The following is a 40,584-nucleotide window of genomic DNA, read 5'->3' on the forward strand; positions in this document are numbered from 1 at the left end:
GCTCAAAGCTATGATCAAAGACTGCCCAGTTAATGGCATTGGCCAGCTGTATTAAAGGGTCTTTAGTGTCTAATTGGGAGAAAAGCTCTGAATGAAAAAGATTTTGTTGACCTGTGTTTGGGGTTGATTTTGTTAGCATTTTTTATCAGCAAAACGACCAAGAAAGATAGGGTATTTTATCAAAATCTGGTTGATTTGTCTGTGATATATTGTGGTTTTATTGTTATAAATCAGTTTGTTGTGTGGTTTTTAAGGGTTGACTAAGTAATAAGCCTTTTTTTTATAAAAACCAACCAAAGGCTTCTGTTTTTCTCTTTCTCTTGAAAAATTCAAGTATTTTTTAAGCAAGTTTGTCATCTGCTACATGGTAGGTAGGGTCTTCTAGAACATTAACTTCCACCAAATTTTTAGCGGCTTTTAACAGCAATCGGCATTCGGCACTGAGATGTTGTAAGTGTAGCGTTTTGCCAACTCGTTTGTAACGCATTGCCAGTTTGTCAATGGCTTGAATGGCTGAGTGGTCTAGCACTCTGGCATTACCAAAATCAACATAAACATCATTACTGTCTGCTTTAGGATTAAATAATTCTTGAAAATGCTCTTTTGAAGCAAAGAATAAAGTGCCGTTTATTTTATATACATTATCACCTTTGTCGTTTTTACTGCTTTTGATAAAAATTTTACTGGCAGATTCCCAAGCAAACGATAGGGCAGACAAAATCACGCCAACAATTACTGCTAATGCTAAATTGTCAGTTAAGACAGTGATCGCTGCCACCGAAATACCAGTAACAATGTCCAATGCGGGTATTTTGCCAAATAGACGAAGTGTGCACCATTCAAAAGTGCCAATAACCACCATAAACATCACCCCGATGAGAACGGCAATTGGAATCATTTCGATATATTCAGACAAGTAAAGAATGAACAACAACAGTGCAACAGAAGCAACCACGCCTGACAAGCGCCCACGACCACCAGATTTGACATTAATAATACTTTGACCCACCATGGCACAGCCACCCATGCCGCCAAACAATCCTGTTATCGTATTAGCAACACCTTGCCCAATACTTTCTCGGTTGGGCTGCCCTGTGGTTTCTGTTAAATCATCCACTAGATTTAGCGTCAATAGGCTTTCAATCAAGCCAACTAACGCCATGGTTAACGCATAAGGAAAAATAATTTGTAATGTTTGCCAATTGAAGGCGACATCAGGAATATGAAAAGCAGGAAACCCCCCTTTAATTGAAGCAATATCACCTACCGTGCGCGTGTCAAGCCCCAGCCAAATGACTGCCAAACTACCCACAATAACAGCCACTAAAATTTCAGGAACCGCCTTAGTGAATCTTGGTAAAAATTGAATAATTGCCATTGTGGCAGCAATAATACCCAGCATAATGAGTAATGGTTCGCCCGTAATCCACGCACCATCAATTTTAAATTGTTTGATTTGCCCGATAAAAATAACCATAGCAATGCCATTAACAAAGCCCAAAAACACAGGATGTGGCACAAGGCGAATAAACTTACCAAGTTTAAATAAACCAAAAGCTATTTGCAAAATACCCGTGAGTATCACCGCAGCAAATAAATACGCCACACCATGCATTGCTACCAGCGTGCCAATCACCACAGCAATCGCACCTGTTGCACCAGAAATCATACCGGGGCGACCCCCTATAATTGAAGTTACCAGCCCAATGGTAAAGGCAGCATATAAACCGACTAAAGGGCTTACGCCAGCCAGTAGGGCAAAGGCAACCGCCTCAGGCACCAAGGCTAAGGCAACGGTTAAGCCTGATAAAATATCATTTTTTGGATTAACAGAAAGATACTTATGGATAAGTGAAAAGAGCATTTTATTCCTTGTTTTTGTTGATTATTTGCTTGCGGGTACAATAGGGGTGGATGATTTGACTCCTGTATTTTGTGCACGATGACGCATCACATGATCCATTAGCGTAATCGCCAACATTGCCTCAGCAATTGGCGTAGCACGAATACCCACACAAGGGTCGTGCCGTCCTTTGGTGATAACTTCCGTCGGCTTTCCATCTTTGTCAATACTGTCAATTGGTAACCGTAAACTTGAAGTTGGCTTGAGTGCAATAGACACCAGTAAATCCTGCCCAGAACTAATACCACCCAGCGTTCCACCCGCGTTATTAGATTTAAAACCTTTTGCAGTAATGGTGTCCCGATGTTCTGTGCCTTTTTGCGTGACAACATTAAATCCAGCACCAATTTCCACCCCTTTAACCGCATTAATACTCATCATTGAATGCGCTACATCCGCCTCTAATCTATCAAAAATCGGCTCACCCAGTCCAACAGGCATATTCGTAGCAACGATATTAATGCGTGCCCCAATAGAATCGCCTGATTTCCTCAAGGCATCTATATAATTTTCAAGTTCTAATACTTTATTAACATCAGGGCAAAAGAAAGGATTGTTATGTACTTCATTCCAATCCAACGCCTCTATTTTAATTGAACCCAATTGTGCAAGATAACCTTTAATTTCAATGTCAAATGCTTGTTTTAAATATTTTTTAGCAATACCACCACACGCAACTCGCATCGCCGTTTCTCTCGCACTAGAGCGACCACCACCACGATAATCACGAATGCCATATTTTTGTTGATAAGTATAATCCGCATGCCCTGGACGAAACGAATTGGCGATATTGCCGTAGTCTTTAGATCGATGATCGGTGTTTTGGATAATGAGTGCAATCGGCATACCTGTAGTTTTGCCCTCAAAGGTGCCTGATAAAATCTTAATCAAATCCGCTTCACGGCGTTGTGTTGTGTGGCGAGAAGTGCCGGGTTTTCTCAGGTCTAAATCGCCTTGCAAATCCGCCTCATTCAACGCCATACCGGGAGGGCAGCCATCCACGATACCAACCAATGCCTCACCATGCGATTCACCAGCGGTGGTTATTGTAAATAATTTACCGATACTATTGCCACTCATTTACCACTCCTTGTGCTGGGGGATGTCATCACAAATCACCTCCCAATTTGCTTTTGAATCAACAAAAATATGTTTTTCAATCGCCTCTTCAATTTTATTGGTAATCAAGCCCAATCTAATTCTTGTGTAATCTGGATTGTTTTTAAGTTTTGCCATAATCGGTGCCCCGCAAGATTGACAAAAAAAGCGACTTTTATTGTCGTTTTCTTTAAATTCGGTCAAATTGCTTTCCCCCTTTAAAAATTTAAAATTCTTACTCTCCACATTTCCATTCGTGGCAAATGCCGTGCCCTGAACACGGCGACATTCGCTACAATGACACATAATGATATCTGTAATTTTCTGTGTAATTTGAAATTTAACCTTCCCACATAAACATTCACCTTGGTGCATTCTAACTCCTTTAATTGGCGTCCTTGAGTGGATTCGAACCACTGACCTGCCGCTTAGGAGGCGGCTGCTCTATCCAGCTGAGCCACAAGGACAAAATTATCAGTATTTTACAATATTTATACAAAATTCTCACAGTATAATTCAAGCATTTTATTAGATAAAAAATACTATGAAAAATATTAAGACTGAAGATAGGTTAATTTTTGCCCTAGATGTGCCAGAAGTAAAACAAGCTAAAGATTTGGTTAATCAACTTGATGACAGCGTTACCTTTTATAAAATTGGCATGGAAATGTTGATGACAGGGCAATATTTTCAGTTAATGGACTGGTTGATTGCCAAAGATAAAAAAGTCTTTGTTGATTTAAAATTCTTCGATGTGCCAGAAACCGTCGGCAGAACCATTAAACGATTAAGCCAATATGGCGCCACCTTTGCCACTATCCACGGCAATCAAGCCTTAATGGAAAGAGCCGCCGAAAACAAAGGCGACCTCAAAATCCTAGCAGTAACCGCACTCACCAGTCTTGACAGAGGTGATTTGGATGATTTAGGTTTTAAATGTGATGTGCAAGATTTGGTTATTTCTCGTGCCAAACGCGCCTTTGAAGCAGGATGTGATGGCGTAGTATCCTCAGGTTTAGAAGTCCCATTTTTGCGTGAATATGTTGACAACAAGTTAATTGCCGTAACCCCCGGCATTCGCCCCGTAGCCAATGATGATGACCAAAAACGCGTAGTCGATGTGGCAACCGCATTTAAATCTGGCACAGATTACATTGTTGTCGGCCGCCCCATTAAAAACGCCAACAACCCTTACCAAGCCGCCAGTGAAATTCAAAATATTATTAAAACTTGTTTCTAACAAGCTTTTCGGTATAATTCCCCCCTTCTTCAATAGTCGCGTAGCTCAGTTGGTTAGAGCACTACCTTGACATGGTAGGGGTCGGTGATTCGAGTTCACTCGCGACTACCAAATTATAAAAAAAGCCATCTTAATATAGATGGCTTTTTTACAAACCATTGATTTAACAATATGGACTGTTGTTTAAAATTACCAGAATTTTATGCCAACTTTAATGGGTTAAATTACCCTTGTTTTTCCATTCCACATAGAAATGAGAATACACCCGAGAAACTTGATAATAAGGAGTAGGGAAGGATTTATAACCCTTCTTTTTCCCGTCCATTCCCACAAGCAGAAAAAAGGTTTGCAATTTCTCTTAGTGTGTGAAGTCTGGCTTTGGGAAGGGTTACAAACCCTTCCCTACTTCGTGTTGTTATTTCCACGCATAGTATTGCTTTGTGTAAAAAACTCAAAAAAACTATAAACCTTAGTATAAAATTCATCTCAGTGGTGAAAAATAGAAAAAAAATATGTATTGAGACCTTTGCATAAATATGAATAATCATCAAAAATCCACTTTTCACCCGCTTGGCGATTTTTTAAACCCAGCCTTAGCCCTGCTAGGACAAGGTTTAATAAAATCACCAATCTGGCAAAAATTGAATTTTGCTAATCATCCCTATTTATGCAAAGGTCTCGTATTTACTATAATGGAGTTATGAAATGAAAAACATAATATACGGCTTAATAATTTTGCTATCTTCTTTTACTACAAACAGTCAAGCACAGTCAATAGAACAGAATGCCCATAAAAAAGTTAAGCACATTTATTTAACTTTTGATGATGGCCCTTTGAATGGAAGTCGAAGAATAAATGATGCGGTATTAGCAGAGAAATTGCCAATTTTCGTTATGTTAGTAGGCGAGCATGCTTTGGCAAGACCTAAAGATGTAAAACTTTATAAAGAGAATAAATTTATTGGGGTCGGAAATCATAGTTACAGTCATGCAAACAACCGTTATAAGTTATATTACTCAACCCCTAAAGGCGTGCTCAATGATTTTATTAGAAATAAAGATACTTTAGCATTAGACAATAAAATAGGAAGATTGCCCGGTAGGAATATGTGGCGTATCAAGGGAAGAAGTAGAAACGATGTGAGCAGTGGCATAGCGGCAGCAGATTTATTAGCTAAAAATGGATTTTCACTATTTGGTTGGGATTTAGAATGGGCACACGACCCTCACACAGGGAAGCCAATAGGAGCGGCCGAGGATATTTTTAAAGAAATTGAAAAAAAACTTAATAACGATAAAACTTTTACAAAATCCCATATTGTGCTACTAAGCCATGATGAAATGTTTCGGTATCAATATGAAGAATCCGAACTTAAAAAATTAATAGATCTTTTGAAAAGTAAAGACGGCTATAAAATCAGTCAATTAAAAGACTATCCATAACACCCCGTAAGCTAGATTGTGTAAATCCTCGTATTTCATAATTTTCAGAAAAGAGAAAAATCAGTTTAACGCTTGAATTCAGCTGATGTGTTAACAGTCGACTACTGTGTTAGTCGTTTCTTCATCATTCAAATCCACTAAACTATATTCTGGTTTTAAAATAAAAAGATTATCTTTAATGCTATTTATTTTCTCAGTTGTTACTTTTATTGCTAAATTTGACTCATCTATTCCTATCCATTGCCTATTTAATAAATGAGCGGATTTTAAAGTTGTTCCGGAACCACAAAAACAATCTAAAACGATACTATTTTGATTAGATGAAGTTTTGATAATTAAATCCAAGATATCAGCGTTTTTTTCTGTTGGGTAATCAGGATATTGAGGGTCTTTATGCGTCCAAATGTCTTGCACTCTCTTCCCTTCTCTTTCATCAACAAAAATAATTTTTCTTGGATTTCCAGTGCTTGACCATTCAATCAACCCTTCTTTATCCCATTTTTCTAATGTTTGCACATCTGTGCGCCAATGTCTGCCTATTGGGGGCATAATGCCTTTAAATGGTTGGTTGGATTTTCCATTTTCTGTTTCCCCTGGGGCATGAATTGGCACGGTCGTATATTTTCTACCTTGTTTGGTTTTTTTAAACAGCCTTTCAATATCTTGTTGAGTGTATTTCTCTCTGGGCTCGTTCCAAATAGGCTTGGTAGATTTTGAATAAAATAAAATCATATCTTTTATATTGCCATAACCCGTTCTTTTAAAATTTTTAGGGTTGCATTTTATTCTGGTTATGTCATTTCTAAAATTTTCAATACCAAAAACTTCATCCATCATGACTTTTACATAATGACCAATTTTATAATCAATATGCAAATAAATAGAACCTTGTTCTGATAATAAATCTTTTAACAAAATCAATCTGTCTTTTAAAAAATCTATAAATTCCTTGCCTTTCAGTTTATCGGAATAAGCAATTTCACCATTTTTTGAATTACTGATGGTTGATGCCCTTCCATTGGTTATTGTAAAATTTCCATTCGTAGCAAAAGGAGGATCTATATAGATTAAATCAATTTTCCCACTCATATTTCCATCATTAAGTAAAAATTTAAGCCCTTTTAGATTATCTCCCTGAATTAGTAAATTTTTCATAATGAGTATAAAAAATCTCTTAGTATTAAGGCACTCATAATATTATGTTTGCTTTGCTTTCTGACTGCTTTGCACATTTTGTTTGTACTGTCAATATATGGCACGCCATCTAAAATTGCAACTGTTACAGCATTAACATTAGATTTAACAGTGGTCATTGCATCATTAAATTGTGCATTTTGATGACCACCAAAATCTGTTAGAAACTTCGCCTCACCAATGACATATACACCATTAAATCTTGCAACAAAATCTAACCCTTTATTGTGTTTATATCCTAAATGTTGTTTAGCAAATTCCATCATTTGAGCATCACTTGCATCTAATATTGCGTTATTTTTTGAATTAGAAAATTCTTCTATTGTTACTGGTATTATCCCCAACACCCCATTATTTAGCCAGCGTTTAAATAATGGTCCAATTTGTCTATTTGTTTCTTTTGGCTCTGAACATCTTTCAAAAATTTTATCCAAACCCATTTCATACAATCTTCCGCATAATCTATCTACAGTATTTGGGTTTCTTGATATTGAGCCGTTATCTCTTTTAAGGTAGGCTACATAAGAATCTTTGATTGGAAACAAATCCATTTTTAATAAAATATTTAATAAATCAATATTATTTTTGGCTTGAAAAGATTGCTCTACTTGTTGCCATAAGTTTTTATCAATATCTCTAATACCTTCTGGAATTGTGGGGTAAACACTAAATAACTCATCCAAATAATTTCTTTGGCTTGCAAACTCAATACTTAATTTTGTCCAGTGGTTCATTTGTTTCCTTATATTACGATATTAAAAATAAATCCTGTAAAGCAGCCAAATTCTATCTGTTTTTAAACTAAAGTGTATATTTTTATCTAATGTGTGATTGAGGTTAAAAATTAAAAACTAAGTTGTCATTTAAATTTAATAGAGACCTTTGCATAAATAGGGATGATTAGCAAAATTCAATTTTTGCCAGATTGGTGATTTTATTAAACCTTGTCCTAGCAGGGCTAAGGCTGGGTTTAAAAAATCGCCAAGCGGGTGAAAAGTGGATTTTTGATGATTATTCATATTTATGCAAAGGTCTCTAATATTAGCAAAAAATTATAACAGAAGGTAAGTCAATTGTTTGATAAATGTGTGACATAATCTTTGTTTTTATGCTGTGAGAATAAGGGTGCATAAACTTATGGGTGTATTTTTAGGTGGGGGTGTTTTAGTAGTAAGGGATGAATGTTTGAACTTACTGTATGTGTTACTAGCTTTGTTTTGTATAGGCTTTATAAGGGGTGGCTTATAAAAAAGGGATAAAACGACCTGTTTTCTTTTTGTAAGTTGGGTAATCAGAAAAGCGTTGAGTAAGGAGTTTTTCTTCTAAATTAGATTTTAGGATTAAAATGATTGTTAATGCTAATAGAGCGAGTTGTGAAAATAGGTGGTTGTTGCTTAGGGCGAGTGCTAGGCATAGGGTTAATACGCTGGTGTACATGGGGTGGCGTATCCAGTGGTAGATGCCGTTTGTAATTAATTTATGTTGGCTTTTTAAGGCTGGCTGTATATTGAAATTGTCTAATTTCATTGCTATTATAGCACTGAGTCCAATGATAAACCCGATGCCGATGAGGGCATAATTGAGTGCATTGAGGTGTGTGTTAAAAATAAGATAAAAAATACAACCGAATTGAACAATGACATAAAACATAATTTGGTATTGGTGCATTGGTAGTTATAATACGCAATATTATACTATTATTTTATAAACTAAAAATGCAAACTAATTATGACATTGTTATTATTGGCGGTGGGCCAGCAGGATTAAGCTTTGCTTGTTCGATGATGGGGGCTGATGTGCGGGTTTTGGTGGTGGAAAAATCCAGTTTGGAGGCGATTTCCAAGCCAACTTATGACGGTAGGGAGATTGCATTAACGCATTTGTCTCTTCGTATTTTAAAAAAGTTGGGTGTTTGGAATTTGATAGATCAGAATGAGGTATCTTTACTTAAAGAGGCTAAGGTTTTTGATGGTGATTCGGCATCGTTGTTGAATTTTAAATCTGAGGGTTCTGGTGTGGAGGCATTGGGCTATTTGGTGCCAAATTATCAGTTGCGACAAGCGTTATATCAGCGTGTGGCACAAGCGGATAATATTACAGTGGTTTGTGATACTTCAGTGGAGAGTGTGGATGATGGTGAGTTGCATTCAACTGTTGTTTTTGCTGATGCGACAACGGTTAAGGCTAAATTGGTGATTGCTGCAGACAGTCGTTTTTCTAATATTCGCCGTAAGGTCGGCATCCCCTCTGTGATGAAGGATTTTTCTAAGGTAATGATTGTGACTAAGATGAAACATGAGAAAAGTCATCAAAATATTGCTTTAGAGTGTTTTGATTATGGGCAAACTTTGGCGTTATTGCCTATGATAGGAAATGAGTCTTCTGTGGTGTTGACTGTGGCGACAAACAAGTCTCAAGCAGTGATAGAGATGAGTGAGGAGGCATTTAACGCTAAAATGACAAAAGATTTTAGGGGGGAATTGGGGCAGTTGACGCAGGTCGGTGAGCGTCATTTTTATCCATTGGTGGGTGTGCATGCACAAACTTTTATTGCCAATCGTTTTGCGTTGATTGGTGATGCGGCTGTGGGTATGCATCCGGTAACGGCACATGGTTTTAATTTGGGACTGAGAGGGCAGGATATTTTAGCAACATTGGTGCAAGAGGCGTTGACACGGGGGCAGGATATTGGCTCACAGTCTTTGCTGAGTTTGTTTGAGAGGAAGCACATTCATCTTACTAAAATTATGTTTTTTGGCACCAATGGGATTGTGGCGTTATTTACTAATGATGCGCCGATGATTAAGCAAATCAGGCGATTTGTGCTAAATCTTGCTGAGCGTTTTCCGCCGATTAAGTATTTAATTACCCGCCACTTGACCGAGTCTAGTAAGGGCTTTCCCACCTTAAAAAAAGTGTTAGGTAAGTAACTTTATGCAGTTAGAAGCCTTTAAAAGCAGATACCAGGCATTACAAACCTCGCTTGAGCAAGACTTCTTAAAAAATCCTGACTCAGTCGGTGTTTTGGTGCAAAAACGCAGCGATGAGATAGATGTTTTATTGGTCGATATTTGGCAAGGACTTAAGATTGACAGTCATTTGTGTTTGGCAGCGGTAGGTGGTTATGGTCGGGGTGAATTGCACCTGCATTCTGACATTGATTTGTTGATTTTAATCCCTGATAGTGGTCACGATGTGTATCAACAAAGTCTATCTAAGTTTTTAACTTTTTTGTGGGATGTGGGTTTGGAAGTAGGGCATGCCACGCGTGATATGGCGGATTGTGTTGCCAATATTGATGATTTGAGTGTGGTTACAAATTTATTAGAATCTCGTATTCTTGTAGGCAAGGAATCCTTATTTTTAAAAATGAAAGCCATGATTGAGGCGAGCGATTGGTCTTCGCAGTCGTTCTTTGTTGGCAAGCAAAAAGAGCAACATAACCGCCATCTTAATTATTCCAATACTGCCTATAATTTAGAGCCAAACCTCAAGGAAAGCCCTGGCGGGTTGCGTGATATTCAAACAGTGGCATGGGTGGCAAAATGGTATTTTGATGTTAATCTTTTTTCTGACTTAGTGGACAAGGATTTCTTAACGCAGGGTGAATATGATTTGTTGATGCAATCGCAGTTGTTTTTATGGAAGGTGCGTTTTGCCTTACACATTGTTGCCAAACGGCGAGAAGACAGAGTGGCTTTTCAATATCAGCGAGAAATAGCAAGTGTGCTGGGGTATCAAGATGGCGAGAGTATTGCAGTTGAGCAGTTGATGCGTGATTATTATCAAGCGGCGACTAAGGTGGCGCGTTTGAATGATATTTTATTGCAATTATTTGAACAAAGCGTGTTGCATACGCAGAATTTAAATGCGCATTTTGTTATTAATCACGGCTATATTTATATGATGAATAATGCTGTTTTTGTCAAGCATCCATCAGCTTTTATTGAAATTTTCTTGTTGGTTGCTAAGCACAATTATGTGCGTGGTATTAGCGCAGATACACTCAGGCAGATGCAAAAAGACATTGAGTTAATTGATAAAAATTATTATAAAAAACGACAAAATAATCGTTTGTTTATTGAGCTATTACAACAAAAACACGGCATCAATAAGGCTTTAAAACTAATGAATCGTTATGGTGTGTTAGAGCGCTATATTCCTGCCTTTGGCAGGATAACAGGGCTGATGCAATATGATTTATTTCATGCTTATACGGTGGATCAGCATACTTTATTTGTGATTCGTAATCTGAGGCGTTTCTTTGTTGATGATTTTGCCAAAGAGTTCGAGCTTTGCAGTGAGCTGGCACAAAATATTGCTAAACCTGAGTTGTTGTTATTGGCAGGGCTGTTTCATGATATTGCCAAAGGGCGGGGCGGTGATCATGCAGTTTTAGGGGCGCAAGATGTGCGTGATTTTTTAACACATCATCGCTTTAAAACCAGCGATATTGCTTTGGTGTCAGGCTTGGTGGAGCAGCATTTGTTAATGTCACAAATAGCACAAAAACAAGACCTTGAGGATTTTGATGTTATTCATCAGTTTGCCAAAACGGTAAAATCTGTGCAATTTTTGCAGTTTTTATATTTATTAACGGTTGCCGATATTCGTGCCACAAAAGAGGGATTATGGAATGGTTGGAAAGATTCGCTTTTGAAGAAATTATTTTACAAAACCAAAGAGCAGTTGCAAACACAGGTTAAACCGCCCAGTATTAATAAGCGGGCTCAGACAGTTAAACAAGCGTTGGCAGTCAAACTTCAACAGCAGGGCTACGGTATTGAGCAAGTGGAAAAAATACTTGGCACTTTGCCAAAAGATTATTTTTTACGCTATCAGCTTGAGGATATTTTGTGGCATTTACAGTTGTTTAGAAAAACAGGTGATAAAGCCATCAGAGTAGCACAACGCCTGTCTGAACACAGTGTAGTAGATATTTTTGTGTATGGTGATGATTCCAAGGGCCTGTTTTTTAAATTGGTAAGTATTATTGAAAAATTAGGTCTGGATATTGTCGATGCAAAAATCTTAACCAGTAAGAGCAATAAGGCTTACAACACTATTAGCGTGTTACAAGATGAAATAATGGAACAGAATGACATTAGTCAAATCATAGAAGACAAATTGGCACAAGCAAGCGTTGATGTGGGGGCAATGAGTGACAAATACGCACATCGACATTTTGACCATAAAATGCGCATTGTGTTTTCACATAATGATAAGTGGAATCTCACTCAAGTTGAGGTAAGTGTGATTGACAAACAAGGCTTGTTGTCTAATATCGCTCATATTTTCTATCAGTTAGATATTCGTTTGGTTAATGCGAGAATATCCACTATGGGCGAGCGAGTAGAGGATATTTTCTTTATCAGTAATGCCAAGCAACAGCCATTAGATAAGCAGCAGCAGCAGCGACTAAAGCAGTATTTGCAAGAAAAATTATAAAATAATGTTACCAAGCTTATAATAGACGCTATAATTTACCTAAATCGCTTTTTCTAGTGATACTATTTCCCCTTAAACAATAAAACACATAACAATATATGAATGATAAAATTAAAGTAGTAACGGACGATTCTTTTGAGTTAGATGTTGTTAATTCATCGCAGGCAGTTTTGGTAGATTTTTGGGCACCATGGTGTGGGCCTTGTAAAGCATTGGCACCAATACTTGATGAAATTGCCGATGAGTATGATGGCAAGGTGATTGTTGCTAAAATTAATATTGATGAAAACGACCAAACTCCACCAAAATATGGCATTCGTGGTATACCAACAGTGCTGTTGTTTAAGGATGGTGTGGTTGAGGCAACTAAAATGGGCGCTTTGTCTAAGGCAGAATTAAGCACTTTTATAGATGCAAATATTTAAGAGACATCACTTAAACTTACAAACTAACTTATTTTTATTTTAAACCCTTAATTGCTGCCAAGTAGCACCTATGTCGCTCAATTCTGACTGACGATTCTTTTTTACATCTATTGGAAATTACATGAAACTATCCGAACTAAAACGCTCCACAGCTGCCGAATTATTAGAGCTAGCACAATCTTTGGGCATTGAAAATATCTCTCGTGCTAAGAAACAAGCGCTTATTTTTGCCATCTTAAAACACAAATCTGCTAATGACGAGGAGGTGTTAGGCGATGGCGTGTTGGATATATTACAAGAGGGCTATGGTTTTTTAAGGTCGGCAGATGACTCTTATGTTTCTGGTCCAGATGATATTTATGCTTCCCCTAATCAAATTCGTCGTTTTAATTTATCAACAGGTGATGTGGTTACTGGCAAGATTCGTGCACCTAAAAAAGGTGAAAAATACTTTGCCCTAGTAAAAGTCTCTGAGGTTAATGGCGAAGATCCAGACAATGTTAGAAATAGAATTCCTTTTGCCTCACTCACGCCGCTACACCCAGATGAACGCATCACTTTAGAGGTTGGCAATGGCGGCACCGAGGATATTACTGCCAGAATGATTGACCTTGTTGCGCCTTTTGGTAAAGGGCAAAGGGGTTTGTTGGTAGCACCGCCCAAGGCGGGAAAAACCATGATTATGCAAAATATTGCCACCTCAATTTCACGCAATCATCCAGAATGCGAGCTAATTGTTTTGCTGATTGATGAGCGCCCTGAGGAAGTAACAGAAATGGCACGCACTGTGCGTGGTGAGGTGGTTGCCTCAACTTTTGATGAGCCAGCCAAACGCCATGTCCAAGTGGCAGAAATTGTCATTGAAAAAGCCAAACGCCGTGCTGAACAAGGCAAGGATGTGATTATTTTATTAGATTCAATTACGCGTTTAGCGCGTGCTTATAACACCATTGCTCCTTCTTCAGGCAAGGTATTAACGGGCGGTGTTGATGCTAATGCTTTGCAACGACCTAAACGATTTTTTGGTGCGGCGAGAAACATTGAAAATGGCGGTAGCATTACTATTATTGCTACGGCATTAATTGATACAGGCTCAAAAATGGATGAAGTTATTTATCAGGAATTTAAAGGCACAGGCAACATGGAACTACACTTGGAGCGCCGCTTGAGTGAAAAACGCATTTTCCCAGCCATTAATATTAACGCCTCTGGCACACGCCGTGAAGAACTGATTACCGATGAAAAAGAGTTGCAAAAAATGTGGATTTTGCGCAAGATTTTGCATCCGATGGATACGGTAGAAGCGGCAGAATTCTTAATTGACCGTTTAAAACTAAGCAAAACCAATGATGAATTTTTCTCTTCAATGTCACAAAAGAAATAGTAAGATCTTTATTTACTTCATCTATACTTAAGGGATGAAAGTATCTATTTTTAAGAGAGCTTATGCTTTAATTGATAGTATTATTGCAAAATATCTGATGCGCAATGTGTGGGTATTGACAGGTGCTATTTTTCTAGTTATCAGTTTAGTGATATTTGGCAATCAAGTAGCGTCAATGATTAACGAAAGTCTTAAGTATGGCATTTCTGCGACTGATTTATTGCCATTAATCAGTTTTAATATGATTAGAGATATTCCTCTAATGCTGTCTTTGTCGTTGTTTTTAGCGATTATTTTGGCAATTAGTAAGTTTTACAAGAATTCAGAGGCGATTGTAATGAACTCACTTGGCGTGGGGGATAAGCATTTTATGGTGTTTATACAGCCTGTGGTTTTGTCTATTTTTATCTTTGTTTTATTTTTAACCACCATTGCGGTGCCTTGGACTAAGCAGGAAAGGGATGTTATTCTGAATCGTAGCGATAATGCTTCAGAGTTTTCTTTTGTGAAGCAAAAAGAATTTCAAAAATTTAAAAACGGCAATATTGTTTTTTACACCTCCAAGGTGGAAGACAGTGGCAGTGATGCACAGCAAAAAATGGAATCCGTGTTTATTTATACACTGGTGAATGGAGAACCTATTATTACTTTAGCAAAACAAGCGAAAAAATATATAGACCCCGTGACTAATAGCGTTTATTTACGCTTGCAGAATGGCAAGCGTTATCATGGGTTTCTAACTGATGTTAATAAAAGAATTCTAGATTTTGATTTGTATGATTTGCAAATTGTTGATGGTGAGGCAGTGCAGCCCAATATAAATTTCACTGGGGAAGAATCGCAAGGAATGCTTGATTTATTCCATTCAAATAACCCTAAAGATATGGCAGAATTTCAATGGCGATTGTCACAGCCATTGAGTATCTTTATTTTATCATTTTTGGGGGTTTTGTTAGGAAAAGCACCCTCTAGAGGTGGAAAAAACTTAGGCGTCTTGTTTGGTGTGATAATTTTTATTTTATACAATAATGTTTTACTCATTGCCAAGTCATCTTTGGAGCATGGAGAAACTTCTGCTCTAGTAGGTTTGTGGTGGGTGCATTTGCTGATGTTGATTTTTATTTTACTATTATATGCCTATCGACATCAAAAGCTATTGACCACGGCACGATTTTTTGTAAAATAACCCATTTCTTAAAGGAACTTATTAAATGTTATCTCAAGCTAGTAAAACTTTAGAAGTTTTCGACAACCCAAATACGCAACGCGATTATGTGATTCAAATTGAGTTGCCAGAATTTACCTGCCTATGTCCAAAGACGGGGCAGCCAGACTTTGCCATATTGCATCTAGAATACATTGCAGATAAGACTTGCGTTGAGCTTAAGTCTTTAAAAATGTATATTTGGTCGTTTCGTAATGAAGGCTCGTTCCATGAGGCAGTGACCAATCAAATTTTGGAGGATTTGGTGGCAGCCACTAATCCTAGGTTTATGCGCCTTAAGGCGATTTTTAATGTGCGTGGCGGGGTTTATACCACCATCATTGCTGAGCACCAACAAGCAGGCTGGCAGCCTAAACCTACCGTTGATTTACAACATCTTTAAAAAAATCTCACAAATGATAATGGGCACGAAAACAGCGCCTGTGCGTCAGTCTGTGCAATTTAACAAGAAGCTTTTAGATAAAAACGCACTGCGGGTGGTCAATACCATTCATAAAGCAGGGTTTGAGGTTTATTTAGTGGGTGGCTGTGTGCGAGATTTGCTACTGGGTTTAAAGCCTAAGGATTTTGATGTGGCAACCAATGCCAAGCCTGAGCAAGTGCACAAACTATTTAAACGCTCGCGTTTGATTGGCCGGCGTTTTCGCCTAGTACATGTGATGTTCGGCGCACGAGAGTTTATTGAGGTTGCCACTTTTCGCTCTGGCAAAGTGCAAACCGCTAAAAACGGCGTTATTACGAATGATAATTGTTATGGCAAGCTGGAAGAGGATGTGGTGCGTCGGGATTTTAATATTAACGCCCTATATTACGACATCCATAAGCAAGAAGTGATTGATTTTGTTGGTGGTTTAAAAGACCTTGAGGCAAGGGAAATCCATATGATTGGCGATGCTAAGCAGCGTTTTGAACAGGACCCTGTGCGTATGATTCGTGCCGTGCGTTTTAGCAAAAAATTAGGCGCAAAATTAAGTCCAGAAATCAATGCCTGTATTTTAGAACAGGCGCCATTGCTTGGCAATATATCCCCAGCACGCCTATATGAAGAGTGCGTAAAGCTGTTTCAAAATGAATATTCTTTTGAGGTGTATGAACAATTAGAAAAATATGGCTTGTTGGCGTATTTGTTTGAACAAACTCGTAACAATGATTTTGTTAAAAAAGCGTGTATAAATACTGCCAATCGTATTAAACGCAATCAGTCAGTAACGCCAGCCTTTTTGTTTGCTGTGTTTTTGTGGCAAGCACAAAACGAGCGTTTTGCCCTGATTAAAAAGCGACAGCGCTCTTTTCATTTGGCAATGATGCAAGCCTGTGATGAAGTGATTATGCGCCAAATTAAACAAGTGTCCATTCCCAGATACTTGAGTGCTAGAATGAGAGATATTTGGATGATGCAAGCTAAACTGGAAAAAATGCCTCCTAAAAAAATAGAATTTTTACTACAACATCCACGCTTTAGAATGAGCTATGATTTTTTAGTATTGCGTAGCAAGAGCGTTAATCCAGAACTTAAAGCCACGGCAGAGTTTTGGACTACAGCACAACAACGAGACGCATAATTATGCAAAAGTCTGTTTTAATTACAGGTTGCTCCAGTGGCATTGGGTTGTGCGTAGCTTTAGGCTTACAGCAAGCAGGCTACCAAGTATTTGCCACTGCGAGGCAAAATAAGGATGTGGAACGACTTAAAACTCAGGGGTTTGAGGCATTGCAGTTAGATTTAGCTTCGTCTGAGTCAATCAATACGGCAATGAGTGCTGTTTTTGCAAAAACTGATAGACTTTATGGCTTAATTCATAACGGTGCTTATGGGCAAGTAGGGGCGTTGGAAGATGTGTCCCGCTATGCGTTAGAACAACAATTTCAAACCAATGTATTTGGTTGGCACGAATTAACCAATTTGGTTTTGCCAATAATGAAACGCCAAAATGAAGGGCGTATTATTTACCTAAGTTCAATATTAGGCTTTGTAGCAATGCCATTTCGTGGGTCGTATAATGCATCTAAATTTGCGATTGAAGGCTTGGTCAATACATTGCGTTTAGAATTGTCAAATACCCAAATTCAGTTGTCCTTAATCCAGCCTGGACCAATCGAATCTGAGTTTAGAGCCAATGCCTACAAGGCATTTTCCAAACATATTGATAGGGAAAATAGCGATTATAAGACCAATTATCAAAAGATGGTTGAGCGCTTGCAATCAAAAAATTTGGCAGATTTTACTTTACCCGCAGAAGCGGTGCTAAAATGTTGCCTACATGCACTTAGTGCAAAGCAGGCAAAAATTCATTACCGGGTAACATTCCCAACAAAATTGTTTGCAATATTAATCAGACTGTTACCGACTTGGTTAATGGATAAGATACTAAATAAAGCGGGTAGCAGCGGAGAAAAATAATGGCAGAAAAATTTGATTTTAATAAGGGCTTAAGTGAACTTGAGGATATTGTGAAGACAATGGAATCAGGAGATTTGAGCCTAGAAGATTCTTTAAAACGCTTTGAGCAGGGTGTGATATTGACCCGCCAATGTCAAACAGCACTGAGTGAGGCAGAACAAAAAATATCCCTGCTTAGTGCAGCTGATGGCTATCAAGCCCAGCAACCTTTGGATAAAGAATCGTAAAATGAACTATGTGCAGCGTGTTGACCAGTGCCTAGACAGGGTTTTATCTAATCAGGGCAGTTTAACCGAGGCAATGCGTTACAGCGTTTTGTCTAACGGCAAGCGTTTTCGACCAATTTTAACCTACACTGTTGCCAATACTTTTGGCGCTAATCTTGATTTGGCAGATTCTAGCGCCTGTGCAGTGGAGCTGATTCATGCCTATTCTTTAATCCATGATGATTTGCCTGCTATGGATGATGATGATATTCGCCACAACCAACCCGCTTGTCATAAGCGTTTTGGCGAGGCACAAGCCATCTTGGCAGGCGATGGTTTGCAGGCGTTGGCTTTTGAGGTTTTGGCAAGTGATGTGCAGTTATCAACGAAAATAAGGATTGATTTACTACAAACACTGACCCATGCAGCTTTTGAGATGGCAGAAGGTCAGTCGATTGATTTAAGCGTGGCTGCACAAACGGTGGGTATTGATATTTTACAAAATATGCATCAGAAAAAAACAGGTGCTTTGCTTGGCTGTGCAATTAAACTGGGTGCTTTGGTTGCTGATACCTGTAATGAGAAGGAGCTACAAATTTTAGGGCGTTTTGCTGCAAATATTGGCTTGGCATATCAAATTCAGGACGATGTGCTAGATGTGCTGACTCCTGAAGAAATATTGGGCAAAAAACAGAATTCCGATGCAGATAAAAACAAGCCCACTTACCCTACTTTGTTAGGCTTGGAGGTCTCGAAAATCAAGTATGAGAATCTTTATCAGCGTGCTTTTAGTGATTTGGATACACTTGATGTAGATATAGTGCAATTAAAGGCTTTAACGGTTAAATTACAGAGTAGAAAATTTTAAAACTTAAGTAGAATACCGCCCCAACTAAAGCCACTGCCGATACCCTCAAGCAATAGCGTGTGTCCTTTTTGAATGCGGCCATCACGCACGGCTATATCAAGTGCCAAGGGGATTGAGGCGGCAGAAGTGTTGCCGTGCTTATCTAAGGTAACAATGACCTTGCTCATTGGGGTGTTAATGCGCTTGGCAACGGCTGAAATAATGCGAATATTGGCCTGATGTGGTACCATCCAGTCTAGATCCTCTGAGGTTAGGTTGCAGACTGACAATGTGTCTTGTGCCAAAGATGACAACTGACTAACGGCAATCTTAAAGACTTCGTTGCCTGCCATCTCAATAAAGCCTGTTTCGTTGATGTAGTTATTATTCACTTGCAAAGAAGATAAATAATTGCCATCACTAAAGAGTTTTGAATGCAAAATTCCTGTCTCTTCGCTGCCACTAAGCACAACAGCGCCAGCACCATCACCAAACAAAACAGCTGTAGATCGGTCGCTCCAATCTACAATGCGTGACAAGGTCTCACTGCCAACAATCAATATTTTGTTGGCTGTACCAGTTTTAATATATTGCTCGGCAGTCGTTAGTGCAAAGACAAAGCCCGCACAAACTGATTGCAAATCAAAGGCAGGGCAGTTAGCACCAATGGCGTTTTGCAACATGGTGGCAGTTGCTGGGAAAATTTTATCAGGGGTAGTGGTGGCCAAAATAATCAAATCCAATTCACTGGCATTAATGCCTGCCATTTCTAGCGCATTATTGGCTGCAATTACACCTAAATCACAAGTACTTTCATTGGTAACGACGTGCCTTTCTTTGATGCCTGTTCTGCTGGTAATCCACTCATCCGAGGTGTCAATCGTCTTAGATAAGTCGTCATTAGTAACAATCTTTGGCGGCAAGTAAGATCCAGTGCCGATAATTCTTGCAAATTTATTCATGAGTTTGTTGTCCTACTTGTTTTGTTATTTTCTCAGTAATTTTAGCTTGCACCTCAAGGTATGCTTCTTTAATTGCCTGAAAAAACGAATCAACATCAGCGCCGCCATGGCTTTTGACGACAACACCACGCAACCCTAACAGACTAGCACCATTGTATTTTCCAGGGTTAAGACTGGCTTTAAAATCTTTTAAAACAGGGGTGGCAATCAGGGCAATCAGTTTGGTAAAGATATTTTTAGTGAAGGCTTGTTTGAGATAATGACCCATCATAGAGGCCACGCCTTCGCTGGCTTTAAGGGCAATATTGCCTTCAAAACCATCACAAACCACTAAATCAACTGTGCCTTTGTAAATGTCATCGCCCTCAACAAAACCGACATAATTAAGGTCTGAGGCTTTGAGTAATTCTGCTGTTTGCTTGATCTTATCATTGCCTTTCATCTCTTCTTCTCCAATGTTTAGCAAGCCAACAGTGGGTAAGGCAATGTTCTCAGTGTATTTAACGGCAATAGAGCCCATAACTGCAAACTCAAGTAATGCCTCAGGCTTAGAATCAACATTTGCACCCAAATCCAGCATATGTGTGTGTCCATTCATGGTTGGCATGCGACCCATAATAGCAGGGCGGTCAACGCCCTTGATGGTTTTAAGCACAAAGCGAGAAATCGCCATCAATGCACCAGTATTACCAGCACTGACACAAGCATCAACGGAGTTGTCTTTGACTAAATTGATGGCGACACGCATAGAAGAATCTTTCTTCTTGCGTAGTGCTGTTGAGGGTGATTCACACATAGCAACAACTTCACTGGCATGGGCAATGCTAAAACGCTTGGCGTGTTTTTGAGCACTGATGTTTTTGTCAAACTCTGCCTGAATACTAGACTTATCACCCACAAAAACCAGATGTAAATCTGAAAATGCGATTAGCGCCTTAATGCCCGCTGCAACAGTCGTGGGTATCCCGCGGTCGCCCCCCGAAGCATCAATTGACACCTTAATTGTCATCAACAATCCTAATAAAATATTCTAGGCTTCTACTTCTGGAATATCTTGTGTTTTATTAATCACTTGTTTGCCACGGTAGTAGCCATCAGCGGTAATGTGGTGACGCAAGTGTGTTTCACCCGTTTCTTGGTCTTCAGACAAAGTTGGGCTTGCTAGTGCATTATGAGAGCGACGCATGCCTCTCTTTGAAGGGGTTTTTCTACTTTTTTGTACGGCCATTTTTTACTCCTTAGTTGTGTTCTTTAATTGTTGTAATATTGCAAAAGGGTTTTCACGCTTTTGTTGATTTATTGGCTGTGTGTCTTGATACGATGCGCATTTATGTTTATGCATAGGCGTCATCGGAATCACTATTAACACTTCATCCGTTATAAATTCAATGGTTGAAAATTCTTCGTCAGTATTCAGAATTGTCTCAAAGCTAGCACTTAATGTTTCGCCTTGCTGTTCATTTTGCAAAAAAGCAAGCTGAAATTTAGGCTGTAAATGAAGACTGACTTCATCTAAGCACCGTTGGCAGGTAAGTGCCGCATCCAGTTTAATTTCACCTTTAATACAAGGGATTTTACCTTCTTCAAGATTAAAACTAAGTTTTACATCAACCGTTGAATCTTGGTTGCTAAGCAATTTGCTGATTCTAGGTAAATCCTTCACTTGATAGCGCTGTGAAAAGGTTAGTGATCTAGAGGCAAACCTAAAAAGTTTAATCGTATCTGGTATTCCTTGTTTCATTGCAAAAACTTGACAATTTTACCAAAAAAACCAAGCTTTAGGCATTAAGTTTTCAAGCGCTGTCTGTTGGCTTCAAACAAAGCAATACCCGTTGCTACCGACACATTTAGGCTTTCTACATTACCTTGCATAGGAATTATTACCAGTTCATCGCAAGATTTTTTGGTGAGTGAGCGCAATCCAGAGCCTTCAGAGCCCATAATGATCGCACTGGGCGAGGTTAAATCGATTTGGTAGAGTGATTTATCGGTTGAACTATCTAAGCCTACTACCCAAATATTTTGCTCTTTCAGCGCTTTAATCGTGCGTGATAAATTCGTTACCGAGAAGATTTTAAGTTGATTAAGTGCACCAGCTGAAGTTTTATGTACCAAAGCATTGACAGGTGCCGACCCATCTTTGTTAATGACTACGCAATCCGCGCCTGCGGCGTTAGCACTGCGTAAGCAAGCGCCTAAGTTTCTTGGGTCTTGTATTGAGTCTAAAATTAAGATTAATGCTGTTTTTTCTAGTTTGGCAATGTGCTGCATTAGCCCGTCTTGATTGGGTAGGGCGGGCAGTAATATTTCAGCAGCAATACCTTGATGGGTTTGATTTTTAGTGAGCTTATCCAGCTGTTGTTTCGTTGAGCGTTGCGTGTTGATACCGAGTTTATCAAGTTGGGTAATAAGGGTATTTAGGCGTTTGTCATGACGATTGTCCAGCGTAAATGTTTTAACTAAGCACTCTGGATTGGTGTCTAATTGTGCTTGGATTGCGTGAAACCCAAAGATGATGATGGACTTGGACATATATTAGAGTTTGTGTTCAAAAATCTCTATGTAGGCTTTTTTTCGTAGTGTTTTTAGCCAATCTTGAAAAAAAATGTGTTGTTTGGATTGAATGAGCTGTGCCCTAACAGTGATAAGATTTATATCAACCTTGCGTTGAGCAATAATTTTAATAATGCGCCAGTCTTTCGCTGTTTTAAAGGGTTTAGAGACCTCATCAGTGTTAAGGTTTTTTAGTTGTTGCTGGAACACCGTAGGAAGTTTTTCTTGCACTAGCCAATCAGTTTCTCCGCCATTTTCATAAGAAAAGTCTTGCGAATGTAGTTTTGCAAGACTGGAAAATGTGGTGCCATTTTTAATTTCTTTACTTAATCCTGTTAAAAATTGTTTGATTGAATCATCTTTAGATTGTGGCAAGGAATCGGTTTTTTCAACAGCACTGATTACAATCTGAGCGATTTTAATTTGCTCCACTAACTGTGTATTTTTATTAGGGTTTTTAGCCAGATAGTTGTCAATTTCTGCCTGTGTTATTGTAATATTGGCGCGTTGTAAAACAAATTGTTCAAGTCCTTTGAGAGAAAGCTGTTGAGAGATATTGTCAACAATTTCAGCAAATTGATTGTTAGACTGTAATTGTGCCAAAGTAATGCTGTTTTGCTTAGCAACATCAGCCAGCATTGCCTTGATGGTTTCTGGTCTAGGTTTAATGCCTAGTGATTGTACTTTTTCTGCTTGTAGCACCAAGTTGATTTGTTGTTCAACCAGCGCTATTTTTTGTGCCTTGGTTTTGGTTTTTTTTATTTGAACACTGATACTGTCTAGAGTAATGACAGTGTCATTAACGATAGCAATAATGCTATTGGGCGATGCCAAGGCGTTGAATGAAAAAGTAAAGGCAAGGGTAAAAAAAAGTTTCATTATTTGTCCAAGTTAGCTAAATAGTTTGGTATTTCTTCTTTTAGGCGTTCTGCCAAGCTAGAATCGCTAGAGGCTAAGCCCTTAAGTACTAATTCAAATTTTGTCACTGTGTCATAACTGCCATCATTTAGGTGTTGCTTAAAGCGTGCTATGCGTATTGCATAACAACAAGATTCATACGCAATACCAGCCGTTTTTCTGTTGGTGATTGAGTTAGTTAGGGAGCGATTAATACCAGTAAACAAATGTACTTTTTGAGTAACTGGGTAAGCACCATATACGCCTACGGTTCTTTGTTCGCCATCATCTGAGTGGGTTAGGCTGATGAATTTTCTAGGGCTTAAAATGTAGCTTAATGCACTGTGGTGCTTGGCGACTTCTTTGCTGTCTGAGTCGTATTCTAACTCGTTGTTAAAAGTAAACTTATCTAGTGTAAGGTCAGCAGTAGCGGCAATGTTTGAGTAATCTTTTTCTTGGGCAACTAAGTTACCAGCCTCGTCCAGTTTTGTATCGGATAAATAACGCAATTGAGCAATTTTTAGGCTTAAATAAGTTGCCCCTGTATCATTATCAATAAAATCAGATTCAAGACCTAAGGCAATGTCATTGGTTTTTCCAATTCTATCAATACCTGTAAATTTTTTGCCTGAGAATAGATTTTCATAAGAGAAATTTATTGCCTCAGAATCAAATTTTTGTAATGCACTTTGGTCTTTTCCTTGAGTGTAATTGTAAGCTAATCTCGGCGTTAGTGTTTGAGTGACGCTTTTGCCAAATAGATTAATATCTCTTTCAAAAAACAACTTAGAATCCACCCCGAAACTGTAAATAGAGCGGTTTTGGTTTGGTACACTGTCCATTGAGTATTTTGTTTTAGAGATATTAAATCTAGGTTGTAATGAGTACGCATTGGTTGTAATATCTCGGGTAAATTCTGCTTGAGCGTGGGTGCGAGTGCCTGTTTCTTTACTGGCATCTTGGTGTTTAAATTTTGTACTAAGTATAGAAAAATTCACTTCTCGATTGCCTAGACCGATGACTTTTTTGTTAATAAAGATCTTAGGTGCCCGTGTGTATTCTGCCTTGCCGTTATTAACCAATTGCTCGTTTTCAGCAAATATTGAGGTATTAATATTGGTTTTTTTGTTTTCATAAGACAGATTAACAGAAGATTGCAATAAATCCTTTGAGGTACCACTGTGTGCGATTTCTTTAAAATAATCCTTGTCTGATACACGATTACTTACTATGTTTAATTCGGTGTTGGTATTTAAAGAGAGATCTAGTTCAGCGTCAATTAACCAGCGTTTTTCTTTACTAATCTTGTCTTTGTCTAAATAATGTCCTTCAATTTCAATACGACCTCGATTAAGAACTGAGACGAGTTGGCGATATTTGCCTTCAATCACACGGCCTCGAGTGGACGCTTGATTGAGTGTTAATAAAAAATCACGATTAGGCGCAATGTTGAAATAATAAGGAATGCGGATTTGATAGCCTTTATTTTTATTGACATCTGATTCGTTATAACTAGCAAAACTCGGCGCTAAAAAACCAGAACTTCTGCCTTTCAATACCCATTCATGATATGGTGAATAGAAGATTGGCACGCCCATAAACTCAACTGTTACATTTTCGGCAACGCCGAGATTGGTTTTTTGGTCAAGTGTTACCTTGTTTGCTTTCATAACCCAGTCAGTATTACCCACTGGACACAAACTATAGGTTACTGAATCAAAAGTTTGCTTAGTGCCATCGTTTACAATTTTTTGTGCTTGTCCATTAACTTTACTTTCTGGATAATGGTATTTGGCTTGTTCAAAAACAGTGTATTTTTTATCGCCTTGTTTTTTCATTACTGCTTTATTGCCAGTTAGCATTATTCGTTTATCTTGAAATTTAACATGACCACTAGCGCTTGAGATTTTACTGGCTTTTTGTAGGTTTATTTCGTCTGCTGATAGGTAATATTCGGCTGAATTGACAGCAGCATTGCCTCTTAAAAGATAGTTGCCATTGCTGACTTCGCTATAGTCTGCGGTAATGTCTAAATTTTCAATGTTTGTAGAAAGCGTTTGCTTGGGAAACAGCAGTGGTGTACCGCCACAGCCGAGGGCAAATTCTTGCGCTTGGGCGCTAACAGTGCTTGATAATAAAACAATAGTAGAAAGAGCGAGTTGCTTTCTCATGGTTAATCTCGTGGATAATCTAATTTTTAATGTAATATTTTAACATTATTGAGATTCAGATAATAACTATGTTTTTTATTACTAATAGAATACTTTGATAAGCAATAGTTTGGGTAAAATAGTATTGGATTTGTAATTTAATATGGAATATTTTAATGGCTTGGAATGACAACAATAATCAAAACCCTTGGGGTACCAACGGTCAAAAACCACCAGAGTTGGATGAGGTGATTAAAGATTTTAAGAATAAATTTGGTAATATTTTTGGTGGCAATCAGCCTTCATCAAATACCAACACACCTAGTGCGCCTAAAAAAGGCGGCTTTAAATACATATTCATTCTGGTTTTATTGGTCTGGGCTTTATTAGGTATTTATATTATTGACCCTGCTGAAAAAGGGGTGGTGCTGCGTTTTGGTGCCTTTCAAGAGGAAACTGGAGAGGGACCACATTGGCACTTACCGTATCCGATTGAGAGCCTAACCCGAATTAATGTCGAACAAATTAGAACCGTACAAATTGGCTATCGAGATGCGGTTAGTAATCGTCGTGGTGGCAATGTATCCTCTGAATCGTTAATGCTGACTAAAGATGAAAATATGATTGATGCTAAGTTTGCAGTGCAATACAAAATTAACGATGTGCAGGCTTATTTGTTTAATGTTGCCAGTCCTGATTTGACTTTGCGTCATGTGGCTGAAAGCGCTATTCGTCAGGTGATAGGTCAAAATACCATGGATTATGTGCTAACCGAAGGTCGTGTGGCAGTTGCCGACAGCATTAAAGATAAATCTCAAGAGTTGCTTAATGCTTATCAAACAGGTTTGATTATTACCACTGTAAATATGCAAGATGCGCAACCGCCAGAGCCAGTGCAAGCGGCGTTTTCCGATGCGGTAAAAGCGCGTGAAGATAAGCAACGCTTGATTAATGAGGCACAAACTTATGCCAATGATATTTTGCCAAAATCCCGTGGTAAGGCCGCACGAATGCTGGAAGAGGCGAAAGCGTATAAATCAGAGGTGGTGTCTAAATCAGAAGGTGAAGCGTTTCGTTTCAAACAGATTTTAGCAGAATATGAAAAAGCACCCGTCGTAACCAAAGAGCGCCTATACCGTGAAACAATGGAGAGTGTACTGGCCAATACCAGCAAAGTGGTGGTGGATTCAAAAGCCAACAGTATGATGTATTTACCGATTGATAAGTTGATTAATAATACATCACGCACTGAGGTTGTTATTCAAGAAGCGCAACCAGGGCAGTCTGGGCAGAGAAGTGGGCTTAGAGATGTTTTCCGTAATAGAGAGGTTAGATAATGAAAAAATTAGTATTGATTATTGTTGCGTTGTTGTTTTTTGTTAGCGGTTCGGCTTTATACACAGTTAATGAGACGCAAACTGTCATTAAACTCCGTTTGGGTAAAATCGTTTCTGTTGAACGCGAGCCAGGGCTTAAATTCAAAATGCCATTTGTGAACAATGTGGTGAAATTTGACAATCGTATTCAAACGCTAGATACACCAGCAGAACGATTTTTAACTGGCGAGAAGAAAAATGTGATTGTAGATTCTTATGTTAAATGGCGTATTGTTGACGCTGAACGGTTCTACAAATCAACGGGTGGTAATATGGCAAGAACCAGAAATCGTCTAGCACAAATCATCAAAACTGGATTGAAAAGTGAATTTTCTAAGCGCACTATTGCCGATGTGGTTTCTGGTGAGCGTAGTGAGATTATGCAAAATATTGTACAGTTGGCGAAAAAAGACATTAGCGAATTTGGTATTGAAATTATCGATGTGCGTATTAAACGCATTGACTTGTCTCAAGAAGTGTCAAATTCTGTCTATCGTCGTATGCAGGCAGAACGCCAGCGAGTTGCTAAGGAATTCCGTTCAAAAGGTGCAGAAGAGGCGGAGGTTATCCGCGCAGCAGCAGACAAGCAGCGTACTATTATTTTGGCTAATGCTTATCGTGATAGCGAAAAAATTCGAGGTGAAGGCGATGCAGTTTCGGCAAATAATTATGCGCAAGCTTACAATAAAAATGTAGATTTTTATTCGTTCTATCGCTCGTTGGAGTCTTATAAAAAGTCATTCTCAGGTCAAAATGATATTATGGTGTTAAATCCAAATACCGAGTTTTTCCGTCATTTTAACCCAGTGATTAAATAGAATAACCATTAATGAATACTTGGCAATTACCCGAAAGTATTGACGAACTAGTTGGTGACAGAGCGCTGGAATTTGAGTCTGTGCGTCGTCAATTAATTGATTTATACACCAAAAAAGGGTTTTCTTTGGTGATTCCGCCAATGGTGGAAAATATTGAATCTTTGTTATTAACCAGTGATTCAATTAATGAAAAAACTTTTAAATTCTTAGACCCTACAAGTGGCAAGATGTTAGGCGTGCATGCTGATATTACCCCCCAAATTGCACGAATTGATGCCAAACAGGGTAATAACAAGGTAGCAAAGTATTGTTATATTAATGCAATTTTGCAGACTAGGGCGGATGATTTTTATGCCTCTAGGTCGCCGATTCAGGCAGGGGCAGAATTATATGGCTCTGATGATATTAGTGCTGATGTTGAAGTGATTGAGCTAATGCTTGAGAGCTTAAAATTGTTGTCAATTAAGCCGATTACCTTAAGTTTGGGTAATGTTGCTGTGTTTAATGCTTTAATTGCAGAAGAGGCACTTGATGAGGGTAAATTATCAGAACTTAGACAAATTTTTGTTAAACGCTCTACGCCAGATTTGGTGGTATTTTTACAAGATAACACGCTAATTTATGGCGATAAATTTAGTGCATTGATGCGGCTGGAAGGCAATGCTAGTATACTAGACGAGGCGTTGGTCATATTCAAAGATATTCCTAAAGCAAAAACAGCCATTCAAGATTTGCTTAAAATTAACGAAAAACTCAGTGCTACAGGCGTTGAAGTGGTGCTTGACCTCGGTGAATTCAAAGCCTATGAATATCACACAGGCGTTGTATTTTCAGCTTACAATGAAAATTACCCTAAAGCACTCGCACAAGGCGGTCGTTATAACGGTCTCAGTGCATCATTTGGCTGTTCAAGAGCGGCAACAGGTTTTTCATTTGATTTAAAATTTTTGTCTCAAAGGAATTAAAATATGTCAAAAAATGTCGTTATTATTGGCACCCAATGGGGTGATGAGGGTAAAGGTAAAATCGTTGATTTAATTACCGACAAAGTGGCTAGTGTGGTGCGTTTTCAAGGCGGGCACAATGCAGGTCATACTTTGGTTATTGAGGGTAAAAAAACCGTATTACATCTTATCCCATCAGGTATTTTGCGTGATGGCGTTGAATGCTTAATTGGTCACGGTGTGGTGTTATCAATGTCGGCACTGATTACAGAATTGGGCGAATTAGAGACCGCAGGCGTTGATGCACAATCGCGTTTAAAAATCTCGCCAGGATGCCCACTGATTATGCCCTATCATGTTGCGCTAGATAATGCACGAGAAGCCAAGCGAGGTAAGGCGGCTATTGGCACCACAGGCAACGGTATTGGTCCTGCGTATGAAGACAAAGTAGCACGCCGTGGATTGCGTGTTGGCGACTTGTTGGATGCTGAATCCTTTACTGAGAAACTCAAAGAGGTGATGGAATATCATAATTTTGCCCTCAGTAATTATTACAATGCATCTGTATTGGATTATGACACAGTGTTGGCAGAAGCCTTAGAGCAGGCTAAAGTGGTTATCCCAATGATTACTGATGTTACTCAGAAAATTCATAATCATATTGCCAACAATGAAAATATTTTGTTTGAAGGTGCGCAGGGCGCATTGCTGGACATTGACCAAGGTACTTACCCGTTTGTTACTTCATCCAATACCACCTCAGGTGGTGCAGTAACAGGCTCAGGCGTTGGCGTAACTGACATTGATTATGTGGTGGGTATTGTGAAAGCTTATACCACTCGTGTTGGTGGCGGGCCTTTTCCAACAGAATTGGTTTACGATGTTGCCACGGATAAGGGTAACGAAATTGGCAAAGTGTTGGGCACAGTAGGACACGAGTTTGGCGCTACCACAGGGAGACAACGCCGTTGTGGTTGGCTGGATATGGTTACCCTTAATCGTTCATTTAATTTGAACGCAGTAACAGGCATCTGCCTGACTAAGCTGGATGTGTTAGATTCTTTAGACAGTATTAAAATTTGCGTGGCTTATGAGCTTAACGGCAAACAAATTACCACACCCCCTTACGATGCACAAGGCTACGCTGATGCTAAGCCTATTTATACTGAAATGCCAGGCTGGAAAACATCCACTATTGGTACAGATTCATTTAACAACCTGCCGCAACAGGCACAAGACTACATTCGCAAAATTGAAGAACTTTCAAATTTACCTGTAGATATTTTATCCACTGGGCCAGATCGTGACGAAACATTGATTTTAACCCATCCATTTGACGAGTAAATAAACTATGAACGATCCGCACCAACAAAGAGAATCAGATAAATACGACAACCCTATCCCTTCAAGAGAATATATTCTTGAATTTGTAACCAAACAACCACAATCATTCTACGACTTGGTTGATGTTCTTGAGATTAACGGTAAACAAAAAAAACCTCTAACGCATCGCCTTAAGGCCATGGTCCGTGACCAGCAATTGAGCATGGATCGTGATGGTGTGTATGATGTTTTTAACAGTGAAAGAGACATTATGATTGGTACAGTTAGCGCTAATCCAAAGGGTTTTGGCTTTATTGCCTTAGACGAAGGCGGTAAAGATTTGCGTCTTTCTACTTATCAAATGAAACTGGTTTTCCACGGTGATAGAGTTAAGGCGAGAATGTTGGATCAACGGGGTGATTCTGAAATTATCGAAGTAATTGAAAGTATTAAAACTGTGGTAGGGCGTTTGCATCTAGGTGCTGAGAGCGCTTATATTGTAGTGGATGACAGACGCATTCGTAATAATATTAATATTTCTGACATCAGTGCAACTAATACTGACAAACAAATTGTGATTGTTGAGATTACCCAAGCACCAACTTTCAAGACCCTTGCCGAAGGCAGAATTATTCAAATCTTAGGTGACTATATGGATGAAGGGGTAGAGACCGAGGCAGCGCTGTATCGTAATGGCATTCCAGTGGATTTCTCAGCGGAAGCCTTGGCACAAACAGAGCAATTACCAACGCAAGTTACGGTCGAAGACAAAGTGGGGCGAGTTGATATTACCAATATGAAGTTAGTCACGATTGATGGCGAAGATTCTCGTGATTTCGATGATGCTGTATTTGCTGAACCTACTAATAATGGCTGGAAATTGGTGGTTGCGATTGCTGATGTTTCTCATTATGTGGTAGAAGGATCGGACCTTGACATTGAAGCGATTGAGCGAGGTAATTCAGTTTATTTCCCACGCCGTGTGGTGCCAATGTTACCTGAGGCGTTATCGAATGGTTTGTGTTCCATTAATCCTGATGTAGAGCGGCTGTGTATGACTTGTGAGATGAATATTGATGCAGAAGGTAATTTATTAGATTATAAATTTTACCCAGCAGTAATGTTCTCACACGCACGCTTGACTTACACCAAAGTAAGTCAAATTTTAGAGCACCATGACAGTAAATTAACCCAGCAATATGAAAGTGTGATAGACAATCTGAATACTTTGTATGATTTATACAAAACCTTAAAAAATGCCAGAACCAAACGCGGGGTAATGGACTTTGACCGTATTGAAACACAAATTTTATTTAATGACGAGGGTAAGATTGATAATATTGTTGCCACTTCTCGTAACGATGCTCACAAACTGATTGAAGAATGTATGCTAATGGCAAATCAAGCCACAGCGAAGTTTTTAGCAGAAAATAACGAAGACTTCTTATACCGTATTCACCCTAAACCTACCGCAGAAAAAGTCGAAGTTACCCGCCAATTCCTAACTGCAGTTGGTCTAACTCTAGAAGGTGGCGCACAACCAGAATCTAAACACTTTGCAAAAGTATTGGAAGATGCTAAAGGCAGAGACAATGAGAATATCATCAAAACCGTTGTACTACGGACTATGAAGCAAGCCGTTTACACGCCCGCTAACGAAGGACATTTTGGTCTAGCCTTTGATGATTACACTCACTTTACCTCGCCAATCAGGCGTTATCCTGATTTATTGGTACATCGTGCGATTAATCGTGTCATCAATAAAAATACTAGAAAGCCAAGCAAGAGAATGGTGGAATTAGGCGCTGAATTATCCGTTACCGAGCGCCGAGCAGACGAAGCCACCCGTGATGTGGAGAAATGGCTTAAATGCGAATATATGCGTGACAAAGTCGGCGAAACCTTTAATGGCGTTATCTCCGGCATTGCTGCTTTTGGTATTTTTATTGAGCTTACCGATGTTTATGTTGAAGGTATGATTTCCATTCGTGACATGAAAGACGACTACTACAACTTTGATGACATCCATCATAAACTCACAGGCTCTCGCACTGGCAAAACCTTCCAACTCGGCGATACCATTAAAATCCAAATCGCCTCTGTGAATTTAGATGACAGGCAAATGGTGTTTGTGCCCGCCTAAATTACTTTAACTTTTTCTTTGTCGTATTGACGCACACAAAATAAAATTAATTAATTTCTAAAACTTATTGTTTGCAATGATGAGCGCATAATAAAAGGTAATTAATCAGTTACTGCACCCTCAGAAGCAGATTTAGCCAGTTTTGCAAATTTGGCTAACACGCCTTTGGTGTAGTTTGGTTTAGGCTGTGTCCAGCCAGATAAGCGTTTATCAATAACAGATTGTTCAACCAAGAGCTCTAAGACATTATTTTCAGCATCAATCAAAATTTCATCGCCATCTTCAACCACGGCTAACACCCCTCCTTTAAAGGCTTCTGGAGTAATATGACCAACCACAAAACCGTGCGTACCACCAGAGAAGCGACCATCGGTAATAAGGGCAACTTTACCACCCAAACCTTTACCCATGACGGCAGAAGTGGGGGCAAGCATTTCACGCATACCAGGACCACCAGCAGGACCTTCGTAGCGGATGACAATCACATCGCCTGCTTGAATATGGTCATTTAAAACTGCTGCTAACGCTTCTTCTTCACGACCAAAACATTTTGCCGTGCCTTTAAAGCTCAGACCTTCTTTACCAGTGATTTTTGCCACCGCACCATCAACAGCAAGATTGCCACGCAAAATCCTAAGGTGTGAATCTTTTTTAATAGGGTTGTCCAATGCTCTGATGATTTCTTGAGAATCAACATACGGCTTAACATTTTCTAAGTTTTGCGCCATAGTTTGACCTGTAACTGTCATACAATCACCGTGTAATAATCCTGCTTCTAATAACATCTTCATTAAAGGTAGCGTGCCACCAATTTCAACCAACTCACTCATCATATATTTTCCTGATGGCTTAAGGTCGGCAACAACAGGTACATTTTTACCAATGCGAGTAAAGTCGTCAATGGTTAAATTAACACCAGCAGCATTTGCCATAGCGATTAAGTGCAGAACTGCATTGGTAGAACCACCCAGAGCAATAATCACAGTAATTGCATTCTCAAACGCTTTCATTGTCATAATATCATTTGGCTTAATGTCTTTTTCTAGTAAATTAAGCACCGCTTCGCCTGCACGAATACAATCGTTATTTTTATCTACTGAAATAGCATCTTGGGCAGAGGAATTTGGCAAACTCATACCTAATGCTTCAATTGCACTTGCCATTGTATTTGCCGTATACATACCGCCACAAGATCCTGCACCGGGAATGGCAGTTTTTTCAATATTTTCTAATTCAATCGCATCAATCGTATTATTGGCATATTGACCTACTGCTTCAAACACACTAACCACATCGGTATGATTTTCACCCGGTTGAATCGTGCCACCGTAAACGAAAATACCTGGGCGATTAAGACGGGCTAAACCAATAATACAACCGGGCATATTCTTATCACAACCCCCAATAGCAACCACGCCATCAAACCCTTGGCAACCGACAACAGTTTCAATTGAATCGGCAATTACCTCACGAGAAACCAAAGAGTATTTCATCCCCTCAGAGCCCATAGAAATGCCATCTGAAATGGTAATGGTATTGAAAATAACACCTTTGCCACCCGCAGTATTAACCCCTTTTTCCGCTTCATCAGCCAGTTTATTAATGTGCATATTGCACGGTGTTACCATTGACCAAGTGCTTGCTATACCCACTTGAGGTTTGTTAAAATCCTCTTTTTTAAAACCAACGGGATATAACATGGCGCGACTTGGTGCTCGCTCGTAGCCGTCAACCACTTGAGAAGAATATTTTCTTGAATTCGAAGACATAATCATTTGTATTGATATAAAACACCGAATTTTAGACTAAAATAAAACCTTTCTCAATGCCTTTTTAAACCAAATTGGATGTAGCACAGCAAATATTGAACTTAATTATGCCTTTTGTCAAGGAGGGTAAAATTTTGCCCAGAACTTATGCGCAAATTAGTAATAATATTACAGATTTTGTATGGATTGAGCAGTCTGGTAGATTGGTTGCTTGCGTAGGGTTAAAAGACTGCCAAGAAGATGGTATGGGTGAAATTTATGCTTTGGCAGTGTCAGAAAAAGTGCAAAATCAAGGAATTTCAGTTGAATTATTAAACAAAGTTATGCAAAAAGCATTTGCTGATAATTTTTCCAAAGTATTCGCATTATCCAAGCATAATGCTGAATGGTTTTTAAAACAGGGTTTTGTAAAAATGGAAATTAGTGAATTACCAAAAAAACGCCAAGATTTGTTTGACCATCAGCGTAATTCATCTGTCTTTTTTAAGGACATATTGTAATGAAAATTAAACAACGCATTCGGGGGTATTTACCCGTTGTAATTGATATAGAAACTGGTGGTTTTAATGAAAAAACCGATGCTATGCTTGAGGTTTGTGCCATTATAATTGGCATTAATAATGACGGTGTATTTTATCCAAAAGACCCACAACATTTTCATATAGAACCCTTCAAAGGTGCCAATCTTGAACCGTCAGCACTCAAATTTAATGGCATTGATGTGTATAATCCATTGCGTATGGCGGTTACTGAAAAACAGGCGCTTAGTGAGATTTTTCAAACTGTTCATATGGAAATAAAAAATGAAGAATGCACTCGTGCCATTTTAGTTGGGCATAATGCTTTTTTTGATTTGGGTTTTTTGCGTGCTGCCACCGAGAGGAGTAAGCTTAAAAGCCCTTTTCATCAATTTTCAACCATTGACACGGTTAGCCTTTCAGCGTTATATTATGGCGAAACCGTTTTGGCTAAGGCGATGCGTGTGGCCAATATTGAGTGGAACGATGCCAACGCTCATTCTGCACTTTATGACACACAAAAAACTGCCGAACTTTTTTGTCAAATTTTCAACACCCAGCAGTATAATTAATTATGCAAAGGTCTCTCTGAGTAAGTCTCACTTGATTTTTTTTCAGTCCATTCTTTCACTTCCTGAGTGAGTATTGTGGCTGATTTCCCTGTAATGCTAATAGGTTTGCCAATCACCACAGTAATTGTGCCGGGATATTTGATAAAACTGCCTTTAGGCCATAATTTACCTGCATTGTGATAAATAGGGCAAATATCACAACCTGCCTTTTGAGCAATGGCAATCCCTCCTCTTTGATAGTTGCCAAGTTGCCCATAGGGTTGGCGTGTTCCTTCGGGAAATATTACCACAAAAATATTTTCTTGAATACGGGCAACGCCTTGTTTAATAACTTTTTTAAGTGCTTTAAGTTTATCACCACGGTTGATAATAATTGGCTTGAGTAGCGCCAAACCCCAGCCAAAAACAGGTATCCACAACAATTCTCGTTTCAACACCCAAGATTGTTGTGTAAATATTGTTTGAAAAGCAAATGATTCCCAGGTTGATTGATGGTTGGAAATAATAACACAAGCCGATATCGGGATGTTTTCTTTGCCAATTACTTTGGTTGTAATGTTGCAAGTAATGCGTAACCACCAGATATTAAAAATAGCCCATTGTGATATTATTTTATAGCGAATGTTGGAAGGGAATAAAGCGGTTAGCATGGCAAATAAAAACACAATAAAGGAAAAAATACACATTCCAAGGAAAAAGATAAGTGAACGAATTAGTAGCATATTTTATTTTTTTATTAAGTATTTTTTTAATTTTCAGATGCTGGAAAAGCAATCCAGTAATTTTATTTTATATGAGACCTTTGCATAAATATGAATGATTGTAAAAATTCAATTTTTTGCCAAGTCAACGAAAAGCAGATTTATGGTAATTATTCATATTTATGCAAAGGTTTCTATAGCGTAAAAGCGACAGGTAAAATGCCTAGAATACTTGCACAACGGCATGGGTTTAAAATTCTAAATAAGGTTGCTAATGATTGCAAAACAAACAAATAAGTAAAAAATAATTATATGGATATCAACACTATTTTATTTGATTTAGATGGCACTTTGATTGATACAGCACCAGATTTGGCGTATGCACTGAATATACTGTTGTCAGAAAATAGCTTAGAAAAAAAGTTGTATAACGACATTAAACCCTTGGTGTCCTTTGGCGGCAAAGCCTTGGTAAGTATGGGGTTTGATTGCGATGAAGCACACCCTGAATTCAGCAAGAGACACCAAAGATTGTTAGAAATTTATACTGATAATATTGACAAACACTCGGTAACTTTTCCTGGTATTGATGCCTTGATAATGCTGATTAAAAAGCGAGGATTGTTTTGGGGTATTGTGACTAACAAACCTGAGAATTTAACCCAACTATTGCTAAATAAATTAGACATTAAGCCAGATGTTGTGGTGTGCGGTAACACCTTAAAACACAATAAACCACATCCTGCGCCACTGCTTTATGCTTGTGCACAATTAGCGGTTAAACCAAAGTCATGTTTATTTATTGGTGATGATAAAAACGATATGATTGCAGGCAAAAATGCAGGCATTAAAACCGTAGCAGTGGCTTATGGTTATGGTAAAGTTGAGCAGGATTGGGGTTATGATTTTTTGGTTAACACGGTTAAGGAGTTAGAAAAATGGATATTGTAATATTAGTATTGTTGGTTATTGTGGTGATTTTAATGGTGTTTTTATTGCGTAAAAAAGAGGTAATGGCTGACATTGATACACCCATTAAAACCCTAGAAGAAGCGTTTAAAAATGAATTAAAAACCAATCGAGAAGAAATTAATACAATTGCCAAAGAAAATAGAAAAGAGTTAAATGACTCAATTCAAATATTAGAAAAATCATTAACAGAAACAGTTGATAAAAAATTTAATCAACAACAGGAAAAACAAAAGCAACTTAACCAAGAATCTAGCACCATTATCAAAGAAAAGTTTAGTGATTTCAATCAACAGCAAGCACAATTTAATCAACAGGCGACGGACAATATTAAACATATTGAAAAAACAGTTGGCACGCAATTAACCAATATTAGAGAAGAAAGTAGCAAAAAATTAGAGCAAATGCGTCAAACTGTTGACGAAAAATTACAAAGCACTTTAGAGCGGCGTTTAGGTGAATCTTTTAAGCAAGTTAGTGAGCGATTGGAACAAGTACATATAGGTTTAGGGGAGATGAAAAGTGTTGCCAACGATGTGGGTGATTTGAAAAAAGTATTGTCAAATGTTAAAACTAGAGGCACTTTAGGAGAGTATCAATTGGGTGCTATTTTGGAGCAAATGCTCTCTCCAGAACAGTATGCTTGTAATGTTGCAACCAAAAAAGGCTCTCAGGCTAATGTTGAATTTGCGGTTAAATTGCCAGGTAAGAGTGAAGGTGAAGTGTGGATACCTATAGATGCTAAATACCCAAGAGAAGATTACGAAAGGTTGATTGATGCTTATGAATTGGGCGATAAAATAAAAATAGATGAATTTCAGAAAAAAGTATTAAAATCTATTGAATTATTTGCCAAAGAGATTGCCAGTAAATACATTGACCCGCCCCATACTACTGATTTTGCGGTGATGTATTTACCTGATGAAGGTCTGTATGCCGAAGTATTAAGACATGTGAGTTTGTTTGAAAAATTACAAAGGCAATATAAGATTACCGTTACTGGACCCACTACGCTGTCAGCTTTTTTAAACAGTTTGCAAATGGGTTTTAAAACTTTGGCAATACAAAAAAGAAGTGCCGAAGTATGGGATGTTTTAACCGAAGTAAAAACCGAGTTTTCTACATTTTCTGGTGTCTTTGAACAAGTGCAAAAACAACTTAACACCGCTTCAGGCACTTTGGAAAAACTCAGAACAACACGAAGCAATGTATTGGAAAGAAAGCTTAAAAAAGTTGAGTTATTAGACAACAAGCAATCCACTTTACCTATGGACGAATCATGAACATTAAAACAGATTATCAAATTACCACTGGAGAATTAAAAGACAAAGTTATTTTAGTAACTGGGGCAAATCGTGGTTTTGGCAAGGCGATGACACTGGATTTAGCCAAAGCAGGTGCAACAGTAATTATGATTGGGCGTAATTTGGGTGCATTGGAAGTGGCTTATGATGAAGTGGTAGATGCAGGTTATCAAGAACCCATTCTTTATCCGTTTGATTTAGAAGGGGCAACACCTGAGCATTATGAGCAACTACAAGCCGATATTTTTGCGAATTTTAGGCAACTGGATGGATTGATTCATAATGCCAGTATTATCGGCACGATGATGCCGATTGAGCAATATGACATTAAATTATGGTATTCGACCATGCAGATTAATGTTAGCGCTCCTTTTATGCTGACGCAGTTTTTGATTCCTGCTTTAAACAAATCCGCTGATGCGCGCGTGTTGTTTTTATCCTCTTCGGTAGGGCGAGAGGCTCGTGCTTATTGGGGGGCGTACGGAGTGAGTAAGTTTGCCATTGAAGGGTTAAGTAAAACGCTGTCTGAGGAGTTGGAAAAAACCAATATTCGGGTAAATTCACTTGATCCAGGGCGTATGAAAACTGAAATGAGACGAACGGCTTATCCCGCTGAAAATTCGGATAAAAACCCGCTTCCTGAAAGCAAAAGCCCTGCGATTGTGTATTTAATGAGTGAAAAATCTAAAAAAATAAAGGGAGAGCAACTTACTTTATCCGACGCTTGATTGATGCAAAAATCAACAACATTAAATAAATAATAAAGCTGGCCATGCTTAGCACGAAAGAAAAAGCGCCAATCGGTGTCCACAGAGTTTCGTGTAACAGACCTTGGGCATCCACATATATTGGATAAAAAATTCTTTGAATCAGCACAGAAACAACAGTCAAGAATAGAAAAAATAAAGAAATTTTCAAGATTATGTTTTTAAAAGACTTTTGCATAAAACTCCTAGCGTTGTAAATCGCTGGTTAAGTGCGGGTGAATACTTTTTAAAATTTCTTTAAAGACTTTTTCATTGCCAGCCACCACATTTCCTGTCTCTAGGTATTTATCTCGTCCTGAAAAATCACCAATAAACCCCCCCGCCTCTTTAACCAAAAGCACGCCAGCAGCAATGTCCCAAATATTCAGCTCAATCTCCCAAAATCCATCCATTCTACCTGCCGCTAAATAAGCCAAATCAAGCGCAGCAGAGCCTGCACGGCGAATGCCCGCAACCCTTGGATGGATGGCTTTAAACATATCAAGATAAGCATCCAAGTGTTGAGGCGCTTTAAATGGAAAACCTGTGCCGATAAGAGTGTCTTTAAACCCATCGGTATTGGTCGTTCGCATTCTTTGCTCATTGAGGTAAGCGCCTTCGCCCTTGGATGCAGTGAACATTTCTTCTTTGAAAGGATCGTACACCACGGCGTGTGTAGGCTCATTATTCTCATACAGAGCAATGGACACCGCATATTGAGGAAAGCCATGCAAGTAGTTGGTAGTGCCATCTAAGGGGTCAATAATCCATTGAAAATTTGCATCACCTAAAATTTTCCCGTTTTCTTCTCCTAAAATTGAATGACTGGGAAAGGCGTATTTCAACTCGTCTATAATAGCATCCTCAGCAGCTTTATCCACTTCGGATACAAAGTCATTGACGGCTTTGTTTTCAATTGTCAAAATATCAATCTGGTTGTGGTATCTGAGGATGATATCGCCGGCTTTTCGGGCGGCTTTAACGGCAATATTAAGCGTAGGATGCATAATAGAATACTAAAATGAAAAAAGAAACGAATTATACCTTTGATAATGTGCGTGTGGTCATGGTTAATACCACCGAGCCGGGTAATATTGGCGCAGCTGCACGAGCGATGAAAAATATGAACTTATCGCAGCTGACTTTGGTTAATCCAAGGGGCTATCCATCGGCCACAGCCACAGCTAGAGCCAGCGGTGCAGACGATGTATTGTTAAATACTGTGGTTTGTGAATCTTTAGAGCAGGCTTTACAGGGTGTGCATTTGGTGATTGGTGCTAGTGCCCGCCAACGCAATATCAAATGGCGGCAAATGGATGTGGTTGGCGCGTGTAGTGAAATTCAAAAAACTGTTGCCATTAAAAACCAAACAGTAGCAGTGGTATTTGGCACAGAAAAATCAGGATTAACTAATGAAGAGCTAGATTTGTGCCAAATCCTGATGACTATCCCTGGTAATCCAGATTATTTCTCTCTGAATGTTGCCTCTGCCATTCAAGTTTTCGCTTATCAAAATTATGTTTATAACACCACTACAGAATTTGAAAATAACAATAACGCACTTGCCAGTTTTGATGAATTAGAAGGTTTTTACATTCATCTCACCCAAGTATTAGAACACATTGAATATTTTGAAGACAAGCGCCCCAAGGTTTTGTTAATGCGTCGTTTAAGGCGTTTTTTTGGCAGAGCAGAGCCTGAAAAAGAAGAAGTGGCGATTTTTAGAGGTATTCTTAGAAACATTAAACCCTTTCAAAAATAAATCAATATGAGACCGCTGCATTAGCCCAGAACGACCTAGAGAATGCAGAAAAAAGTACTGTTTTCTGCATTTCATAAGTTGTAATGGAAGGGGTAATACAGTAACCTCACAAAAGTAAGCCACACTTCAATCCTAATTAGTCAACCCTTAAAAACCCAATTCAAAATAACCAAACCTTATTTAATTACAAGCTTTTGCATACTGCAACATAAACCAATGATTCTTTATAAAAAAATAGCGAACCTTTTGTAAAAACAAAAAAA

General features: G+C 38.6%; 44 protein-coding genes and 2 tRNA genes. 26 read left to right on the forward strand and 20 right to left on the reverse strand.

Going from position 1 to position 40,584, the window contains the following annotated elements:
• Positions 1–340 precede the first annotated feature (340 nt).
• The 4 genes from CRYPD_RS01165 to CRYPD_RS01180 all read right to left on the reverse strand — a co-directional run bounded on the left by CRYPD_RS01165 (position 341) and on the right by CRYPD_RS01180 (position 3,468).
• Entirely contained in the window at positions 341–1,864 is a 1,524-nt protein-coding gene (locus tag CRYPD_RS01165; RefSeq protein ID WP_138145740.1) for a SulP family inorganic anion transporter, read from the reverse strand.
• Positions 1,865–1,885: 21 nt separating this feature from the next.
• Positions 1,886–2,983 (reverse strand): chorismate synthase, encoded by a 1,098-nt coding sequence (aroC, locus tag CRYPD_RS01170; RefSeq protein WP_138145741.1) that lies wholly within the window; start codon positions 2,981–2,983, stop codon positions 1,886–1,888.
• Entirely contained in the window at positions 2,984–3,376 is a 393-nt protein-coding gene (locus CRYPD_RS01175; RefSeq protein ID WP_138145742.1) for a GFA family protein, read from the reverse strand. It lies immediately after the preceding gene.
• A gap of 15 nt (positions 3,377–3,391) precedes the next feature.
• Positions 3,392–3,468 (reverse strand) — tRNA-Arg (locus CRYPD_RS01180).
• A 65-nt stretch (positions 3,469–3,533) separates the two neighbouring features.
• Between CRYPD_RS01180 and pyrF the strand changes: the two genes are divergently transcribed.
• Together pyrF and CRYPD_RS01190 are read left to right on the forward strand one after the other, a co-directional pair.
• A complete protein-coding gene (pyrF, locus tag CRYPD_RS01185) occupies positions 3,534–4,241 on the forward strand; it encodes an orotidine-5'-phosphate decarboxylase (RefSeq protein WP_425290260.1) in 708 nt (235 codons plus the stop codon).
• Between the two features lie 34 nt (positions 4,242–4,275).
• Positions 4,276–4,352: transfer RNA gene (locus tag CRYPD_RS01190), tRNA-Val, on the forward strand.
• A gap of 188 nt (positions 4,353–4,540) precedes the next feature.
• On the opposite strand, the gene CRYPD_RS01195 is transcribed toward CRYPD_RS01190, so the two are convergent.
• Positions 4,541–4,789 (reverse strand): hypothetical protein, encoded by a 249-nt coding sequence (locus CRYPD_RS01195; RefSeq protein ID WP_138145744.1) that lies wholly within the window; start codon positions 4,787–4,789, stop codon positions 4,541–4,543.
• Here CRYPD_RS01195 and CRYPD_RS07820 point away from each other — a divergent pair.
• Both CRYPD_RS07820 and CRYPD_RS01200 read left to right on the forward strand, forming a co-directional pair.
• On the forward strand, positions 4,778–4,945 hold the full coding sequence (locus tag CRYPD_RS07820; protein ID WP_171004267.1) for a hypothetical protein: 168 nt from the start codon (positions 4,778–4,780) through the stop codon (positions 4,943–4,945). The two genes, CRYPD_RS01195 and CRYPD_RS07820, sit on opposite strands and share 12 nt — an antisense overlap.
• Before the next feature lies 1 nt (position 4,946).
• The gene (locus CRYPD_RS01200; RefSeq protein WP_138145745.1) at positions 4,947–5,684 is read left to right on the forward strand and encodes a polysaccharide deacetylase family protein; all 738 of its coding nucleotides are present in this window, start codon (positions 4,947–4,949) and stop codon (positions 5,682–5,684) included.
• A gap of 90 nt (positions 5,685–5,774) precedes the next feature.
• Here the strand turns inward: CRYPD_RS01200 and CRYPD_RS01205 are convergent, their stop codons facing one another.
• The 4 genes from CRYPD_RS01205 to CRYPD_RS01215 form a co-directional block, all read right to left on the reverse strand.
• Positions 5,775–6,839 (reverse strand): site-specific DNA-methyltransferase, encoded by a 1,065-nt coding sequence (locus CRYPD_RS01205; protein WP_138145746.1) that lies wholly within the window; start codon positions 6,837–6,839, stop codon positions 5,775–5,777.
• Complete coding sequence (locus CRYPD_RS01210) at positions 6,836–7,612, reverse strand: restriction endonuclease (RefSeq protein WP_138145747.1); 777 nt, start codon at positions 7,610–7,612, stop codon at positions 6,836–6,838. Before CRYPD_RS01210 ends, CRYPD_RS01205 begins: the two co-directional genes overlap by 4 nt.
• A gap of 135 nt (positions 7,613–7,747) precedes the next feature.
• The gene (locus CRYPD_RS07825; RefSeq protein WP_171004268.1) at positions 7,748–7,897 is read right to left on the reverse strand and encodes a hypothetical protein; all 150 of its coding nucleotides are present in this window, start codon (positions 7,895–7,897) and stop codon (positions 7,748–7,750) included.
• A 223-nt stretch (positions 7,898–8,120) separates the two neighbouring features.
• Positions 8,121–8,546 carry a methyltransferase family protein gene (locus CRYPD_RS01215; protein ID WP_138145748.1) on the reverse strand — a complete coding sequence of 142 codons (426 nt, stop codon included), beginning with the start codon at positions 8,544–8,546 and terminating at the stop codon, positions 8,121–8,123.
• A 47-nt stretch (positions 8,547–8,593) separates the two neighbouring features.
• Here CRYPD_RS01215 and ubiM point away from each other — a divergent pair, with 47 nt between their 5' ends.
• The 10 genes from ubiM (at position 8,594) to CRYPD_RS01265 (ending at position 18,835) form a co-directional block, all read left to right on the forward strand.
• On the forward strand, positions 8,594–9,808 hold the full coding sequence (ubiM, locus tag CRYPD_RS01220; RefSeq protein WP_138145749.1) for a 5-demethoxyubiquinol-8 5-hydroxylase UbiM: 1,215 nt from the start codon (positions 8,594–8,596) through the stop codon (positions 9,806–9,808).
• Between the two features lie 4 nt (positions 9,809–9,812).
• A complete protein-coding gene (glnD, locus tag CRYPD_RS01225) occupies positions 9,813–12,326 on the forward strand; it encodes a [protein-PII] uridylyltransferase (protein WP_138145750.1) in 2,514 nt (837 codons plus the stop codon).
• 98 nt (positions 12,327–12,424) lie between these two features.
• Positions 12,425–12,751 carry a thioredoxin TrxA gene (gene trxA / locus CRYPD_RS01230; RefSeq protein ID WP_138145751.1) on the forward strand — a complete coding sequence of 109 codons (327 nt, stop codon included), beginning with the start codon at positions 12,425–12,427 and terminating at the stop codon, positions 12,749–12,751.
• A 121-nt stretch (positions 12,752–12,872) separates the two neighbouring features.
• Positions 12,873–14,135 carry a transcription termination factor Rho gene (gene rho / locus CRYPD_RS01235; protein ID WP_138145752.1) on the forward strand — a complete coding sequence of 421 codons (1,263 nt, stop codon included), beginning with the start codon at positions 12,873–12,875 and terminating at the stop codon, positions 14,133–14,135.
• Between the two features lie 34 nt (positions 14,136–14,169).
• Complete coding sequence (gene lptF, locus CRYPD_RS01240; RefSeq protein ID WP_138145753.1) at positions 14,170–15,321, forward strand: LPS export ABC transporter permease LptF; 1,152 nt, start codon at positions 14,170–14,172, stop codon at positions 15,319–15,321.
• 25 nt (positions 15,322–15,346) lie between these two features.
• The gene (queF, locus tag CRYPD_RS01245; protein WP_138145754.1) at positions 15,347–15,742 is read left to right on the forward strand and encodes a preQ(1) synthase; all 396 of its coding nucleotides are present in this window, start codon (positions 15,347–15,349) and stop codon (positions 15,740–15,742) included.
• Positions 15,743–15,761: 19 nt separating this feature from the next.
• Complete coding sequence (gene pcnB, locus CRYPD_RS01250; protein WP_138145780.1) at positions 15,762–16,922, forward strand: polynucleotide adenylyltransferase PcnB; 1,161 nt, start codon at positions 15,762–15,764, stop codon at positions 16,920–16,922.
• 2 nt (positions 16,923–16,924) lie between these two features.
• The gene (locus CRYPD_RS01255) at positions 16,925–17,761 is read left to right on the forward strand and encodes an SDR family NAD(P)-dependent oxidoreductase (protein ID WP_138145755.1); all 837 of its coding nucleotides are present in this window, start codon (positions 16,925–16,927) and stop codon (positions 17,759–17,761) included.
• The gene (locus CRYPD_RS01260) at positions 17,761–17,988 is read left to right on the forward strand and encodes an exodeoxyribonuclease VII small subunit (protein ID WP_138145756.1); all 228 of its coding nucleotides are present in this window, start codon (positions 17,761–17,763) and stop codon (positions 17,986–17,988) included. Before CRYPD_RS01255 ends, CRYPD_RS01260 begins: the two co-directional genes overlap by 1 nt.
• 1 nt (position 17,989) lies before the next feature.
• Complete coding sequence (locus CRYPD_RS01265) at positions 17,990–18,835, forward strand: polyprenyl synthetase family protein (protein WP_138145757.1); 846 nt, start codon at positions 17,990–17,992, stop codon at positions 18,833–18,835.
• Here CRYPD_RS01265 and CRYPD_RS01270 read toward each other — a convergent pair.
• The 7 genes from CRYPD_RS01270 to CRYPD_RS01300 are packed head-to-tail and all read right to left on the reverse strand — an operon-like array spanning position 18,832 to position 25,397.
• Positions 18,832–19,776 (reverse strand): beta-ketoacyl-ACP synthase III, encoded by a 945-nt coding sequence (locus CRYPD_RS01270; RefSeq protein ID WP_138145758.1) that lies wholly within the window; start codon positions 19,774–19,776, stop codon positions 18,832–18,834. The genes CRYPD_RS01265 and CRYPD_RS01270 overlap by 4 nt on opposite strands.
• Positions 19,769–20,785, reverse strand: coding sequence for a phosphate acyltransferase PlsX (gene plsX, locus CRYPD_RS01275; RefSeq protein WP_138145759.1), 1,017 nt, complete (start codon positions 20,783–20,785; stop codon positions 19,769–19,771). Before plsX ends, CRYPD_RS01270 begins: the two co-directional genes overlap by 8 nt.
• A 21-nt stretch (positions 20,786–20,806) precedes the next feature.
• Positions 20,807–21,004: a 50S ribosomal protein L32 gene (gene rpmF / locus CRYPD_RS01280; protein ID WP_138145760.1), complete on the reverse strand. Its 198-nt coding sequence runs from the start codon at positions 21,002–21,004 to the stop codon at positions 20,807–20,809.
• A gap of 3 nt (positions 21,005–21,007) precedes the next feature.
• Positions 21,008–21,517 carry a YceD family protein gene (locus CRYPD_RS01285; RefSeq protein ID WP_138145761.1) on the reverse strand — a complete coding sequence of 170 codons (510 nt, stop codon included), beginning with the start codon at positions 21,515–21,517 and terminating at the stop codon, positions 21,008–21,010.
• A 44-nt stretch (positions 21,518–21,561) separates the two neighbouring features.
• Complete coding sequence (rlmB, locus tag CRYPD_RS01290; protein ID WP_138145762.1) at positions 21,562–22,308, reverse strand: 23S rRNA (guanosine(2251)-2'-O)-methyltransferase RlmB; 747 nt, start codon at positions 22,306–22,308, stop codon at positions 21,562–21,564.
• A gap of 3 nt (positions 22,309–22,311) precedes the next feature.
• On the reverse strand, positions 22,312–23,208 hold the full coding sequence (locus CRYPD_RS01295; RefSeq protein WP_138145763.1) for a peptidylprolyl isomerase: 897 nt from the start codon (positions 23,206–23,208) through the stop codon (positions 22,312–22,314).
• A complete protein-coding gene (locus CRYPD_RS01300) occupies positions 23,208–25,397 on the reverse strand; it encodes an LPS-assembly protein LptD (protein ID WP_244610226.1) in 2,190 nt (729 codons plus the stop codon). The genes CRYPD_RS01295 and CRYPD_RS01300 overlap by 1 nt, the downstream gene beginning before the upstream one ends.
• Before the next feature lie 155 nt (positions 25,398–25,552).
• Between CRYPD_RS01300 and hflK the strand changes: the two genes are divergently transcribed.
• The 5 genes from hflK to rnr are packed head-to-tail and all read left to right on the forward strand — an operon-like array spanning position 25,553 to position 31,980.
• Entirely contained in the window at positions 25,553–26,713 is a 1,161-nt protein-coding gene (hflK, locus tag CRYPD_RS01305; protein ID WP_138145765.1) for an FtsH protease activity modulator HflK, read from the forward strand.
• The gene (gene hflC / locus CRYPD_RS01310; protein WP_138145766.1) at positions 26,713–27,570 is read left to right on the forward strand and encodes a protease modulator HflC; all 858 of its coding nucleotides are present in this window, start codon (positions 26,713–26,715) and stop codon (positions 27,568–27,570) included. The genes hflK and hflC overlap by 1 nt, the downstream gene beginning before the upstream one ends.
• A gap of 11 nt (positions 27,571–27,581) precedes the next feature.
• Positions 27,582–28,535, forward strand: a complete 954-nt coding sequence (locus CRYPD_RS01315; protein WP_138145767.1) for an ATP phosphoribosyltransferase regulatory subunit — start codon at positions 27,582–27,584, stop codon at positions 28,533–28,535.
• A 3-nt stretch (positions 28,536–28,538) separates the two neighbouring features.
• A complete protein-coding gene (locus CRYPD_RS01320) occupies positions 28,539–29,858 on the forward strand; it encodes an adenylosuccinate synthase (RefSeq protein ID WP_138145768.1) in 1,320 nt (439 codons plus the stop codon).
• Between the two features lie 7 nt (positions 29,859–29,865).
• The gene (gene rnr / locus CRYPD_RS01325; protein ID WP_138145769.1) at positions 29,866–31,980 is read left to right on the forward strand and encodes a ribonuclease R; all 2,115 of its coding nucleotides are present in this window, start codon (positions 29,866–29,868) and stop codon (positions 31,978–31,980) included.
• A gap of 101 nt (positions 31,981–32,081) precedes the next feature.
• Here the strand turns inward: rnr and ilvD are convergent, their stop codons facing one another.
• A complete protein-coding gene (ilvD, locus tag CRYPD_RS01330; RefSeq protein WP_138145770.1) occupies positions 32,082–33,749 on the reverse strand; it encodes a dihydroxy-acid dehydratase in 1,668 nt (555 codons plus the stop codon).
• Between the two features lie 107 nt (positions 33,750–33,856).
• On the opposite strand from ilvD, the gene CRYPD_RS01335 reads away from it, so the two are divergent.
• Together CRYPD_RS01335 and rnt are read left to right on the forward strand one after the other, a co-directional pair.
• On the forward strand, positions 33,857–34,249 hold the full coding sequence (locus CRYPD_RS01335; protein ID WP_244610227.1) for a GNAT family N-acetyltransferase: 393 nt from the start codon (positions 33,857–33,859) through the stop codon (positions 34,247–34,249).
• Positions 34,249–34,839 carry a ribonuclease T gene (gene rnt, locus CRYPD_RS01340; protein WP_138145772.1) on the forward strand — a complete coding sequence of 197 codons (591 nt, stop codon included), beginning with the start codon at positions 34,249–34,251 and terminating at the stop codon, positions 34,837–34,839. The genes CRYPD_RS01335 and rnt overlap by 1 nt, the downstream gene beginning before the upstream one ends.
• On the opposite strand, the gene CRYPD_RS01345 is transcribed toward rnt, so the two are convergent.
• On the reverse strand, positions 34,836–35,561 hold the full coding sequence (locus tag CRYPD_RS01345; protein WP_138145773.1) for a lysophospholipid acyltransferase family protein: 726 nt from the start codon (positions 35,559–35,561) through the stop codon (positions 34,836–34,838). The genes rnt and CRYPD_RS01345 overlap by 4 nt on opposite strands.
• Before the next feature lie 90 nt (positions 35,562–35,651).
• Between CRYPD_RS01345 and CRYPD_RS01350 the strand changes: the two genes are divergently transcribed.
• The 4 genes from CRYPD_RS01350 to CRYPD_RS01365 are packed head-to-tail and all read left to right on the forward strand — an operon-like array spanning position 35,652 to position 38,541.
• On the forward strand, positions 35,652–35,837 hold the full coding sequence (locus tag CRYPD_RS01350) for a hypothetical protein (RefSeq protein ID WP_138145774.1): 186 nt from the start codon (positions 35,652–35,654) through the stop codon (positions 35,835–35,837).
• Positions 35,838–35,852: 15 nt separating this feature from the next.
• Positions 35,853–36,491: an HAD family hydrolase gene (locus CRYPD_RS01355; protein WP_138145775.1), complete on the forward strand. Its 639-nt coding sequence runs from the start codon at positions 35,853–35,855 to the stop codon at positions 36,489–36,491.
• A complete protein-coding gene (locus CRYPD_RS01360; RefSeq protein ID WP_138145776.1) occupies positions 36,479–37,792 on the forward strand; it encodes a DNA recombination protein RmuC in 1,314 nt (437 codons plus the stop codon). The genes CRYPD_RS01355 and CRYPD_RS01360 overlap by 13 nt, the downstream gene beginning before the upstream one ends.
• Entirely contained in the window at positions 37,789–38,541 is a 753-nt protein-coding gene (locus CRYPD_RS01365) for a YciK family oxidoreductase (protein ID WP_138145777.1), read from the forward strand. Before CRYPD_RS01360 ends, CRYPD_RS01365 begins: the two co-directional genes overlap by 4 nt.
• Here CRYPD_RS01365 and CRYPD_RS08420 read toward each other — a convergent pair.
• Positions 38,522–38,758, reverse strand: a complete 237-nt coding sequence (locus CRYPD_RS08420) for a DUF3955 domain-containing protein (RefSeq protein WP_138119228.1) — start codon at positions 38,756–38,758, stop codon at positions 38,522–38,524. The two genes, CRYPD_RS01365 and CRYPD_RS08420, sit on opposite strands and share 20 nt — an antisense overlap.
• Positions 38,759–38,765: 7 nt before the next feature.
• Positions 38,766–39,566, reverse strand: a complete 801-nt coding sequence (locus CRYPD_RS01375; protein WP_138145778.1) for an inositol monophosphatase family protein — start codon at positions 39,564–39,566, stop codon at positions 38,766–38,768.
• A 14-nt stretch (positions 39,567–39,580) separates the two neighbouring features.
• Between CRYPD_RS01375 and CRYPD_RS01380 the strand changes: the two genes are divergently transcribed.
• Positions 39,581–40,321: an RNA methyltransferase gene (locus CRYPD_RS01380; protein ID WP_138145779.1), complete on the forward strand. Its 741-nt coding sequence runs from the start codon at positions 39,581–39,583 to the stop codon at positions 40,319–40,321.
• The last annotated feature ends 263 nt before the right edge of the window (positions 40,322–40,584 follow it).

Source organism: Bathymodiolus heckerae thiotrophic gill symbiont, from assembly GCF_900180345.1.
Lineage (GTDB): Bacteria > Pseudomonadota > Gammaproteobacteria > PS1 > Pseudothioglobaceae > Thiodubiliella.

What these genes read in the sequence shown, in the direction of transcription:
- rho (WP_138145752.1), top strand. Translation starts at nt 12,873, where the DNA reads ATGAAACTATCCGAACTAAAACGCTCCACAGCTGCCGAATTATTAGAG.
- glnD (WP_138145750.1), top strand. Translation starts at nt 9,813, where the DNA reads ATGCAGTTAGAAGCCTTTAAAAGCAGATACCAGGCATTACAAACCTCG.
- rnr (WP_138145769.1), top strand. Translation starts at nt 29,866, where the DNA reads ATGAACGATCCGCACCAACAAAGAGAATCAGATAAATACGACAACCCT.
- CRYPD_RS01215 (WP_138145748.1), bottom strand. Translation starts at nt 8,546, where the DNA reads ATGCACCAATACCAAATTATGTTTTATGTCATTGTTCAATTCGGTTGT.
- lptF (WP_138145753.1), top strand. Translation starts at nt 14,170, where the DNA reads ATGAAAGTATCTATTTTTAAGAGAGCTTATGCTTTAATTGATAGTATT.
- CRYPD_RS01260 (WP_138145756.1), top strand. Translation starts at nt 17,761, where the DNA reads ATGGCAGAAAAATTTGATTTTAATAAGGGCTTAAGTGAACTTGAGGAT.
- aroC (WP_138145741.1), bottom strand. Translation starts at nt 2,983, where the DNA reads ATGAGTGGCAATAGTATCGGTAAATTATTTACAATAACCACCGCTGGT.
- CRYPD_RS01345 (WP_138145773.1), bottom strand. Translation starts at nt 35,561, where the DNA reads ATGCTACTAATTCGTTCACTTATCTTTTTCCTTGGAATGTGTATTTTT.
- ilvD (WP_138145770.1), bottom strand. Translation starts at nt 33,749, where the DNA reads ATGTCTTCGAATTCAAGAAAATATTCTTCTCAAGTGGTTGACGGCTAC.
- CRYPD_RS01375 (WP_138145778.1), bottom strand. Translation starts at nt 39,566, where the DNA reads ATGCATCCTACGCTTAATATTGCCGTTAAAGCCGCCCGAAAAGCCGGC.
- queF (WP_138145754.1), top strand. Translation starts at nt 15,347, where the DNA reads ATGTTATCTCAAGCTAGTAAAACTTTAGAAGTTTTCGACAACCCAAAT.
- hflK (WP_138145765.1), top strand. Translation starts at nt 25,553, where the DNA reads ATGGCTTGGAATGACAACAATAATCAAAACCCTTGGGGTACCAACGGT.
- CRYPD_RS01295 (WP_138145763.1), bottom strand. Translation starts at nt 23,208, where the DNA reads ATGAAACTTTTTTTTACCCTTGCCTTTACTTTTTCATTCAACGCCTTG.
- rlmB (WP_138145762.1), bottom strand. Translation starts at nt 22,308, where the DNA reads ATGTCCAAGTCCATCATCATCTTTGGGTTTCACGCAATCCAAGCACAA.
- CRYPD_RS01210 (WP_138145747.1), bottom strand. Translation starts at nt 7,612, where the DNA reads ATGAACCACTGGACAAAATTAAGTATTGAGTTTGCAAGCCAAAGAAAT.
- CRYPD_RS01205 (WP_138145746.1), bottom strand. Translation starts at nt 6,839, where the DNA reads ATGAAAAATTTACTAATTCAGGGAGATAATCTAAAAGGGCTTAAATTT.
- CRYPD_RS01270 (WP_138145758.1), bottom strand. Translation starts at nt 19,776, where the DNA reads ATGAATAAATTTGCAAGAATTATCGGCACTGGATCTTACTTGCCGCCA.
- CRYPD_RS01335 (WP_244610227.1), top strand. Translation starts at nt 33,857, where the DNA reads ATGCCTTTTGTCAAGGAGGGTAAAATTTTGCCCAGAACTTATGCGCAA.
- hflC (WP_138145766.1), top strand. Translation starts at nt 26,713, where the DNA reads ATGAAAAAATTAGTATTGATTATTGTTGCGTTGTTGTTTTTTGTTAGC.
- CRYPD_RS01285 (WP_138145761.1), bottom strand. Translation starts at nt 21,517, where the DNA reads ATGAAACAAGGAATACCAGATACGATTAAACTTTTTAGGTTTGCCTCT.
- CRYPD_RS07820 (WP_171004267.1), top strand. Translation starts at nt 4,778, where the DNA reads ATGAATAATCATCAAAAATCCACTTTTCACCCGCTTGGCGATTTTTTA.
- trxA (WP_138145751.1), top strand. Translation starts at nt 12,425, where the DNA reads ATGAATGATAAAATTAAAGTAGTAACGGACGATTCTTTTGAGTTAGAT.
- CRYPD_RS01380 (WP_138145779.1), top strand. Translation starts at nt 39,581, where the DNA reads ATGAAAAAAGAAACGAATTATACCTTTGATAATGTGCGTGTGGTCATG.
- CRYPD_RS01350 (WP_138145774.1), top strand. Translation starts at nt 35,652, where the DNA reads ATGAATGATTGTAAAAATTCAATTTTTTGCCAAGTCAACGAAAAGCAG.
- CRYPD_RS01315 (WP_138145767.1), top strand. Translation starts at nt 27,582, where the DNA reads ATGAATACTTGGCAATTACCCGAAAGTATTGACGAACTAGTTGGTGAC.
- CRYPD_RS01265 (WP_138145757.1), top strand. Translation starts at nt 17,990, where the DNA reads ATGAACTATGTGCAGCGTGTTGACCAGTGCCTAGACAGGGTTTTATCT.
- CRYPD_RS01175 (WP_138145742.1), bottom strand. Translation starts at nt 3,376, where the DNA reads ATGCACCAAGGTGAATGTTTATGTGGGAAGGTTAAATTTCAAATTACA.
- rpmF (WP_138145760.1), bottom strand. Translation starts at nt 21,004, where the DNA reads ATGGCCGTACAAAAAAGTAGAAAAACCCCTTCAAAGAGAGGCATGCGT.
- ubiM (WP_138145749.1), top strand. Translation starts at nt 8,594, where the DNA reads ATGCAAACTAATTATGACATTGTTATTATTGGCGGTGGGCCAGCAGGA.
- CRYPD_RS01300 (WP_244610226.1), bottom strand. Translation starts at nt 25,397, where the DNA reads ATGAGAAAGCAACTCGCTCTTTCTACTATTGTTTTATTATCAAGCACT.
- plsX (WP_138145759.1), bottom strand. Translation starts at nt 20,785, where the DNA reads ATGACAATTAAGGTGTCAATTGATGCTTCGGGGGGCGACCGCGGGATA.
- CRYPD_RS01360 (WP_138145776.1), top strand. Translation starts at nt 36,479, where the DNA reads ATGGATATTGTAATATTAGTATTGTTGGTTATTGTGGTGATTTTAATG.
- CRYPD_RS01355 (WP_138145775.1), top strand. Translation starts at nt 35,853, where the DNA reads ATGGATATCAACACTATTTTATTTGATTTAGATGGCACTTTGATTGAT.
- CRYPD_RS01365 (WP_138145777.1), top strand. Translation starts at nt 37,789, where the DNA reads ATGAACATTAAAACAGATTATCAAATTACCACTGGAGAATTAAAAGAC.
- CRYPD_RS08420 (WP_138119228.1), bottom strand. Translation starts at nt 38,758, where the DNA reads ATGCAAAAGTCTTTTAAAAACATAATCTTGAAAATTTCTTTATTTTTT.
- CRYPD_RS01255 (WP_138145755.1), top strand. Translation starts at nt 16,925, where the DNA reads ATGCAAAAGTCTGTTTTAATTACAGGTTGCTCCAGTGGCATTGGGTTG.
- CRYPD_RS01195 (WP_138145744.1), bottom strand. Translation starts at nt 4,789, where the DNA reads ATGATTATTCATATTTATGCAAAGGTCTCAATACATATTTTTTTTCTA.
- rnt (WP_138145772.1), top strand. Translation starts at nt 34,249, where the DNA reads ATGAAAATTAAACAACGCATTCGGGGGTATTTACCCGTTGTAATTGAT.
- CRYPD_RS07825 (WP_171004268.1), bottom strand. Translation starts at nt 7,897, where the DNA reads ATGAATAATCATCAAAAATCCACTTTTCACCCGCTTGGCGATTTTTTA.
- CRYPD_RS01200 (WP_138145745.1), top strand. Translation starts at nt 4,947, where the DNA reads ATGAAAAACATAATATACGGCTTAATAATTTTGCTATCTTCTTTTACT.
- CRYPD_RS01165 (WP_138145740.1), bottom strand. Translation starts at nt 1,864, where the DNA reads ATGCTCTTTTCACTTATCCATAAGTATCTTTCTGTTAATCCAAAAAAT.
- CRYPD_RS01320 (WP_138145768.1), top strand. Translation starts at nt 28,539, where the DNA reads ATGTCAAAAAATGTCGTTATTATTGGCACCCAATGGGGTGATGAGGGT.
- pcnB (WP_138145780.1), top strand. Translation starts at nt 15,762, where the DNA reads ATGGGCACGAAAACAGCGCCTGTGCGTCAGTCTGTGCAATTTAACAAG.